The following is a 57,671-nucleotide window of genomic DNA, read 5'->3' as shown; positions in this document are numbered from 1 at the left end:
GAACCGGCCCCCAGATCAATCCGAACAGCAGGGCGATCACGACCATAGCAAGCGAGGTGACGATCGGCACGAAGCGTTTGCCTCCAAAGAACCCTAACCAGTCCGGCAGTTTGATGTCATGGTACCGTTTGTACATGTAGGCGGCGATCCCCCCGGCGAGAATCCCGCCGAGCACGCCCATGTTCAGGGTTACTTCATCATTGATAAACGGCATTGCAGCAGGTACCTTGCCAAGTACGGCGACCAGCACCTGATAAGCAATCACAGCAGCCAATGCAGCCACCGCGTCCCCGGCAAACCCAATCGCTACGCCTACAGCAAAAATGAGAGATAAGTTCGCGAAGATAGCATCTCCACCGGCGAGCAAAAAGGGTGCCACGTATTGATCGAGAAACGCTCCGAACGCGCCCAACTTGAAATCGTTTTCATAGCTGATTGCACCAAACCGCAGCAGCAGGGCAGCGGCAGGCAGCGTGGCGACCGGCAGCATCAACGACTTCCCGACCTTTTGCAAAAAAGCCAACATACAAAAACCTCCCCTTTGTCATGGATTGAAATCTATCAGCAAGCACATCTCTGCCCATAGCAGAGACCTGCTGTACTGGCATATCTGGATCGGTATACCCTGGACGGGCGGATTCAAGCAAACTGATTGACAAACAGCTCTTTGATCGACTCAGCAGCGATCTGCTCATCTTCTCCGTCCACTTCGATGGTAATCCGCTCTCCGGCCTTGACGCACAAGCCCATCACACCGAGGATGCTTTTGGCGTCCGCCCTCTTCCCTTCTCTGACTAAGGTGATGACAGAGGAATACGGCTTGGCGCGGTTCACCAGCATGGAAGCAGGCCGCGCGTGCAGGCCGCTTGCCACCGTCACATCTACGTCAAATCGAATCATCTGGATTTCCCCTTCTCCCCAATTGGTGAAACTGGTCTGCCTGGGTGCATCGCCGCTTTAACGCCTCTGGCGTCTTGTGAAAAGCTGAAAACGCATCCAGGCACACGTCGTAAAAATACTCTATTTCAACGTGACGTTGATGATTTCCGTCACACCTGCTTGTGCATCGATGTCCGAATGGAACGTCTTGTCGCTGACCACTTGCTGTTCATTGGTAATCACCACAGGTGTAATCAGCGAGAACCCTGCTTCCTTGATCGCTTCCAGATCAAACTGGATCAGCACCTCTCCTGCTGCCACCCGGTCGCCGATCTGTACCTTGGGCGTAAATCCCTTTCCGTTGAGCTTCACCGTATCAATGCCGATATGGAGCAAGATCTCCAAGCCATCTTCGCTGGCCAACCCGACGGCGTGCCCGGTCTGGAGCAGAGAGACCACTTTTCCGTCGATCGGCGCTACCAGTTTGCCCTCGGTTGGGACAATCGCTACACCGTCTCCGGCCATTTTTTGCGAAAAGACAGGGTCAGGTACTTGTTCCAATGCGATCACTTGACCAGACAACGGTGCCAGTAGGGCAACCTGACGATGATTTTTCTTTTTTGCGAATAATTTACCCAGCATCTGTGACCTCCATTACTGATTTCTTTCACTTGATGACAGCCAAAAAAGAAAAAGCATGAACCAAGCAGGAAAAAGGAATCTTACTCCTTTTATCCCCTTCTTGGCTCATGCCTAGTCGAACTAGTAACACGCCGTTGTTTGATTGTTTTATGCTTCCGGCATTTGCAGCAGCCGCTGCAGGTGCATCGCGACGTAACCCGTCTCGTCTTCCGGTACCTCGACCTGCAGCCGCTGCGAGATCTTCGCCGTTAGAGAGGCCGCAAGCTGATAAGCCTCCGGAAACAGCGTCTTTACCCGGTCCAGCAGCGGGTTTTGCACGGCCTTTCCCTGATTAATCCGCTCAATCGCAAAACGCAGATGTGTGATCAAACGGACGTAATCGATGCTGCCACTCTGCAGCTTCGTCCCCGTCTGCTCCTCTACCTGCTGAACCAATTCCTTGATCAGGTTGGTAAAGCGCACCGTCCGAGAGACGGGAAACGGCGTCGCTGCGGAATGGATATGCAGGGCGAGGAATCCCACCTCGCTCTCCGGGATCTCCACACCAAAATCCCGTTCAATCCGCTCCGCTGCCCGTTGGGCCAGCGCGCACTCCTTTGGGTACAAGGTCTGAATCTCGAACAAAAACGGATTGACGATCTCCATTCCGTTTTGCAGCCGCTGGATGGCGAACTGGATGTGGTCGGGCAGGGCTAGGTGCACGTGCTCATTTAGCGCCGGTGCAAACTCCTTGGCAATCATGGCGATTATTTCTTCGGACAGACCAATCACATCCTGATCCACCTGACTGATCAGATGATGGTACTGTTTGATGTGCTGTTCGTCTTCCAGGCGAAACTTCTTTTCAATCCGCTCATCGTCGATCGAGATGGCATGGCCCGGCTTTTTGCCGAAACCAATCCCTTTTCCCAACAGGATGACCTCCATGCCTCTCGGCTCTTCTTTTACTAGGACGACGTTGTTGTTGAACGCCCGCTGAACCGTATAGCTACGGGACATCGTCAAGAGAGAGTCACCACTTTCCTACGGAAAAACGCTGTACCTCTCGGGATCAAAAAAAGCCGGTAAAACTCCCTCCGAATGCACGAATAGAGCTCCCCCCGGCTCATGCCTGGTCTCCCCAGTAACACGCCTGTGGTAAAAACGCTTTCTTTCCGTATTTATCCCTATCTTAGGGTTTGGAAAAGAAGGTTGTCAATGCCTTTTTGCCAGGAAGATCATGGGTCAAGCCCGACACCGCTTATGAATGGGCTGTCCCGTAACAGTCTTTACAGGTACCGTACACTTCAAACTTGTGGCCGGTCACGTGAAAGTCTTCCGGCAGATGGGGCAGCGCCGTCATGGGACAGCCAGGAAGCGACGAAGATTTTCCGCAAATGGTGCAGATCACATGGTGGTGATGGCCCGCTGCGGAACAGGCGAGGCGAAACTTCCCTTCCCCCTCCAGTTCTGTCTCCTCCAAGATGCCCAACTGGACAAATGTGGAGAGATTGCGGTAAACCGTGTCAAAACTAAGGTTGGGGTACTCCTCCTGCATCTGTTCCATAATCTCTTTCGCCGACAGGTAGCGCTTCTCATCCGCACAAATCCGAATCATCTCTTCCCGCTTGCCCGTATATTTGTATCCTCGTTCTTTCAAGATTTGCAAAGCTTCCTCCACTGTCAACGCCGCTTCCTCCTTTCGTGCTGTTTAGCGTGCAACCAGTACCCTTAGCTTTTTGGCAGCCAACACGACAAGCAAGATCAAGACCGCCGCCAGCACAATCGTCCCCCCTGAAGCCCAGTCCAGCAGGTAGGCGACGTACAAGCCGGACAGCACAGCTGTCTCGGCAAACAAGATCGCCAGCAAGATAGCCTGCCTGAAACTGGTCGCAAGCTGCAGACTGGCCGCCACAGGAAGCGTGATCAGCGCGGAGATCAGCAGTACGCCCACGATCCGCATCGAAGCAGCAATGGTCAGCGCTACCAGAATCATAAACCAGAGATTGATCCAGCGGTATGACACCCCGGAGACCCGGGCAAATTCTTCGTCAAATGAGACGGTGAACAACTCTTTATAAATCAACCATACCGTGATCAACACGGCGCTGGCAACGCCTATCAGCGCGAACAGATCTTCGATTGTGACGGTTACGATCTTGCCGAACAAATAAGAATACAGATCAGCGTTAAACCCGTCCGCCATACTGATCAGTACGGTGAACAAGCCAAGTCCGGCTGAGAGTGTGATCGGGATCGCCAAATCCTGATACGCCTTGTACACCTTGCGTAGACGCTCGATAAACAGCGATCCGAGCACCGAGAAAAGCATTCCAAAAAAAAGCGGATTCACCCCGCTGAAAAGGGAAACTTTCTTTGATAGTAACATACCGGCCGCCACTCCAGAAAGGGTAACGTGCGACAACCCGTCTGCCATCATCGACAGCCGGCGAACAATCAGAAACGTACCGAGAACAGGACAGATCAGTCCAATCAAGAGTCCAGAAAACAAGGTATACCGCAAAAAATCATATTGCCACCAGTCAGCCAACATCCTCATTTCTCCTTCCACCGGCAGCGTGCCCACCCGTGATCTCTGTCATGTGCCTAGTGATGGTGCGTCAGCAGGCGAATCGACTCCCCGTACATCCGCTGCAGCACCTGCTCTTGTTTGTGGGCGAACTCATCGGAACTGCCGTGAAAGTGGAGCTGCCGCTGCAGGCAGGCTACTTTGTTCACCCACTGGGTCATCACGCCGATATCGTGGCTCACAATCATCATCGTCAGTCCACTTTCTTCCTTGAGGGAGCGAAGCAGTTGATAAAACTGCTCGATTGACTCCTGGTCCACTCCTACGGTTGGCTCGTCGAGGATCAGCAGCTCCGGCTCTGATACGAGTGCCCTGGCGATGAAGACCCGCTGTCGCTGTCCCCCGGATAGTGAGCCGATCCGGGCATCGATCTTGTCGCCAAGGCCGACCCGGTTGATGACTTCTTCCGCCTGGCGCCGATGTTCTTTGGTCAACCTGCGAAACATGCCAACCTTACCGGTCAGCCCAGACATGACCACCTCCCGCACCGTAGCCGGAAATCCACCGGTGCCATGCGCCGCCTGCTGGGCTACATAGCCGATCTTATACCAGTCACGAAAACGGGACAGCGACTGGCCAAACAGCTCAACCGCACCCTGCTGCGGTGCAAGCAGCCCGAGAATTAGTTTGAGGAGTGTCGATTTGCCTGACCCGTTTGGGCCGACAATCCCGACGAAATCCCCCTTATGCAGGGTGAAGTCAATCTGATCCAGCACCGTTTTTCCATCGTATTGAAAAGAGACGGAAGACAGCCGAACAACCGGCTCGCCTCCCGCTTTTTGTCCTTCCACTACTCATCAACTCCTAGCGCCTTGCGCAGGGTTTGCAGGTTTTCCCGCATCACCGAGAGATAATCCTTCCCCTCCTGCTGCTCAGCTTCGGTCAGGCCTTCCAACGGATTTAATGTTGCCGTTTGCGCCCCTGTTTCACGAGCGATTACCTCCGCCACTTTTGGCGATGCAAGCGTTTCAAACAAGATATATTCTACCTGATTTTCCTTCACATGCTCAACCAACTCTTTCAACTCCGCCGCAGAAGGTTCATCGGCTGGAGAAAGCCCGGAGATCGATGTCTGAGTGAGACCGTACCGATGGGCCAAGTATCCAAACGCACTATGAGAGACGACAAACTCCTTCTGCTTTGCCTTGGCAGCCACTGCCTGATACTCCTGATCTAGCGCATCCAGATCAGCAGCCAGTGCTTCGTACTGACGCTGGTACTCCTCCTGATGAGCCTGGTCAGCCTTGATCAGCGCATCTTTGATTTTCTCCGCCTGTTGTTTTAGCAGAGTGGGGTCCAGCCAGACATGCGGATCATTTGGACCGTGGTCGTGATCGTGGTTGTGCTCACTCTCAGCAGCGTGCTGATCTTCAGGATGTTCCTCAGCAGCATGCGACTCCTCTGCATGAGCCTCCTCTGTATGAGCATCTTCGGCCCCATGATCGTGGTTGTGCTCAGCCTCAGCAGCATGCTCCGCTTCATGATGCTCCCCATCAGCATGGGATTCCTCTGCATGGGATGCCTCTGCATGGGCGTCTTCGGCTCCATGGTCGTGGTGATCCCCCTCTTCCGAAACAGTCAGCAAGGGCAGACCCTCTGTAGCGTTGACAACAATGGTCTTGGTTCTGTCGATACCTTCGACTGCCTTTTCCACCCACAGCTCAAAGCCACTGCCGTTGTAGACAAACACCTGGGCTTCAGACAGTGCGACGATGTCTCTTGCTGTTGGTTCAAAATCATGTGGCTCCACACCAGGCGGTACAATGTTTTTGACTTCGGCGTATTCGCCGCCGATTCGCTCCGCTACATACTGCAATGGATACAGCGTGGTATAAACCAATACTTTCTCGTCAACCTGTCCTTCTTCCGCAGAAACCGGTTGTTTTGCTGGATCACCGACTGCGGTTGGCTGACCGCACGCCGTTAATGCCAGTGCCGCAAACACCCCTACAACAGTTGACCATGTTCCTCCCCATCTTTTCATCTCTATCGCTCCCTACCTCTATTTCATAATCATTCCGATTTACTTCTCTCATTATAACGATATGCAGCCTAGAAGTAAATAAGACTAATTACGATTTACAGAAATTTTTTCGATTTCGTCAAAATCGGATTGGGTGGATTCTTTGTCTGCTGTGGTATAATGCGGGGGACAAGGAGGTTGAAATCACGATGAAGCGAGTTCGTTTTCTATATATTGGTCTGTTAAGCTTTTCTCTCGTCGTCGGCTGCTCTTCCGCATCTGAGGATTCGGCTGCCGAAGTAGGCCACCAGCAGCATGCGCCAAATGGCGATCTGCAGGAACTAACCGCCTCCATCGAGGATCTGCCGTCGTTCCTTGACCAGGTAGATCCACGGATCAAGGAAGTGTACCAAATCGCCGGCCAGCATCAAGACACGCTGCAGCATATCCCTTGTTACTGCGGCTGCGGTGAGAGCGCCGGGCACCAGCACAACGGCAACTGCTTTATCAAGGAAGTGAAAGAGGACGGATCGGTCCTCTGGGATGACCACGGCACCCGCTGCGGTGTCTGCCTGGAGATCGCCTACGTATCTAGCGAGCTAAAAGATCAGGGCAAGTCGGTACATGAGATTCGTACACTGATCGATGAAAAATACAAATCAGGCTATGCGAAACCGACACCTACCCCTATGCCAAATCAAGGATGAGCCAAGACGGCTCATCCTTTTCTATTGGTTTCGACAGCACTGTTATTAGTTTCGCACCTTTTCTTCGTGAGAGCACCATTTCTCCGGGTAAGCACCATCTCTATCGGTATGGCACCTTCTGTGCGCTCGGCGGCAGGCAGACGGTGGATGTCAGCCTAGTTTGGCCCGCTGCAGCCGCAGTGCGTTGAGTACGACGGAGACAGAACTAAGCGCCATCGCCGCTCCCGCCACCCAGGGAGCGAGAAATCCGGCAGCGGCCACCGGGATGCCGATCACGTTGTAGGCCAAGGCCCAGAACAGGTTTTGCCTGATGTTGGTCATCGTTTTGCGGCTCATGAGAATCGCGTCGGCGATGCTGTTCAGGTCGCCGCGCATCAGTGTTACATCGGCCGCCTCCATCGCTACATCGGTACCAGTCCCAATCGCCATCCCGATATCTGCGGTAGCGAGAGCTGGCGCATCGTTGATACCGTCTCCCACCATCGCTACCTTTTTACCGGTTTGCTGCAGCTTCTTCACTTCCTCCGCTTTCCCCTCCGGCAACACTTCGGCCAGGACGTGCTCGATACCGGCCTGCCGGGCGATTGCTTGGGCGGTCCGTTCATTATCACCGGTAATCATGATCACCTCGATGCCTTCTGCCCTCAGCCGCTCCACTGCTTCTCGCGAGGTTTCCTTGATCGTGTCGGCGACCGCGATCAATCCGGCATAGGCTCCATCCATCGCAACCAGCATAGCCGTCTTTCCCTGTTCCTCCAATCGATCCATCAGCTCGTAAGCGGCGGCTGCATCCACCCCGTACTTGCTCATCAATCTGCGAGTTCCCACCAGCACCTCTTTTCCTTGTAAGACAGCTCGAACGCCGTAGCCGGGGATTGCATCAAATGTAGTTGCTGCAGGCCATTCCGTGTTGTTTTGCCTTTCTCTGATCCCATTGACAATCGCCTCTGCCAATGGATGTTCGGAATTACGCTCCGCCCCCCCAACCATGCTGAGAAACTGGTCAACGTCGATGCCGTCGGCGGGGATGAGATCGGTCAGCTCAGGCTTCCCGTTGGTAACGGTACCCGTTTTGTCCAGCACGACTGCATCCACCTTGTGCGTCGACTCCAGGTGTTCACCGCCCTTGAACAGAATTCCCAGCTCGGCAGCACGCCCGGATCCTGCCATTATCGAAGTAGGCGTCGCCAAGCCGAGTGCACAAGGGCAGGCAATAACGAGCACGGCGATGGCGTTTTCCAGCGCACCCGCGAAGCTGCCGGGTTCGATGGCAAAGTACCAGATCAGGAAAGTCACGACGGCGATCCCCACCACAATCGGCACAAAAATGCCGGAGATCGTGTCGGCAATCCGCTGGATCGGCGCCTTGGAGCCCTGCGCTTCCTCCACTACCTTGATGATCTGCGCCAAAGCGGTCTCTCTGCCCACTTTGGTTGCTCTCATCTTCAAAACACCGTTTTTATTGATCGTCGCGCCAATCAGTTGGTCGCCTGCCCGCTTTTCGACCGGAATGCTTTCACCTGTCAGCATCGACTCGTCTACGGTGGAGGTACCTTCCAGCACTTCTCCATCAACCGGCACCTTTTCGCCCGGCTTCACGATGACAATGTCACCTGCGACAACCTCTTCAACCGGCAGTTGGATCTCCTGATCATTACGAACCACTAGGGCTGTCTTGGCCTGCAGGCCCATCAGCGACTTGATCGCCTCTGAAGATCGACCCTTGGCCAGAGCCTCAAACAGCTTGCCCAGCCGGATCAACGTAATCAAAACGGCGCTGGTCTCATAGTACAGCTCCACCTGATGGCCATGTGCCATGTTCAGCGATTGCAAGGTGAGATACAAGCTATAAAAGTACGCAGCAGAGGTACCCAGCGCGACCAGCACGTCCATGTTGGCGCTTTTGTTCCGAAGCGCTTTGTAGGCGCCCACGTAAAACTGCTTGCCGATCACAAACTGGACTGGTGTTGCCAGCGCCAACTGGAACCACGGATTCATGAACAGCTCAGGCAGCCAGATGAACGAGGTAAACGAAAAGTGGCTCACCATTGCCCATAGCAGCGGGAACGAAAGCACCGCCGAGATGAGCACCTTTCGCTTCTGGGTCGCGATCTCTTTTTGGCGGTGGTCAATCGAATCAGTCTGCTCCGATTTAGGGGCTGCTTGATACCCCAATTGCTCCACTTTTTTCACCATGTCGCTGACAGTGGCCTGGCCGGGTGTGTATTCGATGCGAGCCGTTTCCAGTGCAAAGTTCACAGTCGCATTTGTCACGCCAGGCAGCCTGCCCAATCCTTTTTCTATCCGATTGGCGCAGGCGGCGCACGTCATCCCGCTGATTTGCAGTTCAACTGCTTCCTTTACCGTTCCGTAACCCAAGTCTTGGATCTTTTGTTCCACCTGAGCCACATCAACCTTTGCCGGATCATACGTAATGGAGGCCTTCTCCAGAGCCAAGTTCACACTGGCCTCTGAAACGCCATCGAGCTTGTTTAATCCTTTCTCTATACGCAGTGCACAGGCGGCGCACGTCATTCCTGTTATCTGGAGCGTGGTTTGCTTTTCCATCACACTCACCCTTTCTTTCTCTATTCTTTCCTTGTTGCGTTGTTTTTTAATGATTGCTTGGTATGATGTCCGACTTCACTCGTCCGCAGATGGGCCATATGGCAGCGAAGGAGTGGTGATCACACTTAAATACTATACCCCCCTACCCTATAATGTCAACTCTTTTTTGTAAAACATCCCATGGAGTCAACAGAGCAGCCGGATCGGAAGCACACCTTTCTGCGATCCGTATCTGTTGTGCTTGCTGTCCGCATGAGAAAAACCGTCAGGGGAAAAGAGAATCGTGCGAAACGGGATGCACGAGAAGGAGCCTCAAAGTTCGGGCACAGGTAAAGTCTTATAAAAAAACAAAGCCGCCGCCCCTCTATGCGAGAAAAGGTGCGGCGGCTGTTACGCCTGTCATTCTTTAGTTGGGTGATACTTGCAGCATCCGCTCCAGGGAAGCACGTGCCGCTTCTGCTACATGCTCCGGCACGTAAATCTCCGGACTCATCTTCTCCAGTGCCTCTACACATTTTTTGAGGTTGTTCACCTTCATGTTGGGGCATACCAGATATTTGGACGCAAAGATAAACGTTTTATCCGGGCTGTCTTGCTGCAGCATATACCCCGTTCCATCCTCTGTGCCGATGATAAACTTCTTGTGAGAGGACTCCCGGCAGTACTTGAGGATTCCGGTCGTCGATCCGACAAAATCAGCCAAAGCGACCACTTCCGGGCGGCACTCCGGGTGAGCGACAAACAGCGCATCCGGATGTTCGCGCTTCAGGTTCATCACATCTTGTACCGAGAGTTGGTCGTGCGTATTGCAGTACCCTTCCCAGATGATCATTTTCTTGTCGGTAAACTGGGAGACATAGTGCCCCAGGTTCTTGTCCGGCACCCAGATGATCTCGTCGCTGTCAATCGATTCGATTACTTTCTTGGCGTTGGACGACGTACAGCAGATGTATGTTTCCGCCTTCACATCGGCCGATGTGTTGATATAGGCCACCACTTTGGCGTTTGGATGCTGTGCTTTCAGTTTGCGCAGCCCTTCTACATTAACCATGTCGGCCATCGGACAGCCGGCCCGTTCATCTGGAATAATCACGGTTTTATTGGGATTGAGAATTTTTGCACTTTCTCCCATGAAGTGAACGCCGCAGAACAGGATCACATCCGCATCCGTCTCCCGTGCTTTCTGTGCCAATCCAAAAGAGTCTCCTATATAATCAGCCACTTCCTGTATTTCAGCCCGTTGGTAATAGTGTGCAAGAATGATGGCGTTTCTCTCTTTCTTCAACTGCATCAATCGCTCACGCAGTTCGGCATTGCGCTGTGCTTTCTTTTCTAACGCCAACGCTTCCATAGGGTTCTAACCTCCCCATCTGTTCAACGTTCTCTCTCTCTTTTCATTAGGGTCATTGTAAGCCGGGTACCTGGTAATGTCAATGGCTATCTGGCTGGGTAACCTGCATGAATCAGGTAGTGCCAAGCAGATTTTTACGGATAAAACCTGCCACCCCATCTTCGTCGTGATGACCAGCCACGTAGCGACAGATCGCTTTCAGGTCATCAGGTGCGTTGCCCATCGCGACCGAGTGGCCGACCTGCGACAGGATCTCCCGATCGTTGTCAGCATCGCCAAATGCCGCTGCCTGCTCCGCCGAGATCTGCCATTTCTCCAGGAAGTACTGCAGTCCCTTCCACTTGCTCACACCAGCTGGTATCACTTCCACATTGTAAATGCCTGAAGACGTAATGGTTGCTTCTCCTTCAAATGGCTGCAGTTGTTCGCGTACCCACGCCAGTTCCGTCGGCTGGCTGTGCCAGATAAACAGTTTGGTAATCTGACTCTGCCCACGAGTAATCCTGTCAAAAAGATCGTCCATCTCTACCGCTTGCGTCAGTTTGTAAAAAGAAAAGTGGCGCAGAAGATGCTCCCGAGTCGTCAGATCCGCTGAATCCAACAGCGACTCCACTCGATCCCGGTCTTCTTTAACCATCAAGCGGTTGCTCCCGATATCGTGCAGTTCGTAGTAGATCGGCCTCTCTCTGATCTTCACCACAGCACGGACAATCATAAGCGGATCAAGCGTCGTACAGGTCACCAACCTGCCGTCCTGTTCGTAGATAGCAGCCCCGTTGCTGCAAACATACCCGTCAAACAAAAAGCCGTCGATTGGTGACTGGGCCGACTTATAGGTACGCCCGCTGGCGATGACCAACCGACAGCCTTCCGCCTGCAGCTGCTGGCATGCTTCTCTGGTCGCCTGGGTCATCTCTGATGCTTCATTGAGCAGCGTGCCGTCCATGTCAAATGCAACCAGCCTAACATCACGTGTACTCATCTTTTCTCTCCTCCATCCATCTGGTGGCGAGGTTATTCCCGACTGACCACCTTTGATGATGCAAGCGTACCCTACCGACTGTTTTCTGTCAAAAAAAGGAGCACCTATGGCGCTCCTACTTGTCTTCTTCTTCCTGCTCTGAATCGTTTGCCTGCTCTGGCGTTTCATTCTTTGACTGGATGTGCACGACGACATCGGACTTCTCGGCCGGCAGTTTCTCCAGTTTGCCTGTTTCAATCAACTGCTTGATCTGCTCGGCGTCGAGCGTCTCCACCTTGAGTAAGGTTTGTGCGATCAATTCCAACTGATCGCGGTACTTGATCAGCAGCTCTTTGCAGCGCTCGTACTGCTCATTGATGATCCGCTGCATCTCTTGGTCGATTTCGTAGGCGATCTGTTCAGAGTAATTGCGCTCATGTCCGATATCGCGCCCCAAAAAGACCTGGCCCTGTGAACGACCAAACTGCATCGGCCCCAATTGGCTCATACCGTATTCGGTAATCATGCTGCGGGCAATCGCCGTGGCACGCTGAAAGTCATTGTGAGCGCCGGTACTGATGTCGCCCAGCACCAGTTCTTCCGCGACGCGGCCGCCCAACAGCCCGGTAATCTTGTCGAGCAGGTCGGACTTGGTCGCAAAATAGCGGTCTTCCTTCGGCAGCATCACGGTGTAACCGCCTGCCTGGCCGCGTGGAATGATCGTTACCTTGTGGACCATGTCAGCCCGCTTCAGATGGTACCCGATAATCGTATGACCTGCTTCATGATAAGCGACCAGCCGTTTTTCATCGTCACTGACCACGCGTGATTTCTTGGCCGGACCCGCGATGACACGGTCAATCGCTTCGTCGATATCTTCCATGTTGATCTGTTTCTTGTTTTTCCGTGCGGTTAACAACGCCGCTTCGTTCAGCAGGTTTTCCAGATCGGCACCGGTAAAGCCTGGTGTACGGCGGGCGATGATGTCCACGTCGATGTCATCACCGAGCGGTTTGTTGCGCGCATGGACTTTGAGTACAGCTTCGCGCCCTTTGATATCGGGGCGATCCACCGTGATCTGCCGGTCAAAACGACCCGGACGAAGCAGCGCCGGGTCCAAAATATCCGGTCGGTTCGTAGCAGCAACGATAATGATCCCTTCATTAGCCCCAAAACCGTCCATCTCTACAAGCAGTTGGTTCAGGGTCTGCTCCCTCTCGTCGTGGCCGCCCCCTAGCCCAGCGCCGCGCTGACGACCAACAGCGTCAATCTCATCGATAAAGATGATACATGGTGCGTTTTTCTTGGCATTTTCAAACAAATCACGTACACGGGATGCACCCACACCGACGAACATCTCCACGAAGTCAGAACCGGATATGCTGAAGAACGGCACACCCGCTTCCCCAGCTACAGCACGGGCCAACAACGTTTTACCCGTTCCAGGCGGTCCTACCAAAAGAACACCTTTTGGGATACGTGCGCCAACCGCAGCAAACTTGCGCGGGTCTTTGAGGAACTCGACCACTTCCACCAGTTCCGCCTTTTCCTCATCCGCACCCGCCACATCTTCGAACGTAACACGCTTTTTCTCATCATTATACAGCTTGGCGCGGCTTTTACCAAAGTTCATTACCCGGTTTCCGCCACCCTGCGCCTGATTGAACAGGAAGAAGAACAGGATGAAGATGATCACGATGGGAATGATCGAGGTAAGGAAGGTTAGCCAAATGTTGTTTCCTTCTTGCCGCTCGATGACGACGTCTTCGATGATCTGGTTGTCGATCTTTTGATTGATCAACTGTATAATATCGGAATCGTAGAGGAAAACATGGGTGACAAAGGTTTTCTCCCGATCAGGAGGAGCCTGCTTCAGTGTTCCCTCAACGCGATATGTACCCCCGTCTGGTTGAAGCGTGATCTCGAGTACGTTGTCTTTTAACAGCTCGGTGCGAAATTCTTGATACGTCAGCTGTGATACTTTGTCTGTCCCGGAGAGGACGAAGTTAACGATCCCAACCGTGACGAGAAATATAAGTAGATAGAACCCGGTATTGCGAAAAAACCGATTCATTTCTTACCTCCTCTCGCGAAAAGACACTTCCAACATTTTATCACATCGCTCCTGTTCATCACAACCAAACTAACCGGCATAGACTTCCGGTTTGAGCACGCCGATGAAGGGCAGATTGCGATACTTTTCGGAGTAGTCAAGGCCATACCCGACAACAAACTCATCTGGAATGGTAAACCCGCTGTAGTCAGGCTTGATCTCCACTTTGCGTCTCTCCGGCTTGTTCAGCAACGTAACCACTTTGACAGATGCGGCCTGCCGGTGCTGGAGCAGTTCCACCAGCCGGCTAAGGGTCAAACCGCTGTCCATAATATCTTCCACGATCAGCACATGACGATCCTGTACCGATGTGTCCAGATCCTTGAGGATGCGCACCACACCGGAAGAGACCGTACTCGTGCCATAGCTGGATACAGCCATGAAGTCCATCTCGCAAGGAATGTTCATCTGACGCACCAGATCGGCCATAAACAGGACGGCACCCTTTAATACACAGATCACCAGCGGGTTTTTGTCCCGATATTCCGCGCCTAGGGTATCACCCAGTTCCTTTACCTTTTCTGCGATTTCCGCTTCCGTTATTAAAATCTCCTTGATGTCATTCATCATTCCAAAAAAACCTCCTGCCACTCTTCAGCGAACTCCGTGTGTAACCATATGTATTGCGTGGTCTGCTCACCGACCAAACCGTGCCGCGAACGACGAACGCCCGGCACCCAGATGATGCGATCATCTGCCACTACCAGCGGCAGACGGTCACGCCAAGCTCTGGGTACCTTGTAGTCAATCAGCAGATTCTTCAGCTTCTTGGTCCCGGACACACCAAGCAGAGCGATGCGATCCCCCCTCCGGCGATTCCGCACCAACAGCCTGCTGCCAGCTACCAAATCAGCGTCAAACACAGCATCAAAAGCAGTCAATCTCTCCCAATCAGGAGCCTCTGTCCGCCATTCGGCAGCAAGATATGCCCTGCACTCTTCAATCCAGATTCTCCCTGGAACAGCCAACTCATAGCAATAGTTCACTTCTGTTGGCTCTGTTCGACGCTCTCTTACAAAGTGTATGTATTGATATACCCGCTTTACCACGAGATCATCAGGCAGATGTACAACGGCAGACGGGTGATCACCACAAATGACACGCAAAACGGCCTCCACATGCTGCGAAGACCAATCTGTCAAGGTAGACAGATAACTTAATATTAGAGGAATCATTCTCCTTTGTAAAGCAAGGTCACAAGATCGAAACTTCTTCCCGTCGATGACGATTTGGCTGGTCTCGCGAGCTGTGATGACCTGCTCCAACTGATCATCACTTAACCGGTTCAAAAAGGCGTCGTCAGCCTCTGCCAACGAAGCCAGCTGCAGCAGATGCTCGCGATATCGGGGGTTGATCTCGGCCAAGTGAGGCAGTACATCAAGTCTTAGCTTGTTGCGCTTGTACTTGCGGGACAAGTTGCTCTGATCGAGACGAGGGCTTAATCCTACCTGCTGACAATAGGCTTCCAAATCGTCACGATAGGCGACGAGCAGCGGACGCACGATCTCTACCTCGCCGGGAATGAGCCAACGACGGGCAGGCATGCCGGACAGACCGTGCAGCCCAGTGCCGCGCAGCATCCGGAAAAGAATGGTCTCCACCTGATCGTCGGCATGGTGACCAACCGCCACTTTTGCTGCCCCTACCTGTCGAGCTACCTGTCGATACAGGTCATAACGACGCTCGCGACCAGCTTCCTGTGCCCCGATACCGTGTTCTTTCATATATAAGGAGACGTTTTCCGCAAACAAGTGGCAGGTTATCTGCAACTGGTCACACACCTGTTTGACGTAGTCGGCATCCTGTCTCGCCTCTTCCCCTCGAAAACCGTGATTGAGATGGACCGCATGCAGTGTCCAGCCGTAGGCGTACTCGCGATTTAACGACCACAGCACATGCAGCAGCGCGGTTGAATCGACTCCTCCCGATACACCAACCACGATTCTGTCACCTGGGGCCAGCAGCCCCTCCGCATCAATCTGTTTTCGCACGCGTGCGAGCATTGCGAGCATAACGGGACACAAATCCTTTCCACAGCCTGAATAGCGACAGACCCAAGATAAGACCGGCGGCTATCGCCCCTCCCAAAAGGGAGGTTTGTGCTCCCAAGGTAACCCCGCCAAGGTAGTCGCCATTGATAAAGGCGAGCATTGATTTGTAGGCGGTTGAACCCGGAACCAGTACGATGATGCCGGCGACACTGAAGTTGGTCGCCGGCACGCGCAGACGCACGGAGAGGGTCTGGCTGGCTAACGATATAAACGTCGATCCCAGAAAAGTGGCGAAACTGGCCGCCAGCCCCTCTAGTGTGGCCAGTCGATAGATCGCCCATCCAGACATCCCCACCAGGCCAACTGCCGGCAGTGTCCGCAGCGGTACATTGGACAAAATCCCAAACGAGACCGCTGACAACAAGCTTAACGAAAGTCCCCCCAACCAGAACATCCGATCACCCCACGAAAGAAAGTACAATCGCCGCAGCCACCGCTACCGAAAGTGCGGTCAAAACGGCCTCTACGCCCCGTGAGACCCCGGCGACCAGATCGCCCGCCATCAAATCACGCAGCGAGTTGGTCACGGCAATCCCCGGGAACAGCGGGATCATCGTACCGATCAGCATCAAGTCCAGGTGGAGGACAGGAAAAAACCAGGCAGCCTGCAGCACGACAATGCCCCCCACAAAAGCGGCGACGAACTCGGCGAACAGCTTAACCTGTAAAATCTGCTGAACATAAGAGACTGTCAGATTTACCAGAAATCCAGATACGATCGTCAGCAGGAAATCAAACAGATTGCCGCCAATCAAAACGGCAAAAGAGCCGCTGGCCAAGCCAGCCGCCAGGTGCAGCAGCAGCGGCGGATACAGCGTTTTTTTCAGGTCGATCTCCAACAGTTTGGAATAGGCCTCCTGCAAGCTGATCTGACCGGAGACCAGCTGACGAGATACTTCGTTTACCAACGTCACTTTATTCAGGTCAATGGTCCGGTTGGGAATGCGAATCATACGGGTATGATCTTCATCGCCCGCCCGATAGGAAAAAATGATGCTGGTTGGAGTGACAAAACTGTGCACACTCTCCATGCCGACCGAGCCAGCGAGGAGCTGCATCGTGTCTTCCACCCGATATGTCTCTGCACCGCTTTTCAGCATGATTTCACCAGCCAGCAGGCAGGTCTCCATCACCAGCTCATTGGACAAGCCAATCAGCACCTTTCACATCCACAGATAGTACAAGGAGCTGGCCAACAGCAGCAGTGACGCGACAAACAGACCGCCAATCCAGAATTCAGCCGCACTGCCGCGCTGTCTCGGTGGCGTTCCGCTAGACCGATGACACAGGATGCCAACCAGTTCCCGCTTCATCTCTTCCGCTGAGGCAAAATTTCCGTTAAGTGCTTTCAGAATAGGTTCACGAAACAAGTACAACTCCTTATTGCCACGTATTATATCATAAAGAACCGGCAGATGGCGCACTTGGTTGCGTATGGTGTGCCAACTGTCCCGGCCAATCGACAGACGGATCATCATCAAGGCGACAGCAAACAGATCATAGGACGGTTCGGCTCGACGGTCTCCTGCCTGCCAGACAGCGCGGTCATAATCTTCGGTAAACTGACGAACGGCACGGCCGATCTGGCTGACACCGCCGAAATCAATCAGGTGAACCTGTTTGTCGGCTCGTCCGACCAAGATATTGTCCGGCTTTACATCGCCAAACACCCATCCCTGCTGATGCAGCACCTCCAAGCGAGTCAGAACCTGAATCAGCAGCACAACGACCCAGTCTCGTCCGATACGGTCGACGTAATCGTCCAACCGCTCCCCTTCTACGTACTCCATAGCGTAAAACGAGTAGGATCGTCCGGCGATCAGCAGATCATCAACCTCATAGAGTCGCGGACCTATCCGCAGTGACTGGTCCTGATCAACACTTTTCAGCATGTTCACTTCGATCAGCAGATCAAATGGATCAGCACCAACCTTGACCGCCACTTTCCTGCTGCTGCATAAGGCAAGGTAAACCGCCCCGTTGGCACCTCGGCCCAGTTCTTTAAGAATGGTATAGCTCTTGTGATGCCACTTCCCGCTAAACTGATCAGGCAGACGAGGGATTAGCCGGTTAGAAGACATGGTCTTGCAGCAGACCCTCATCATCCTGATTCGGCTTCGGACGATAGCGATCTGCAAGCGTGCTGGGCAACTCCACCTGCTCAAACAGCGCAAGTGCCTCGACGATGGCTGGTCCTGTCGGTGTAACCCCGCTCATCGTCAACCCCGACGTCAGTTGGAGCGCTTTGTCTACCTGCTCCGTCCATGGGATGCGGACATCCATGTGCTTCTGTTTTCCGGGGAAGGAACAAACCGCCATCCGGCTGGTGCCGCTGCGAGAGCGCAAACTAATGCTGAAGTCATGAATTGCCTGCTGAACAGCGGCCAGCTTTGACTTCATACTGCTGGAGGTGTCGATTAACATCACCACTTCTAGATGACTTCGCTCTCCTAGTTCATCTACCATCCCGGCTACCTGCACCCGTTTTTCTGGGGTTAGGCCGGCTACTGCTGCATCCCCCAGGATCTCTTTCAACTCCTGATTGACCACATGCTGGATCGTCCGTGTCATCGCTTTGCGCGTCAGCATTTGCACCGTCTGAGCCAGCTGGGCGGGATAGACGATGTCGCTCAGCCCACCACCGGCATTGGCCATTTCGCGGATTTCCCGCTCGCCTTGTTCCCCTAGTTCATCTCGGTCGACCACGCCAATCACATTGACGGTTGTCCCTTGCTCTCGGGCCAATGTCGCGGCCGCCACAGGACTTATCCCAACATTGGAGCAGCCATCAGTTACCACCAGTATTTGTCGCAGCGTTGCCGTTTTGTCCACTTTTCATCTCCCCAATCTATTACCTTACTTTTCAAACGACTTCTAACAGTATCGACGGGGAGATCTTAAACCATACCCGATTAGCTGACAATGCGGGGCCGCTCTACCTTCTCCATGCCCTGGATCTGGATCGCCGACCACTGCGGGACGAAGCGTTCGATTCTTGCGGCGAGAACGGTCATGTCGTCCAGAATCTCACCGCAGTGATAGCGAATCACCCGCTCCAGCAGCAGGTCCGCTACTTCTTGTGGATCATCTGTCTCCAGCTCACTGATCAGCCGCTTCATCCATAGCTGTCGATTTTCGATCTGCCGCGGCGCCTCGTAGATGCCGTCCGACATCATGATCAGCAAATCACCGGGCCGCAGCCTTCTGGTGACCACATCTACTTCGATCTCCTCCAGAATGCCGGCCGGCAGATTATTGGCGGTGACGGTAATCACCTCTTTGCCCCGTTTGACGAAGCTGGGAGTGGAACCGATTTTGACAAAGCGCGTATTGGCCGTCTGCAGGTCGATCAGTGCGAGATCGACAGTGGCAAACATCTCCTCCGTGGAGCGAAGGGCCAACACAGAGTTGACCGTCTTGATCGCCAGCGTCTCATCCAACCCGGATTGCAGCAACTGATCCAGCATGTCGAGCGCTGATTTGCTTTCCAGATAAGCCCGTTCACCGTTGCCCATGCCATCGCTAATGGCCAGGGCCACTTTTCCATTGCCCAAATCGATCGTCTTGAAACTGTCGCCGGAGAGCAGCTTGCCGTCCTTGGCTGCTCCCGCTACACCAATCTCCACATCAAATGCTTTTGCTGAAGCAAGGCACATTTTGCAATGACCATCCTTATACGCATCGCAGTGTCGTTCTTTGACCACAATCGTTTCCCCGAGGATTTCCGTCAGCATCGGAGCAACGATTTTGGCACACTCATCCCGTCCATAGCAGGTTGGCTGGCTGATCTCAATATCCACCTTCCCCTCCTCCAGGTTGTGGATGTCTACCCTCCGCACAGACAGCCCCAGTCCCTCCAGGGCGCGGCTCACCTGTTTCTCCTGAAAACTAAGCTCTATCCCCTCGCGTTGGATCTGCTTGGCGAAATCAACCATCACTTTGGAGACGCCGGACAGTTGATCGGCCACGAGCCGACGGCTGTCCTGCACCTGTTTTTTCAGCTGGCTGTACACCTGCTGACGGCGGTATTCACTCTCCATCGTCTCCAATACTTTCCCCGTTTTCACACATTTTCGCTCCCACTCCGGGTTGAGTGAGGTGCCTTGCAAGGTTCCCTGCTCTTGCATCACTTCTGTCAATTCACGCATCGCCTCATAGGTGGACTGTGTCTCCCGCTCCCAGCACTGCTCTTTTTTCCAGCATCTCTGACAGGTCGACTCGGTGACTCGACTGAGGAACAAGTCAATCTGCTCATCCTGCCACTGCGGGGCGGACGTTTGGGCAAAACTGCGAGACAATTGGGTAAACAGCTCAGAGAACTGCATAATTTTCCCTGCCGTCATGTCTCGCACCCGCCGCATATATTCCTGATGGGACTGCTGGTTCTCCAATGTGCCAGGGATAAAGCTGGAGACCTTTTTCCACACGGCGGACGGTGTCAGCACAAACATCAAAATCGCCAAAGCAGACTCCAGCAGGGAGGGGTACAAAATATCTTCCGCTCCTCCATAGATCGCGAGGATTGCCGTTCCGATCACCAGCCCGCCAGAGACCCCTACTTTGCCGCCCTCTTTCAACAGACCGGCGAGCAGACCGGAGAAAGCGAGCAGATTGATCTGCTGCAGAGCACTCACATTGGCCATGCTGAGGATCAGTCCGGTCACCACACCAACTGCCGCTCCCACCGTACCACCACCGGTAAAGGCAAACAACAACAGCAGATAGCGGGAGAGCACATGCTCCATCGAGATCCCCTGTACCACCCAGCCAACTGTCCCCGTCATCAACGAGGCCAGCAAGATGACCAGACAGACAATCTCCTCGTTTTTCAGAGGTTCATAAGGCTTGGCCAAGTGAACGATCGACAGCGACTGGATAAAAATCAGCGTCAGCACAAAACTAAGAATCGCTTCAATCATCACCATAACCAGGTTGTAGGTGGTCACCTGGTTGGTGAGCACGTCAAACAGCAGATGGCTGACAAATACAGTAGCCAGCACAATAAACGGGGTAAGTGAAAAGTCTTTGCGCCGAAACCGCTCTGCCGCCCTGCAGGCAGCCAGGGAAAGCGCAACACTTAGCACTGCCTGCAGCGTTAACGGAACCGAATGGGTGGCGGCACCGGCAATCAGTGCCAGCGCCCCAACCAACAGACTGTCCCGCTTCAAGAAGTACATCACGATAAAATAGGGGACGATAAACGGAGCCAACTCTTCTAAAATCAATGCCCGTCCGAGCAAGAAGCCCATCGTCAGCGGGAGCAGATGCCATCTCTTGGTATATTCTGCCATTCTCTCTCCCCAACCTCCGATGGTCCGCGTCCACTGGTTAGCCAATCGTGCCGTCCAGGTATGACCCGTATCGGAGATCACTTGGTTCTTGTTTAACATGATTAACACCACCCGTTCGCGTTTTGTGGTTCTCATTATACGGAGTGGGTGGTGGAAATTTTGTCAAAAGTTTGGGACGCCATTCACAGAATCGTCCGACAAAAAATGAGAAAACCCAAGACAAAAAAAAACCGACGTTTTGCGTTCAACGTCGGCCGATCAGGTGATTCGCGCTAGCGAAACGGGCTATATCATATACATTCTCCACAAGATCTGAATAACCCTTCCTGTTTTTCTCGTCATTTTATCATTTTGGCAAATATTTTTTCTAACCGCTGTTGCATATAGGATAGAGAAGCCTTATTTGTCGCCAGATGCCAAGTGGTTTTAGCGACCTCGCCCTCTTTTGTCGTAGTTTTTGCGAATGGAAGAGAGTCGGTCTTCACTCTCTTTTAAGAACTTGGATAGTTTTTCTTCAAACCCTTCTCCACGTTCGCGGCCATGACGAGGTGGCTTTTGCGGTCGATCGACGGCTTTTTTTATCGACAGCCCGATCTTCCCGTCCTGTTGGATGTTCATGATCTTTACCGTCACGGTGTCGCCTATCTTTAAGTGCTCATGGATATCCTTTACATAGGTATCAGCGATTTCACTGATATGAACCAGGCCGGTAACACCTCCAGGCAGCTCTACAAATGCTCCAAAACTGGTAATACCCGTCACTTTACCCTCAAGCTTGCTGCCCACTTCAACTACCATGAACGTGGAAATCCTCCCTTATTAAAATAGTTCGAACATTTTAAATTATATCGGAAGGAAAAAAAACGTGTCAATCGGCTTACACCACATCGTGCTATTCTGGCAGGATGAACAGCACCTCACCCGGCTTGGCAAGCGAGTATTTTTTTCGCGCCAGTTCGGCGATGTACTCCTTGTCGTGCAGGCGATTCATTTTATACTGCAGTTCATTATTGGTTTGTCGCATGGTTGCCACTTTCTGCTCAAGCTCGTGCAGCTGCTGTTCCTTTTCCGCTAATGCACTGCTTTGCAGATACGCCGTATAGCCCGTCCAGATGGAAAAAAACAGCATGAGGAACAGGAAGAAGCGAATCCTGCGCTTTTGTCCTTGTCGATTTGATTGAGAAGGGCTATGTCTCATCCTGCAACACCACCTTTTCCCTGCTGGATAGCCCCAGCGTACCCTATCGCTTTTTTCTCGGCAACAACCAATTCTTCATTCGCGCCCATACTCCTGCTCCTGTCCGTCCTAAACCTTTCCCGATATGTTGACTCCATTTGGCAAACGGATTCGTCACAAACAAGACAATCTTCCACAAAAACGAACCGATAGCCAGCAATACGGAGAACACAAACCCTAGCAAAATCGAGATCAGCTTGTAGAAAAACAGGATCGGCTGTACGATCAAAATGTCCATGATTGTCAAAACCGTCCGATAAAGCCACCTTATACATTTTATCACGGCTAGCAACAATTGGGTATACATCTTACTGCCTAGGGTGAAGTACAGCCAGGCACCACCCAACATACCGATGAAGATCGGCCAGCGCACGATCCCATCGTTTATCTCGCGAAGGACCGCAAAGACGAGGAGAACACTTGTCAGCCAAAAACAGAGATCCAGCAAAAAAACCAGCCAGGCGGGAACCCGACGTTTCCGCCTGAACAGTTGATAGGTGTCGAACCCGATTCCCATCAGCACGCCACACGCGGACATGATCGCAATCGTCTGCAGTTGAACGGAGATACTCACTTGAACAACTTGCCGAAGAAGCCCCGCGACCGGTCTCCGGCCTGCCCCTGTTCCAGATATCCCATCTCGCTGACAAGTCCCTCGATCGCCACTTCGCCGGTTTCCAGACTGAGGTTCTTCATATGTAAGTTTTGTCCGCGAATGGTCAAAAACCCGGCGTCTGTTTCCAACAGGAACTCTTCGCTGTCGAAGCTCTCCACGTTTTTTACCCCGCTTATGGCGAGACTGCGGCGATTGATCATCACGATTTCATGGCGCGGTCGTTTGGTTTGTTCTACCATCGTTGTCTCCCTCCCCTTTCCGTACTGCGGACATATCCGTTCTTGTACCATGTTATGAAGGGGATGTCCATTTAGAACAGGAAGGTCGGGGAAAACGGGCCGTTGTTGCGATTGGTTGTCCGTTTTAGGGAACACCGATTCAGCAATACGGTCACGGGGAAAAACACTCTGAGGGCCCTCTACTTTGCTTTGGACGAATAGTGGGGGTGGCGCAAAGAGAAAAACAGGTGTACTCCGCTCGTGCCAGTGCCTGCAGGGAAGTTGAGATGACCCGCTCCAACAAACCGGTACGACGGCCAAAAGCCCTCAAGGGGCGTGGGGATTTCAGCGAAGCAGTTGGCCGTCAAGCGTGTACCGCTTTGTTTCCGCTCCGACTCTGTGGGCACTGCCAAGGCTTTCGCTCACCTGTTTTTCTCTTTGCGCCTCGTAGCGTTTGCTTGTGTACGCAGTGTCTCCTTGCGTAGGTCCAAAAGCTTGTCCTCCTATCCATCCATCCCTTATCATGTGACCAGTTCCTCTCCCCTTTGAGATTGATAAACAAGAACATTTGTTCTAAAACAAGGATAACATCATAGAGCGGAGAATATGTTGGTAATTCTTGAGGTTTACCCAACAAATTCCAAACTAAGGCAGGCATCGTTTTCTTCATGAACGAAAGACTACATTGGCTGATAAGGAGCGGTTACGTTGATCAAGTTGTTTCAGTATAACTGGATGGTAAGAGATGAATGGTTTGAACTGTGCAAGCAAGTCCCAATAGAAGAATTGTTGCGCAATCGAATTGGTGGGGCAGGGAGTATTCTTTATACACTTTTCCATATTTCAGACGTGGAATATAGTTGGATTCGTGGAATACAAGGCAAACCAGATATCCAAGTCCAATATGAGAACTATAAGTCGCTGGAACAAGTAAAGGAACTGTCCGATTCCTGGCTCCTAGAAACAAAGGCGTTCCTTAATACTTGGTCAAATGATTTCGAAAACGATATTGTGATTGTTCCATGGGCTGAAGGACGTTATACCAAAGGAGAACTATTACGCCATGTCATTGCACATGAGATTCACCATATAGGTCAGCTATCCATATGGGCAAGAGAGATTGGGCTTCAACCAATATCAGCCAATGTTATAGGTAGAGGATTGTAAAAAAGACTACCCTCGCAGGTAGTCCTCCTCTTCTTTCTCATCACGCGGTACGGGGATCTCCCCGATCACTTGGTACAGCGACGCTGCCTCGTCTTTGCGCGGGTTCTCCTTAATCTCCTCCACCTGTACGACCACTACCTTTTGACCGAATCGGATCGCCAGTTTGTCGCCTGGTTTGACCGTACTGGATGCCTTTGCCGGACGGTCATTGATCTCCACCCGGCCTTGGTCGCATACATCTTTCGCCAATGTGCGTCGTTTAATCAACCGCGATACCTTGAGAAACTTGTCCAATCTCATGTGAAAAACCTCCCCTTGCCCTCTCTGCCTATCTTTTCAACCGGACTTGCCGGGTCTATTTGTTCGGTACACGTGATCGCTATGTACCTCTTGTTTTCGCCTCTTCCCACCACTTGTCCATCTCTGCCAGACTGGTCTCTTCAAATGTACGACCAGCCTCCTGCAGTTTTTGTTCGATGTAGCGAAAGCGGGACATAAACTTGCGGTTTGTCAACGCCAGCGCTTCTTCTGGATCGATTTTGAGAAAGCGGGCCAAGTTGACGACAGCAAACAGCAAATCGCCCAGTTCTCCCGCCTGCTCCTCAGCGGGGGCTTGCTGCAATTCGCGGTACTCTTCCTCAATCTTGCGGTAGACGTCAGTCAGGTCGTCCCAGTCAAATCCGACAGCCGACGCCTTCTTCTGCAGCTTGTATGCGTACATCAGCGCCGGTAGATCGCGCGGGATTCCGGCCAACTTGGACTGAGCGGCAAGATCAATCCCCTTGGCCGCCTTTTCCGCTGCTTTGATCTCCTGCCAACCGGCGAATGCCTGGTCGGCGTCCTCCGCCTGCTGCTCGCCGAACACATGCGGGTGCCGGCGGATCAACTTTTCATTGAGGCCGGCGATCACATCGTCTACCGTAAAGTATCCATCTTCTGCAGCCATTTGGGAATGAAGCATGATTTGCAGCAGCAGGTCGCCCAACTCTTCGCACATCGCGTCCGGATCGTCGTCATCGATCGCTTCCAGCACTTCGTACGTCTCTTCGATCAGGTTTTTGCGGATGCTGCGATGCGTCTGTTCCCGATCCCATGGACACCCCTCCGGACTTCTCAGGATCGCGATAATCTCCTTGAGATAGCCAAACTGACGGTAACGGATCGTCTGATCTTCCGCAGGAGCTACATACACCAGACTCAGGTTGCCGAGATGGCCGACGCGATCCAGTTCGTGCAGCGGTACCCTCTCGATCCGCTCTGCTCCCTGTATGCCAACCGCTGTCACCACTGTCACAGGATACTCATCCGGATATACATCCATCAACGTCAGCTTCACATCAGATGCCGTAAACTGATCATACACTTGTGCAATCACGATATGAAGGGAGGGGTTTAGCTGCTCCGACTGCAGACTGGTCCCATCCAGCAGAGCAAATCCGTCAATCGGATCAACACCAAGACGGGAGAACAATGGATCGAGAAAACTCTGTCCACCGACAATCTCCACCTCAACCGATGCTTCATGCGCACGCTGCAGCAGCAATTGGACGGTCTGCTCTGCCACCAAGGGGTGCCCAGGCACGGCATAGACTAGATCATTCGAGCAGGCTGCCTGGAACAATTGTTCTACTATCTTCTCGTACACCTCGGCAAACGTATCGTAGCTCTCGTATAAACGATCAAACGACTCATACGATACCCCCTCTGCCTGCAACTCGGCCACAATCGGATGCTCTGCTGTCCGCAGATAAAGGACCGGTGTGTGTTTCAGCAACTTGTATATGCCCAGCGGCAGTTGATCCAGCGTGCCTGCACCGAGTCCAACTACACGGATCTTACTCCCCATCGGCAACTCTGCCTCCCTCTCAGTGTGTTTCACCATGCGATACTTCTTCCCGCAAGAGCCTCAGCCGTGTCAGCAGTGCCGCAATCCGCTCTCCCTTGGGGATCAAGCGCAGGTCGGAGCGAGTCAACCCCCCTGTCAAGAATAACGAAATCCCGTAAACCACTGCACCGGCTGCCACTCCGGTCAAGCCAACCACCGCATGAAGCAGACGCTCTGAACCGATCTGATCGGTCAGAAGGGCCAGCATGCCATAATCGACGGCAAAGACGACCACGGACATCATGCATACCGCGAGAAATGGTTTGCCGACCAGCGTACGAAGCGGAAACCGGGCACCCGTGTGGCGAACAATCGCAACAGCATTGAGCAGCATCGCCACGGCGTAGGCGAGTACGGTAGCGATCGCCGAACCTGAAATCCCCAAAAACGGGACTAGCAGCAGATTGGCCAGCAGTTTGACGATAACGCCAATCATCAGGTGAACGGCGGGCAGCATCACCCTGCCCAGCCCCTGCAGAATCCCGGACGAGGAGATCGACAAGGTGGCAAACACGATCGTAAACGCTTGTATCGCCAACGCTTGTGTCCCGCTGTCATCGCCGTACAGCATCACGTTAACCGGTTCAGCCAGCAGCGCGAGGCCAAAAGAGGCCGGCAGTCCCAGCAGGAACGTCAGCCTCATCGCCAGTTCGGTTCGAACCGCAATCACCCGCTGCTGTCCCTGTGCCGCCGCTTCACTGATCGCCGGCACCAAAGCCAGCGAGAGCGATGTGGCGAAGAAGGTTCCAAACTGAATCAGCGGCTGACCCCGGTCAAATACTCCCTTGAGAATCTTCGACATCTCTTCCGACACACCGCTCCACTGCAGCATGTTAGCTACCGTAAGCGAATCGACCAGAGGTATCAGCGGCAATACCAGTGCGCCGAGGCAGATCGGGAGAGCGTACACCACGATACTGCGCAGAATCGCCCGGTTGGAGAGCTGTGACTCATTGCCTGCCATCTGTTTCCGCTGCTGTCGAAGCACTCTCCGTTGGGCCCTTGTGTTCTTCTGCCAGTAAAAAAGCAGCACCAGTATAGCCATCACCGCACCCGGAAAAGCCGCAAACACCGCTCCGGTACCGGCGAGATACGCATCTTGATACACATTCATCATCCAAAAAGCAGAGATGAGAATGACGATAACCCGGAATAGCTGTTCCACAACCTGTGAAACACCGGTTGGTACCATGTTTTGATGTCCCTGGAAGTAACCGCGCATAATAGCCACCACCGGCACCAAGGGAAGCGACCAGGCGACCGCACGGAGCGGAAGCGTCAACTGCTCGTCCCCCATGACCCGGGAAATCCACGGTGCTCCCGCGTACAGCAGGAGAAAGAAAAGAAGTCCCAAGCCCGCCAGCACCATGCTGGCCACTCGAAATGTTTTCCGCGCTCCCAACACGTCACCCAACGCCAGACGTTCGGATACGATTTTCGATATCGCGATCGGAAACCCAGCCGTCGCCAGAATCAACAGCGTGCTGTAGAGCGGATAAACCTGCATATAGACGTACAGCCCAATATCGCCCGTAATGTTTTGATACGGTATGCGATAAACGGCGCCGAGCAGCTTGGAGATCAAACCGGCGATCCCCAGAATAGCGGCGCCTTTCACAAAGTGGCTGGAGCTTTTTTCAGCGAACATACAAGGTTTCGGTCTCCTCTCGAACCAAACTTCGTCCATTATATCACATCTTGCTGCTCAAACAGAAAGCCTCCACCCCTGTATGTCCCTGGCGCACGACTCCACCCGCGGTGCATGAAAAAAAGCAGCCCCCTGCGGATCAACAGGGACTGCACCATTATTTGTGTCTACTGCTCCATCTGTTTGCCGAGGAAGCCAGCAGCCGTTTCAGCCATCTTCATCTCCAGATCGGACATTTTGACCGCATCGTTCTTGCTGAGAAGAACCACCGCTCCGATTGGGTCACCGCCCGCAATGATCGGTGCGACAACAAACGCTGCATATTGTTCCGGCATGTCGCGGCAGATCTCGTATTGACCTGGGTTTTTCTCCAGACGTGTTCTCCGCTCTTCCAATGTTTTTTCGACGATGCTGCCAACCGGCTTGTCCATATACTCTTTTTTCGATGCGCCGGAAACAGCAATGATCGTATCCCGGTCTGATATCAAAACGACGTGATTGAGACTTTCATACAGTGAATCAGCGTATTCTTTGGCGAAATCACCCAGTTCTCCAATGGGAGAGTACTTCTTCAAGATCACTTCTCCGTCACGATCGACAAAAATCTCAAGAGGGTCCCCTTCGCGAATGCGTAGCGTTCGGCGGATTTCCTTTGGGATCACGACCCGTCCGAGGTCGTCAATTCGACGAACAATACCTGTTGCCTTCATAATCATGTTGCCTCGCTTTCTTGAGAAATTGGGTTGTGAACTTGTGGAGGGTCATCTTTATTTTTTCCGTCAACCCTGATTTTACTATCCCTTGTGCACCTGCAATGTTTTCCACTCTCGTTATACTCTCCCCCGGGTGGTAGCGAGTGACTATAGTATGTACCCCGTTATGCAGAATATGCGATCAATCGAGTAAGAGGGGGCGGCTAACCCCCGTCTCCTCACACCACCGTACGTACCGTTCGGTATACGGCGGTTCAGCTAAGTATGACGTAAAAGAGAGTACCTCTCCTTAAGACTTTTCAGACCTTCGGTCTGCCAATAGGCATTATCCAAAGTTCTGTGAAGTATTGGACTACAAGCAATCCGCCAGTATTTCTTACGAGAATTACCCCATTCATAGGCTTTTACTTTGGGAGCTCCCAACGTTAAAAGCCTTTTTACTTTTGTTTGAGGTTTCTTCCACTGTTTCCATAGGCACATGCGGAGTCTTCTTCTTATCCATTCATCTAAACTGGAGAATACCGAAGGTGTATCCGCAAGCGAGAAGGATCCAACCCAGCCGATAAGGTATTGGTTTAGCTGTTCAATCCGATACTCCATAGGTAATGGTTTAGATCTTGAGGTAAATTCCCGAATTCTCTGTTTTACCTTCTTCATGCTTTCTTTGGCTACTCGAATTCTCGGTTCGAATTGGGAGGTAAAACTGAAACCAAGAAACTTTCGTCTCCATGGACGATCCACCGTACTTTTGTCTTTGTTGACCTTAAGTTTCAGCTTCTCTTCCATGAACTTAGTAATGGATTCCATTATCCGTAGGCCAGCCTTCTTTGAGGAGACATATATGTTACAGTCGTCTGCGTACCGGACGAAGTGAAGATTTCTCTTCTCCAGTTCCTTGTCTAGCTCATGTAACATGATGTTAGATAGAAGTGGACTGAGAGGGCCACCTTGCGGTACTCCTTGTTCATTAATTGTTTCAAGGCCGTTAATCATGATGCCGGACTCTAAGTAACTTCTAATAAGCTTGAGAAGGGTTTTATCCTCGACATCCTTGGCTAAAAGCCCCATTAGTTTGTCGTGGTTTACTTTATCAAAGAATTTCTCTAAATCTAAATCAACAACCCACCGTTTTCCCTCTCTCATAAATCCTTTTGCCTTGCGAACCGCATCATGTCCTCGTCTGTTAGGACGAAAACCATAGCTATGTTCGGAGAACATCGGATCGAAAATTGGGGTAAGAATTTGCGCGATTGCCTGTTGAATGAAGCGATCTGTCACAGTAGGTATACCTAATAACCGAACACCTCCGTTAGGTTTCGGGATTTCGACTCTTCGGACTGGTGACGGTTTGTAGGTACCATCCTCTAACTGCTGGCGGATGGAGTCCCAATTGGTCATGATATGTTCACGTAGGGTTTTAACGGACATACCATCCACACCGTGACTTCCTTTATTCTTTTCCACTCTTTTTAGCGCTGTCAGAAGGTTTTCCCGTGACAGGAGTTGCTTCATCATATTGAGATATTCCTTTCGCGTGAACGTTCTTTCTACTTGTGCCATTCTTACCTCAGCCCTCTCAGAGTCCCCTGTGGGATTCACCACTTCCTCCACTGAGTAAGTCCTTACGGATTGTCTGCTTCATTGATAAGAATGAACGCCTAGATTCTCGTTCTTCCTAGCTGTTTGGTCCTTCCCTGTTCAAGCGTCCTTTACTAGGGTACTATGACCTCTGCTGACTCCTGACCGTTCAGCTTCTCCTTGCGAAGAAGGTTACCATGAGGGCATGGCGTTTCGGTCAGGTCTCCCCAGGTAAGAGCGTTATCTTCCCCTCCATCTATCTGCCTCATTTACTTTCATTCGCCTTCGGCAGTATGGACTTTGCCTTGTGTTGCAGGCTCATCCAACGAATGCTAGCCTTATATGAGGTTCGTGTCCCTCAGACCGGAGGTTTGCCGCCGACTTCCTTCAGATTCCACCTCACGGTGGACACCCCTGTCTTAAGCTAATGGCTACTACTGCCTTCGCCATTCAGGACTTTAACCCTAAAGATAACGCCCATGCTGGGCGCACAACGCAAAAACAGGGAATCGGCCGATTCCCTGTTTCCTCCTGTCGTACATTAACTTTTTTGGGTTACTTTTAGGTAATTCCATTTGGTGACCAGTTTGTCTACTTCGTCCTTGATGAATTGATTGTATTTCTCCTGCAGCGCTGTTTCACGCAGTGCGTCTTTGGCTTCTTCAAACGGTGTGACGGCGCGTTTTTCCACCTTCATCACGTGGTAGCCGTAACTGGTCTTGACCGGATCACTGATCTCGCCGATTGGCAAGGTTAAGGCAGCCTCCTTGAACTCCGGCACCCAGTCATTTACGTTGGCATTTTCATACAGCCCGCCCGTCTCTTTGCTGCCAGGGTCATCGGAGTACTCTTTGGCCAGTGCGGCAAAATCTTCTCCTGCTTTCAGGCGCTTCGCCAAATCGTCAGCCAGTTTCTTTGCTTCCTCATCCGAACGGCTTTCGTTGGAGATCAGGATATGCCGGACGGAGGCTGTGGTAAAGGCAGATTTGTCAGCCTTGTCGTAGCGCTGTTTGAGCTCCTCCTCACTGATCCCGCTGCGCAGATAGCTGATCGAGGAATTGATCAATGTCATTTGCTCAATCACCACGTCTTTGGTGACTCCCTGCTTGTCCATCAGCTTGTCAAAATTTGCTTCTTCATTGTTCAGAAGTCCCATGTACTCTTGTTTGAAGCGGTCGAACGTTTGTTCCGCCTGTTTCTTCGCTTCACCAGCCACTTTCTCGTCTGCCCGGTTGGCCAGCAAAATCGTACCGGTGTATTCGCGAATGTAGGTCTCCAGCATTTGCTGATCTGCATTTTTGATAGCCTGTCCCTGTCCCGGCTGGAGGAAGTTCAATGTACGCAAAAAGTCTTCAAACTGTTTTGCAGTTAGCTTGCCACCCTCATACTCGGCTACCACAGTGTCCGGGCCGACCTGTTCATACGGCAGCGTCACCCCCGGAAACTGGGCTAGCTGATCATTTTGCTCGGCCTGTTCGTTCGGCTTGGCGGGCTGCTCTGCTTCTTCTTTGCCGCAGCCGGCTGCGAGTACGGCAAACGCCAACAAGATCGCTGTCATCATAGGAAAAAAGCGCGCTTTGCGTCTATCGGTCTTTTGCATCGTGTCTACTCCCTTCTATCGGCTGATGCCGAGTTGGTCAGTCACTGCGTTATGGGCACCCCAATCACGACGCACCAGGTGGAACTGGCTGAGCAGTTCCTCCACCAGCTTGGCGCCCTCTTCAGTGCTCAACCCTTTCACTTTAACAGTAATCACAATCTGTTGTCCAGTCGAAAGCCCGATCCTGCGATCCCATTTTTTAGCTATCGTAAACAGTGCTCCACCGTCAATATTGTTGTTCTGGCTTGGATGCAGATGAAGCTTGATCACATCGGGATCCTTTTGGCTGATCTCCACGATGTGATGCTGAAGCGCATAGACGCGACAGCGTGAAATCGCCAGCAAATTCTCCACTGGTTTCGGGATGTCGCCGAAGCGGTCCACCAGCTCTTCGGCCAGATCGTCCACTTCTTCCAACGTGGAAGCGGCGACAAACTTCTTGTACATCTCGATTTTCTGTCGACTGTCCGTGATGTAGGTGGACGGGATATACGCGTCAAGCTGCAGATTGATCTCTACCGGCGAATGGATCTCCTGCTTTGCTTCCCCTCTTAACTCATCAATCGCCTCTTTCAGCATCTGCGTATACAGGTCAAACCCAACGGAGTTGATGAACCCGTGCTGCTCAGCGCCCAGCAGATTGCCGGCACCACGGATGGCAAGATCGCGCATCGCGATTTTAAAGCCTGATCCCAGTTCCGTGAACTCCTTGATCGCCTGCAGCCGCTTCTCAGCCACCTCGGTCAGCACCTTGTCCCTTTGATAGGTGAAGTAGGCATAGGCGATCCGATTGGAACGGCCGACGCGCCCGCGCAATTGATACAGTTGAGACAGTCCCATTTTGTCCGCGTCGTAGATGATCAGGGTGTTAACGTTGGGAATGTCCACACCGGTTTCAATGATCGTCGTACTCACCAGCACGTCATACTGACCGTCCAGGAAGTCAAGCATGATGGCTTCCAGTTCGCTTTCGTTCATCTGTCCATGTGCCACAGCCACCCGGGCATCAGGAACAAGGGTACGAATATGCTCAGCCATCTGCTCAATCCCCTGTACCTGGTTGTACAGGAAAAACACCTGTCCTTCTCGCGCCAACTCCCGCTCAATGGCTTCCCTCACCAGTGTCGGACTGTACTCCAACACGTAGGTTTGCACCGGAAAGCGGTTTTCCGGAGGGGTCTCGATGACGGACAAGTCGCGAACACCCAGCATCGACATATGCAAGGTACGCGGGATTGGCGTCGCGGTTAGCGTCAGTACGTCTACATTGGTCTTCAACTGCTTCAGTTTTTCCTTATGACTGACGCCGAAGCGCTGCTCTTCGTCGACGATCAGCAACCCCAAGTCGCGAAACTGAACATCTTTTGACAATATTCGGTGAGTGCCGATCACCACATCGACGGTTCCTTCTTTTAACCCTTTCATCGTGGCGTTCTGCTCTTTGCGGGAGCGGAACCGACTCATCACTTCTACGCGAATCGGGTAATCGGCAAACCGCTCGCGAAATGTCTCGTAGTGCTGCTGGGCGAGGATGGTTGTCGGTACCAGCACCGCTACCTGCTTGCCATCCATCACCGCCTTGAACGCGGCGCGGATCGCTACTTCCGTTTTGCCGTAACCAACATCCCCACATATGAGACGGTCCATCGGCCGGTTTTGTTCCATGTCGGCCTTGACCTCAGTGATTGCCCGCAGCTGATCGGCGGTTTCCTGGTATGGAAACATCGCCTCGAATTCGCGCTGTTCCAGCGTATCCTCACTAAATCGATACCCGACGCTAGACTCCCTCGCGGCGTACAGCTTGATCAAATCCTCGGCAATATCCTTGACGGATGACTGCACTTTGTTTTTGACTCGCTTCCACTCACTCCCACCAAGACTGTAAATCTTCGGTTCCGCTTCTTCGCTGCCGACGTACTTTTGCACGTGATCGATCTGCTCGATCGGGACAAACAGACTGTCCCCACCCGCGTAACGGACGTGGAGATAATCTTTGTGTATGCCGAGAATCTCCTTGGTCTCAATCCCGAGGTATTTGCCGATCCCATGGTTGATATGCACCACGTAGTCACCCGGCTTCAATTCCAGGTAGTTCTTGATCCGCTCCGCATTGCTCATCGTCTGCTGCATTTTCCGGGCCTTGCGCTGCTTCGGTGTAAACACTTCACCCTCGGTTACGACCACGATCTTGTTGAGCGGCAGTTCAAACCCGCTCTGTAGGTTGCCGATGATAATCGTGGGTCGACCCGGAGGAATCGTCTCCGGCACCTCCAGGAGCAGATCCGCTTCCATCCCATAGTCGTGCAGGATGCGTTCCAGGCGCTTTGCCCGTTCCGCATCAGCGGCTACAAACACAATCTGGTGCTGCCCCTTCTGCCAGCGTCCCATCTCGCTTTTCAGCACATTCATCTGGCCATGGAAGTTCTGCATCGTTCTGCAGTTCATGTTGACGATATTTTGCGGTTGGGTGCGCGGCGTCTGCCGCAGGAACAGCGACAAGTAGACAATCTGCCGACGCTGCTCCATGATCAGTTCCTCATACGACACCGATAGGGATAGATTGGCCATGAACAGCCCTTGCGAGATCCGCTCGGTCTGCCACTCCAATTCTTCCTTTTGTAGTTGGGCAGCCGTATCCAGCACTCGTGACGGCTCATCAATCACCAGGAGCGTTTGATCGGGCAGGTAATCAAGCAGCGTTTGCTGATCTGGATAGATGACAGAAATGTAGGAAAACAGATGCGAAAAACGCTGTCCCTGCTGCATCCGCTCCATATCTTCGCCAATATGCTCGACCAGCTTTTCCTTGGCTGCGCTGTCTTTCAACTTGCCCAATGTTTCGCCCAGCTTCTTTTCGAGACGTACCGCCGCCTCCTGCAGGACAGGAGTAGAGACGATCATCTCCTTGGCCGGACCGATCGTGTAGGACGAAACCGATTCATGGGAACGCTGTGTATTCATGTCAAACGTACGGATGGAGTCGATTTCCACGTCAAACAGCTCAATCCGCACAGGCCATTCTGAATCGATTGGATATAAGTCGATGATGCCGCCACGGACACTCATCTCGCCTTTGCGCTCTACCATATCCACGCGCTCATAGCCCAACTCTATGACCTTCTCTAGGAAACTGGCAATCTCCAATTCCGCTCCTACTTGCAGGGTGATCTGCGCCTCTTTCCACACATCCCCTGGTACCACCAAGCGGCGAAGCCCGGCGATCGGCACAACCAGTATACCCGTAAATCCTTGGGCCAAACGGTTCAGCACATGAATCCGCTGGGCCAGCATCTCCGGACTGGCAATGGCCAATTCCGACCCGATCAGTTCATTGGCTGGAAACAAGAGCAACTGATCTTCCGCTACCAGTTCCGACAAATCCTCGTACACTTTCTGTGCTTGAAACATATTGTGTGTGACCACACAAAGGGGCCGTTGTACCTGCTGATAGAGTGCACACATCAGCACTTGGCGCGAGGAGCCGGCAAGACCGGAGATCAATTGCTCTGACAGTCCGCGCGAGAGGCCGGCAACGATCGTTTCGTAATTAGGGTCCTCTTTCAAGCGATTGATGATGACTTGCATTTACTGAACTCCTCTCCGGCCGTTTCTCATGCGAAAATAAGCCTCAGCTTCACCGCTAGCCAAGGCTTCAATGGATAGCCTCTTTTTCTCACTGCAACGGATTCCCTATCAATGAAAGCTCGGGATGCCGATCCAGTGCATCGCGGCAATAGTCACACGTAATCCGGATGACAGTATCCCCGCCTGCGTCTCTGGTTATTATATGTTCACGTTCTTCCGGGGTCAAGGAATCAAGGCCCAATTGAACCTCCGACAAATCTGTTTGGTCAAACTCAGCGATTCTCATGCCGCAGCAGCGACAGACGTAACGAAAACTCAAACCATGCCACCCCCAGGTATCGGCAGCGATCGCAACAAACCACTGCGTGGTCGCGACCGCATGTACTACCACCTAGTATGGCCTGCAAGAAAAGGAAACATACCGCACCCTCGTTCAGCTTCTAACCTGGTTGTACTCGTTCATGACCTGTAAAAAAGGGATTCCTGTCCACTTGACTGCGGCCTCTGCCGCCTGCTCGACAGCTTGTTCAACCACTTCGCGGTCACTTGGCGAAAACACTTGAAGCACATAATCACTTACACTTCTACCTGGCTCAGGGCGACCAATGCCAATCTTGATTCGCTTGAATTCCTGGGTGCCGAGGTGTTGGATAATCGATTTGAGTCCGTTATTCCCGCCAGCGCTTCCTTTCTCCCTCAAACGGAGCTTCCCTACCGGCAAATCGAGATCATCGTGGACCACCAGCAGATCATCTGGGGTCAGTTTGTAGAAAGACAGTACTTCACTGACCGATTCCCCTGACAGGTTCATATACGTCTGCGGTTTCACCAACAAGATTCGTTCCGATTCTATGCGCCCTTCTCCAACCAGTGCGCGAAACTTGTTCTGCTGTACAGGTATGGACCATTTGTCACTAATCTTATCTATGGCTTTAAAACCTAGATTATGCCTGGTCTCTTCGTATTTCCGGCCTGGATTTCCCAGTCCTACAATCACTTTCACTGCTCATTCCTCCATGAGAGTAAGTCCGCCTATGTCCCGGGCGAGGCACCGTTTTCCCCGGTTATTGCTCTTCCTTTCTTACACTATCCTCATTGTACCTAACAAAAGTGGTGTACAACAAGAAAAAGAGCGCCACACGACGCTCTTCGTTGCTCTTGGTCAAGCACCTGCACCGGTTTGTTCTGTCTCTTCCGTCTGTTCTTCTGCCTCTTCTTCAGCTTCCACCGACTCTTCTGACGCGGCTTTAGGCGCAAGTACGCTGACGATCACTTCCATTTCGTCCAGGCCCACATCGATGTTGGCGGGGATGTCCAAATCTTTGACGAGGATCACGTCACCTACCTGCAATCCTTCAACCTGTACCGGGAACGACTCGGGAATATCTCCCGGCAGACAGGCGATCTCCAGGCTGTGACGAACCAGTGAGGGTACACCGTATTCCGTTTTGCCCTCGATCACAATCGGGACGGATGTATGCACCCGTTCCTTCATGTTGATTTGCTTAAAGTCCACATGGAGTACGTTTCCCATCACGGGATGACGCTGTAATTCATAGATCATGACGTTGTAATCCTGACCGTTTATTTGCAGCAGAAGCGGCTTATTGGTGGTATCATGCCGTAGCGACTGATCCAGGTCCTTTCCGCGTACCTGAATCGGCAGGTTAGCCACCTCTTTTCCGTACAGCACTGCCGGGACCCAACCGGAACGGCGCAGCGCTTTCACGTAGTTTCCCGCCCCGGTTTGGCGCTTTTGCGCTTCAATCGTTTCCACAGCAAAACCTCCTTGGGGACGCACCAGAAATTTCTTCTCTTCTAGCTTGTCCACTCCAGGAGGTTTTGAGTCAAAGACTGTGTGATAAACAATTAGTCAAACAACTTGCTGACAGACAGTTCCTCGTGAACCCGGATAATCGCTTCACCGATGATCGGGGCAACGGACAGGATTTTGATTTTGTCGATCATTTTGTCGGGAGACAGCGGGATGGTATTGGTCACAACCAGTTCACGAATCTTGGAATTGTCGATCCGCTCGATTGCCGGTCCTGAGAGCACCGGATGGGTGCAACAGGCGTAGACATCCTTTGCTCCTGCTTCCACCAGCGCATTGGCAGCCAGCGAGATGGTACCCGCCGTATCGATAATGTCGTCGATGATGATCGCTGTTCTGCCCTCGATGTTGCCGACGATATTCATCACTTCTGCGACATTGGGCTCGGGACGCCGCTTGTCGATGATGGCGATCGGGGCTTCCAGACGTTCAGCCAGTTTGCGGGCGCGTGTCACCCCACCATGATCAGGGGAAACCACCACGATGTCAGATAGTCCTTTTTGTGTGAAATAGTTGCCCAGGATTGGCACACCTAACAGATGGTCCACCGGGATATCAAAGAAACCCTGGATCTGGGTGGCGTGCAGATCCATCGTAATCACCCGATGAGCTCCTGCTGTTTCAATCAGATTGGCGACCAGTTTTGCAGTTATCGGATCGCGAGCTCGTGCTTTCCGGTCTTGACGCGCATACCCGTAATAAGGGATCACGACGTTGATGCTTTTGGCCGATGCCCGTTTCAGTGCATCTACCATCACCAAAAGTTCCATCAGATGCTCGTTGACCGGGGCACTGGTCGGTTGGATGACGAATACGTCGGCTCCCCTGACGCTCTCGTTCAGCTTGATCTGGCATTCGCCATCGCTAAACCGGATCGCTTCTGCGTTGCCTAGGGGAAGTCCGATATGTTCGACAATCTCTTGTGCCAACTGTGGATTAGCATTACAGGTAAATACTTTTAGTTTCGGATCGCGGTAGTTCGCCATTTTATCTTCATAAACCTCCTAGTTTACTGCTTTTTCCCCTGTTTACGAGGCAACTTGTTGGCATATCCCGGTTTGTTTACTTGCCGCTCCCGGGCAATCGCCAGCGCTTCGTCCGGAACATCCTGGTTAACAGTGGAGCCGGCAGCCACATACGCATGTTTGCCTACGTGAATCGGTGCAATCAGGTTTGTATTGCAGCCGATAAAAGCATGGTCTTCTACGATCGTCTTGTGTTTTTTCGCTCCGTCATAATTGACAGTGACAGTGCCGCAGCCAATATTGACCGCTTGGCCGATCTCCGCATCACCCACGTAGCTCAGATGGGGGATCTTGCTGCCTGCTCCCACTTTCGTATTTTTCACCTCGACAAAATCGCCGATTTTCACCTTGCTGCCAATGTGGGAGCCGGGGCGCACATACGCGAACGGTCCGATCACCGCTTCGGTTTCCACCTGACTGCCTGTTACTACAGTGTATGACAAGGATACCTTGTCTGCTATCACCACATCCGTCAGGTCAGCCTGAGGCCCAATCACACAATCGGCCCCGATCTCGGTCTTGCCGCGCAGATACGTTCCCGGATGAATCACTGTGTCCATCCCGATCGTGACATCGCTATCGATATAGGTGTGGCCGGGGTCAACGATCGTGACGCCGTTTCTCATGTGCCGCTCACAGATCCGCTTACGCATGTAAGCCTCTGCCTGCGCCAACTGGACCCGGTCATTCACACCGTTTGACTCTTCGGGATCAGACATGACAAAAGCGGTTACTTTCTCTCCCGCTTTCCGTAGAATCTCGATGCAATCCGTCAAATAGTATTCCCCTTGCACATTATCATTGCCCACCTGCGCTAGTGCCTTCCACATCTTTTCATTGTCAAAACAATAAATGCCAGTATTAATCTCCTGGATCGAACGTTCTGTTTCATTGGCATCTTTATGTTCAACAATTCGCAATACTTCGCCCGCTTCGTCACGGACAATTCTGCCGTATCCGGTCGGATCGGACAGTTGCGCGGTTAGCACCGTTGCGGCTGCTTGCTGCTGATGGTGATGATCGGTCAGCGCAGTCAGCGTGTCAGCAGTTAGAAGGGGTACGTCTCCGTACAAAATCAGTGTCGTACCGTGCTTGTCTTTGAGGAAAGGAAGTGCCTGTTGTACGGCATGTGCCGTGCCAAGCTGCTCAGCCTGCAGGGCATAGGTGATTCCGTCTCCCAGCGTGCTCTTAACAGCCTCGGCCCCATGTCCGACAACGACCACCACATCATGCACCTGCATCACGGCCAGGGTGTCCAGCACGTGTTGAACCATTGGCTTGCCGCATACGAGGTGGAGAACCTTGTGGAGCTTCGACTTCATCCTCGTCCCTTGGCCAGCGGCGAGAACCACGGCGTATCTATTCGACATGATAACCCTCCAGCGTATAAGTTCCATCCTGACTATATCTTAATCGTATGGCGATTTCAAGAAGCGAACGAGCAATTCCGCCTGAAAAACGGCAAGGGTCAACGCTTCGTCACAAATCGGCACCATGCGTAGTCTTTCGTCTCATCAACAACAAAAAAAGCACCCCTGAACAGGGTACTTTTTTCGTGGATTAGGCGCCGGTTTCAACAGCTTCCTCTTCCTGCCCAGCCCGCTCGTATTCCGCCAGCACCGCCAGCTGAATCTTTTCACGCGTAGCCGAGGAAATCGGATGAGCAATGTCGCGGAATTCTCCATCCGGCGTACGTTTGCTTGGCATGGCTACAAACATGCCGTTGTTGCCGTCAATTACGCGGATATCGTGAACCACGAACTCATGGTCGATCGTAATTGAAGCAATCGCTTTCATTCTGCCATCCGTGTTGACTCGGCGGAGTCTTACGTCTGTTACTTCCATCATGTCTCACTCCCTTTATCTGTATCAACTGGATACATTACTTCAACATGATGGGTAAATATTCCTTCCATACTTCCGAAAAATTGTAAAAAAAACCGGAAAAATATCTGACTATCCTCCCAGATAGGCGACAACTTCGATTTCCACGCGTACATCTTTCGGCAAACGGGCTACTTCTACTGTCGATCTGGCTGGGCGATGATCGCCAAAATAGTGCGCGTATACCTCATTGAGGCTGGAGAAGTCGTTCATGTCCTTAATAAAAACAGTTGCTTTGACCACATCGGCAAATGAAACCCCAGCTTCATCCAGGATTGCCTTTAGATTGGCGAAGACCTGATGGGTCTGTTCCGCTACGTCACCCGTAACAAGGGTGCCATCCGGCTTCAACGGAATCTGTCCCGATGTAAAGAGAAAGGGTCCTACCTGTACCGCTTGGCTGTACGGACCAATTGCTTCTGGCGCCTTATCGGTCGCTACATAGGTCAGTTTACTCATGATCTTCTCTCCTTTAACTGGTAAAGTAACTGCCTAGATCAATTCCAATCTGCTTGCCTTTTACATCAACATCACGGATCTTGGCCAATGAAATATAATCATCTACCAACCGCTCAGTCACATCAGAGGTTTCGACAAAAACGCCGCAGCCAACGACGGTTGCCTTAAACTCCTGCAACAGATCAATCATCCCGCGAATCGTGCCGCCTGCTTTCATGAAATCGTCGACAATCAGCACGCGCGACTCTTCGGCCAGTGCCCGACGGGCCAAAGACATCGTCTGTATCCGCTTGCTGGAACCGGAGACGTAGTTGATGCTGACGACCGATCCTTCCGTTACCTTGTTGTCACGACGAACAATCACAACCGGAACATTGAGATAACCGGCCGTCGCATAAGCAAGCGGGATCCCCTTGGTTTCCACGGTCATCACCACTTCCACTTCCTTGTCCGCAAAAGCAGTGGCGAACAGTTTGCCGATCTTGCCAAGCGTAGATGGATGGCCCAGGATGTCGGACATGTACAAATAGCCCCCTGGGAGCAGGCGTTCCGGATTCTCCAACTGTGCGGCCAGTTCCTTCATAAAAAGAACTGCCTGTTCTTTGCCTGTCTGCGGAATATATCGCACTCCACCTGCCGCACCAGCAACCGTCCTCAGCACGCCGATGCCTTCACTCTCAAACGCCTCTTTGATAATCGACAAATCCTCGCTAATGGAAGATTTGGCTGCGCCGTACTGCTCGGAAAACAGCGTAAGTGGAATCAATCTATGTGGATGTGCGAGTAAATACTGTGTCATGTCTACCAGGCGGGCGCTTCTGCGCATTTTTTTCATTCCTTGTTCCCCCAGACCAAAAACCGAATGTTTGCTGTTAATTTATCATTTTTGTACGGAATTACGCAAGTACTTCCGCTTCCGACCCGCCCAACATGCGCACTGCATACACTTCTTTCACAAATCCGCGCAATGCGTTGTAAATCCGCTGTACTCTCGCCTGCTTTTGCACCAGTGCAAATACGGTGGGACCGCTGCCCGACATCAGCACGCCGTCCGCCCCTGACTCCACCATCAGCTCCTTGATCTGGCGCACCTGTGCATAGCGGGAAAGCGTCACTTCCTCCAATACGTTACAGAGCGAATGGCACATCAGCCAGAAATCCTGGGCTTCGATCGCTTGGAGCATCACTTCAGTCTGGGGGTGCTCCCCGATCTTGTCCACCCGCAGGTTGCCGTACACATCAGCCGTGGAGACACCAATGGACGGCTTGGCCAGTACCACCCAGCATGGAGCCGGGGTTCCAAGCGGTGTTACAATCTCCCCCCGTCCTTGAGCGAAGGCGGTCCCTCCGTATACGCAAAACGGTACGTCCGATCCGATCTCGGCACCGATGCTGGCCAACTCATCAAGCGACAAGTCTAACCCCCAAAGCATATTGAGCCCGCGCAGAGCGGCCGCGGCATCGCTGCTCCCTCCGCCAAGCCCTGCCGCTACAGGGATTTGCTTGTCGATGTACATCCGCACCCCCTTTTGGACGCCATACCGCTCCTGCAGCAGTTTCGCCGCCTTGTATGCGTGATTCCGCTCATCGACTGGGACAAAGCTTGCAGAGCAATCCAGATGGATCTCGTCGCTCTCGAGCAACGTCAAATCGACTCGGTCAGCCAGATCCACCGTGGTCATCACCATCTCCACTTCGTGGTATCCATCTGCCCGCTTGGACAAGACATCCAGAGTCAGATTGATTTTTGCCGGAGCTTTGACTGAGATCCTCACGTTCTTTTCACACCTTTGCCTATGTATGGTTTACCTAGTCACATATTGTAACATAGGCGCAAACGGCCTTACCACCTATAAGCCTTCGAGCAAAAGAAAAAGCCGGGTTCACCGGCTTTTCGTCAACGAGTTGTTATTGTTGTTTCTGGTTGGCCAACGCTTCTTCCGCGATTTGAATAGCTCGCTTCACCATGTTCCCGGCATCTCGCGCCTTGATACCGCCCCAGCCTTCATTGACAACGGTGTCGTAAAAGCCTAGCTCTTTCGCGAGTTCGTTCTTGAGTTCATCCGACATGATGCCGCGTCTACGACCCACGCGCAACAACCTCCTTCTCGTTGACAGCGTTAGTATACGCCACTCGCGGCAAAACAAAACAGCAGAGCGGCCGCTCTACTGTTGAACAACGGTGATGCGAATATGTTCTTGATCCCGACAGACAGTCAGTTCTACTGTCTCCGTGAGAATATCTGCGTAGCTGTAGGATACCCGTTCAAACAACTGATCGTCGTCAAGTTTGACGACAAACACCGATGGATAAGTCTCTTCGAGGATGCCCGTCCGTTCAACGGTCTTGCGGCGACCACCATTGGCCTTGAGCATGATACGCTCGCCAACATGGAGGTCTAAACTGCGTTTAATATCAATTAACGCGTTTCTGGCCATTTGTATCATCCACCTCGCTTGTTTCTATTATAACAGCCTACCTTTATTGTGTCAAATAAATTTAAAATTATAGCAACCCAATTGTGTTTTTGTCAACGGTCTCTTTTGCTGAATGCTGGGCTATTATCTCTTTTTTTATCGTGCCGATTCGACACGGCGATGGGTGGAAGCGAAGGCCAACGGTTCATTGATCAGTCTAGCTGCCGCTTTGGCGAGTGGTCCGCAGCCGATCGATCTCGTTGGTGAGACGAGCAAACTCGGCAAGCGAAAGCGTCTCGCCCCTGCGCATCGGATCAAGATCGACGGCCATAAGCAGCGCGGTGACCTGTTCTCTGTTTTCCTTGCCAAACAGATTATGTAACAGATTGTTATAGAGCGTTTTGCGACGTTGTGCAAAACTGGCGCGTACCACACGGAAAAACAGTTTCTCGTCAGCTACCTCTACAGCCGGCCGCTCACGCAGTGACAGTTTGAGAACAGCCGAATCAACATTGGGCTTGGGGATAAAAACATTTGCCGGTACCGTCATGGTCACCTCGGCTTCTGCGTAGAACTGTACGGCCACACTTAAGGAACCGTAATCTTTGGATCCAGGCTGGGCAGCGATCCGATCCGCCACTTCCTTTTGAATCATCACCACGATGTGCTCCAACGGCAGGCGCTCTTCCAGCAGTTTCATCAGGATGGGACTAGTTACGTAGTACGGCAAGTTGGCAACCACGCTAATCCTGCTGCAATCTGGCAGATATTCGGCCAGCAGCCGATGCAAATCAAGCTTCAAGACGTCGCCGTGCACGACCTGTACGTTGTCGTATGGAGATAAGCTGTCTTCCAGGATCGGCAGCAACCGCTGATCGATCTCAATCGCAAGCACCCGCCCGGCGGCACGACACAGCCGTTCTGTCAAAGCTCCGATGCCGGGCCCAACCTCTACTGCCGCTTTCTCCTTGGACAAGTCGGCCGCAGATACGATACTGTGCAGAATGTTGGGGTCGACCAGGAAGTTTTGCCCCAGGCTCTTTTTAAAAGAAAATCCGTATTTCTCCAGCAGTTCACGCGTCCGTGAAGGTGTGGCGATATCTTTTGATTGCGACGGCATGATCATTCACTTCCCCCTTGGTCGAGCTCTTTCAAGGCAGCCAGAAACTCTTCCCGGCTGATTTGAAACACAGATAGGCGCTTGTGCAGTTGTTTGGCATTGGCATATCCGATGCCTAATCGTTCCCCTAATCTCAACCGGCGTTCCTTGGCTTTCGGTCCCGCTGTCAGCCCATGGGCGATGATCTCCTCAAAGGAGATCTCTCCCGGTTGATCCACCATCTCGGTGCGCACCTCCGAGAGTGCGCGTACGATCGTTTCTGGCGAGGCGTTTTCCACACCAATATCGTCTTTTTTACGCCCCTCTTCCTGCTTGATAAAAGCATGTTTGCATCCAGGAACAGCCTGACTGATGATTTTTCGAATGCGCTCTCCCTGATAGTCGGGGTCGGTAAAAATAATCACCCCTCGCTTTTGCTGGGCGATGCGAATCTTGTTCAGCGTCATCTCGTTGATCGCAGAGCCGCCGGTCTCGATCGTGTCGGCGTTAACCGCCCGCTTAATCGCTGTCGTATCATCCCTGCCCTCAACCACGATCACTTCTTTCATTTTCATGCGAAAGTCTTCTCTCGTCATACCATCTCACCCGGTTATTGTTTTCAAGTCACGGATATTCCATGAAAAAAATCGTGAAACGAATCCTCTTCTCCAAACGTCTTATCTGATAGAGAAGCTTACCACAAATCGTTCGCGTTTGGCGAAAATAGCGATAAAAAAACAATCGGCAGGAGAATCACCTCCTGCCGGATCGGCCGTTTCGCCACTCTTCTATGGTTTTTGCGGACCGATGATGTAGACCGTTTTCCCTCGTTTTCGTCCGAATTGTAGCGCTTCCGAGCGATTGTTGAAAAAGACGTCAATTTTGCTGCCTTTGATCGCGCCTCCAGTGTCTTCGGCACGTCTGTATCCAATCCCTTCAATGTATACCCACCAGCCCAGCGGGATTACCTTGGGATCGACTGCAATCGTTTTTCCTTCTACTGCTTTTACGCCCATCGCGGTATAGCCATACCCAGGTGAACTGGGGCTTTTTCCACCACCTGCCGGCGTGTAGGCAGTTAACGTGACGCCTTTTAGTACACTGCGAGGTCTGAACTGCACCCCGCCGCGGGAGACCATCGCCGTCGTTGTCCACGCCTCAGCCAGGTTGGTCTTTTCCTGAGCCGTGCCAACTGCGACAATCCGGTCACTTTTCGGTTTGATAATTTCTTGTTTGATCAGCTCACGGGAAACTTCTTTGCCATTCTCAAGCATTACCTTGTAGTGCATGACGGCTTTTCCAGGCTCGCCCTTTTGCAGAACGCGCATTTCTCCTTTTGCCAATGAACCGTCATTTCTACGAATTTCTTGGAATGGTACCTCTTGTTCTACTTGTACGACATTTTCTTTGACTTTGGTAACTACAATCTGCGTATCTGGTTCAATCTTGCTGGTGAGCGACGGCTCTACCCGGTCAGACTGTCCCAACGCGATCCCTGCGTCTTGTAGTACACCGGCAACATCTCTTTTTGCGGTATGTACTACTTTCTTTTCCGTCCCTACCAGGACGGGCACTTCCCAGCTTGTTTGCAACTGAATCACTAGCGAATCGCTTATCGACGTATCAGCATCAGGTGTAAGTACATCTATGTCTCGTATGGTAATGTTTCGCTCTGTTAGAAATTGTGCGACAGTGTCCGCTCGCGTCTGAAACGTCTGCGTGACTCCATCCACGTTTAGCGTAACCTGTTTAGGCTGGGCAGCTAGGATCAAGAAGAAGTAGCTCGCCATGGACGACGCGATCAAGGCCACTCCCACAGTCAGCGAGAGGATCACCGCCTTATGCGCTGTCCATATCTTGCCTATCTCCATTTCTCACACTCCCTTTTCGATAACCCGCTGCAGTCCTGTCAGCCAAAAACCGCTGACTGGAAATTGTTTCTACTTCCCCTCCTGAGCAAATCGGTATGATTGTATGCTACTTTAGTCTGTTTGTCAAACTCTGCCTTCCAACCGAACTCCTATTGACATGAGAAACTGACCGGTAGACCAGGGTACACCTTACAATATCAAAGCACAGATAGAAAAGATAGGGACTTTTTGTCGAAAGATTCTGTTTGTTTTTCTGATTTGTTCGACAACACACCCACATCCTTTTGACTTGCAACAGGGTCATCGCCCTACTTATCCTATGCAGACGTGCTCACCGTTAGACCAAACAGGAAAAGGCACCGCGCTTCGTGGCGGTGCCTTGCTGCTTATCTCTTTTCCACTACATCGGTGCAGGGAGACGAAACACGTTTCGCGCATTCTCTGTGGTGATACGAGCCATCTCTTCGTAGCTGAGACCGCGAATCTTGGCCATCTCTTCCGCGACGTAGCGGACATACCCTGACTCATTGCGCTTGCCGCGGTACGGGTGGGGAGTCAGATACGGACAATCGGTCTCGATCAGCAGTCGGTCGAGCGGTACCTGGGCGGCCACTTCTTTTGGCTTTTTGGCGTTTTTGAACGTGAGTGGTCCGCCAAACGAGATGTAGAAGTTCATCTCCAGCGCCTGCTGTGCCGTCTCCCAACTGCCCGAAAAGCAGTGCATGATTCCCCCTACCTCACCTGCTTTTTCTTCACGCAAGATCTGGATCACATCTTGGTGGGCATCCCGGTTGTGAATCACAATCGGCAGGTTGAGCTGACGGGCGAGTCGGATCTGCTTGCGAAACACCTCCGCCTGCACATCGCGGGGTGACGTATCCCAGTGATAATCCAACCCCATTTCCCCCATCCCGACCACTTTGGGGTGCTTGGTCAGTCCGGCGATCCACTCCAGATCGGCATCCGTCATATCTTTCGCGTCCTGCGGGTGCCAGCCGATGACGGCATAAATGGATGGGTAGCGTTCTGCCAACTCCAGGCAGGTCGGGATCGTCTCCCGGTTAAATCCGATGTTGACGATTGTCGATACTCCGTTTTCCTGCGCCCGTGTGATGACCGCTTCCCTATCTTCGTCGAATTCCTGGGCATTGAGGTGCGCATGCGTATCGATCAACAAGATGCGATCCCTCCTCTTTTTATTTTACGATTGCGCCATTGGGCATACTCGGATCAACGGTAGCCAACGCAAGCTGATCACCCGACGATGCCGCCAGGATCATTCCCTGCGAGATCTCTCCCCGCAGCTTAACTGGTTTTAGGTTGGCCACCAGCAGCACTTTTTTGCCGACCATCTCTTCCGGCGTGTAGTACTTGGCGATGCCGGAGATGACTTGCCGTTGTTCTTCCCCTACGTCCAACTGCAGGACCAACAGCTTGTCTGCATTGGGGTGTTTGCTGCAGGCTTTCACCTCAGCGACACGAAGCTCTACTTTGGCAAAATCATCAATGCTGATCAATGAGCTTTGTTCGGCCGCCGACTCGTCTGGAGCCGCCTTCGTCTCTTGGTTGGTCGCATTGTTCATCTTGCTTTCTCCTTTTACTGCCTCTTGTTTTTTCTTGTTCTCTTCTGCCTGTTTGCGGGCCGCCTCTGTAGATGCATCGATAAAAGCCAGTTCCTTCTCCACTTCCAGGCGCGGGAACAGCAGCTCGCCACGACTGACACGACTTCCTGGCGGCAGTGCGCCCCATCTCTTGGCCGATTCCCAGCTTTGCGCAGTTGAATCGCCGTCAATCCCCAACTGATTCCAGATTTTGGTAGGCGTCTTGGTCATAAACGGCTGCAGCAATATGGAGATGATGCGGATGCTTTCTGCCAGGTTGTACATCACGGTTCCCAGGCGCGTGCGGGTATCTTCTGATTTGGCCAACACCCACGGCTGGGTCTCGTCGATGTATTTGTTGGTGCGGCTGACCAGTTCCCATAAGTGACCGAGCGCGTTGCTGAAGCGCATCTCGTCCAGATGACCTTCCACTAGTGCAGGGGTCGCTTGGGCCAACTGGATGAGCTGTTCGTCGTATTCCCCAGGCTGCTCGGGAGCAGGGATCACGCCGTCAAAATACTTCTCGACCATCGCCACGGTACGACTGACCAGATTGCCAAGATCGTTGGCCAGGTCAAAGTTTAGCCGCTGGATAAAACTTTCCGGTGTGAACACGCCATCCTGTCCAAATGCGATCTCCCGCAGCAGGAAGTAGCGGACGCCGTCGGAGCTGTACCGATCGATCAGAAACTTGGGATCGATGACGTTCCCTTTTGATTTGGACATTTTCCCATCCGGCATCAGCAGCCAACCATGTCCAAATACTTTTTTCGGCAGCGGCAAGTCCAACGCCATCAGCAGGATGGGCCAGTAAATGGTGTGGAAACGGAGGATGTCCTTCCCTACCAGATGAACATCGGCCGGCCAGTAGCGCTGATATTTGCTGTCATCGTCAGCCAGGTAACCAAGTGCCGAGATGTAATTGGTCAGCGCGTCGATCCATACGTAGATTACATGCTCGGGATCATTGGGCACCTTGATTCCCCAGTCAAACGTACTGCGGGAAACACTCAGATCCTGCAGACCAGGCTTGAGAAAGTTGTTGATCATCTCATTGCGACGGCTCTCAGGCTGGATAAAGTCTGGGTGCTCTTCAATATACTTCAACAGCCGTTCCTGATACTTGGACAACCGAAAAAAGTAGTTTTTCTCTTTTACCTTGCGCAGTTCACGACCGCAGTCAGGGCAAAAGTATCCTTTGTCGGTTTTGGCCTGCGTCTCTGTCCAGAACGCCTCGTCTGGCACACAGTAGTAGCCCTCGTACTCGCCGAGGTAGATGTCTCCTTGATCGACCAGTTTTTGAAAGATTTTTTGCACCACTTCCTTGTGCCGAGGCTGAGTGGTACGGATGAAGTCGTCATAGGAGATGTCCAGTTTGTCCCACAGGTCACGAATCCATTCGACGATCGGGTCGATAAAGGCAAGCGGCTCTTTTCCCTCGCTGGCCGCCCTCTCCTGCAACTTCTGGCCGTGTTCATCCGTCCCTGTTAAATAGTAGACATCATAACCGCGCAGCCGCTTGTAGCGAGCCATCGCATCGGCAGCAATCGTCGTATAGGCATTGCCGATATGAAGGGTGTTGCTGGGATAATAGATCGGGGTTGTAATGTAATACGTCGGTTTCGACAAGATGCATACCTCCTTTTTATGACTGAAAAATAGAAAAGCCCATCCCGGTTTGGGACGAGCTCGCTACCCGTGGTACCACCCAAATGCTCCAGCTTCTCACGAAACGTGGACTTATCAAGTCGGCATTCGACTTTCCCTTAACGCGGAATGACGTCACAGACTAGCCGGGCCGGGTCTCATGAGAATCATCCCAGCGGTTCGCCTGCGAAGACTCAGGGGCCATCTTCCGCCTGCTCGCTTATGCCGGCTTTCACCTTACCCGGCTCTCTGGTAATAAGGAAACAAAGCGTACTCTTCCCGTCATCGTCGATGCTATGCTACCTACTATTTTATACGACTGGCGCGATTTGTAAACGGGTAACAGAGCGTCTTCTCGTCACGCCAGCTTTTGTCGAATAAAAAAACGCTCATTCGACATTTTTTGACGGGTAGAATCCATTTATTAGCAAAGAAATTTCCAAACTTAACGGTCAGCACAGCCAGCCAGAAAGCTTGTTCACGACTCCAATCCTTTTGCAAACAGCCTTCTCCTACAATACTTAATGGGTATTGAGAGAGTAACAGCCAATTAATGCAAAGAAATGTAATTCTCGTATTGACACCTTTGGGAATCGCTGGTATGATAGTGTTAATGAGAATTTGTCGAATAATGACGATTATTACCGAAAGTCAATAATAAATCGACAAAATCAGAAACTGAGAGGGGACTTGGAATCATGATGAAATCCACTGGTATCGTAAGAAAGGTAGACGAGCTGGGACGCGTGGTCATTCCGATCGAGCTGCGCCGTACTCTGGGTATCGCAGAGAAAGATGCCTTGGAGATCTACGTTGACGGTGAGCGCATTATCCTGAAGAAGTACGAACCTGCCTGTATCTTCTGTGGCAACGCTGACAAAGTTACATACTTCAAAGGCAAAATTGTTTGCCAAGACTGTGTGTCCGATCTGCCTGTATCCCAAGGCCGATAAAACATTACAACAGATACACAGCAATTTATAACATCATATCAGATGACCCTCAAAGTAGCGTGCGACTGTTACTGTTAGACAGTTCTGACACGCTATTTTTATTCGAAAACGACCTTTGTCAAATCGTTCCTTTGGTTCCTACTGTTATCGTCCACTCGGCAGACAGGATCACACAAAGATGAGCCGAAACAGAAAAAAGGACGCTGGATCAGCGTCCCTGCGTACGATCATTGTCGTTTAGTGGCCTGGATCATACACATACGGTTTCACGTAAACCTTATCGCCCGATTCACTAGTAGAGTCCGTTGTATCGGCGGCGGAAACACTAGCAGAGAAAAGCAGGGCAATAGCCATCATCATCATCAGGAGCATTTTTTTCACTGTTCTCACCTCACTTTTTTTCCTTTTTCTTCATAAGTTTATTATATACTTCTTTCAGTTGTTGAACAGAGTAAAAGTCTATCGATTTGCCGTGTGTCGTGTAAAAAGATAAAATATCGTTCATACATTCCGTTATCTCCTGGTGCGCACTGATTTCCCCGTATGCGAGCAGGCTGGTCTGATAGCTTTTCATCCCCTCTTCAAACATCCCCGCCCGAAACTGGTAAGCTCCTTTATATCGATAGTATGCACCTAGAGAGGCATGCTTGTAAGGCGTATTCACATCAAAGTTCAAGACTCTGTCTTCTGTATGGAGAAGCGAAGAAACAGACTCCAAATCCCCAATCTCCAAATAGATCGACAGAAGTTCGTTGACTACATGGATTCGGGAGTGTTCACTGATGTCATCGAGGCATGCTCTTAACATGGGAACGGCCCGGTCGTACTCACGCTTTTTGGCCTTCACAATGGCACGCGTCAGTTTGGCCGATTCCTCCACAAATCCGAAGCGATATGTTTCGTACACTTTCAGCTGACGCTCTACTTCATCGTATTGGCCAATCAGCAGCAGGGAGTTTATCATCGCCAAATGCGCTCTCGCTTTTAGCTCATTGATTGCGGTGTCCTCCGCCAGCCCCGCCATGCACAACTCAATACATTCTTTATATCTTTTGATGTTGTGAGCATGAAGCCCCATCCTGAAGTAGAAAGTGATCTTCTCTTCCCGGGACAAGAAATCGGTATAGTGTAAAATCTCTTCTCCAGCTCGATAAGAATCTTCCAGCTTTTTCAGGTCGAGTCGTTCGATCAGATATTTTTGCAGCAATCCTTTGGCCAGGAATCTCTGCATCCCACGTTCTCTGGCATACTTGATGATGAGATCATACAACGACAATCTGATCTCCCCATCACGTACCTCATTGGTTAATTGATAGAGCCGTTCAATCAGCGTGTAGCTTTCTTCATATGGAGATTGCAGGAAGCGCAAAGCAATTTTTGAAAGTAAGCTCTTATTTGATAATTTGATCGCGTCCAGCAGCAATTCCTGCAGCACATCAATCCTCTGCTCTACTTCTATATAAGACTCGACGATTTGTTCATGCGGGATGTCCAGTACTTCTGCGATCGGCTTGATGGTTCGAAATTCCGGACGTTTGGTTTCTCCGTTTTCAATCTTGGAGATCGCCGCCTTACTGATGCCGCTCAAATGTGCCAGTTGCGTCAGGGTCAGATTAGCCTTCTCCCGTAACCGCCTGATTACTTCACCAATCGTTGTGTACAGGATGTTGTCTGCACGATCCTCCATTATGCCCACCTTCCAGTCGGCTCCCCGCAATTACTGTTTTTTCCTTTTCGCCCAGTTTACCATCTTTTTTTATTTTTGTGAATATCTTTTTACTCGATTTAATTTTTCTGATAGGTCCGCCAAGAGACCTAGCAGAAACTGATACCTTCATCGTGTTTTATGGAAAAAAACCGTTGGGGGCTACTTGTTAGCTTCCCCAACGGTGCAGCCTCGCGAAGTGTTCACGGGGCACGCTTCATCCAGCCTCATCCCTGAATCTTATCTTGTAAGAAGTCTTAGGGAGCTGCTTTTAAGCGCTGTACTTCCATCCACGCTTGTTTGGACTGAATCAGCTTATCCAGCGCCTGACTCGTCTGCAGGTGATTTTGCCGCAATAGCGACTGAGTCAGCATCATATCTTCTAATGTCAAACTGTGGTAATCGGGGTAGCTATGGGGTCGCAAATCCCGGTAAAGTGCATAGTACAGGTCTGAATCGGGCTTGATCCAACGATCTTGTGTATCCTCGATACCTTGCAGAAGGGCCTGGATGTATCTCCGTTTCGTCTCATCCGGGTTGTACAGGTTGCTTTCCAACAGATAGTTGATGATCGCCATTTGATGGTTTAACGCCGTATGGGAAAAGTGTGTAAAGGTACTGTCGACGTAATCAGGGATCAAGTACCCTTGATTGGACGTCTGTAAACCCGTTTGATCAATATAGTAGTAGAGGAACGCTTCCCACTTTTTTAATGATTCTTCAAACAAAGGATCTGGATATTGACGGTTGAATCTGAGTAAAAAGGTGGCATTGTCAGCATTGCGCCTATTGTCAAAGTATTTGGCGTCGATTTGGTAATCTGTGAACAGCCAGGTCGATTGGGGATATGTCGGCCAGTATCCTTGTTCGTTCTGCTCGTTCACCGCCCTGTATGCCAAGTGTGTCAGGATCACTTGCACCAGGCTTCCATACTGTGCTTGTGACGCATCGTTGACGTGGTAAAGTCCAGATATGTTGGCTGGATTGCGGTAATACGATTCTTTCGACGATGGTGAATAGGTGAGTGGCGTGACATCGTACAAACCATCAAACAGCAGTTTACGGAACGTGTCGATATCGATTTTGCGGGCGTTGTCTGTGGCGCGTGGAAATGCCCAGTTGACCAATGGCCGATGAGTCAAAATGCCCCACGTCTCCGATACCGTCTGCTCGTTGCCGGGAAGCTGGAATTGGCATCGGGTATCGTACTGGTTGAGGATCCGCTGTGGCGCCACGCGGTTGATCTGCTTCAAAACAGTGTGCCCCTGTGGTTCAAAAACGTTCACAGGTCCAAGACGCGCATGCAGGCGGTTTCCCTGCATGTAAACAGGGCGCAGCGGCAAAACGGCTGTGCTTTCAGCAGACTGCCAGGTCGTCCATTCGCCCAGAAATGTCTCCTGATCCTTGTTCTCCACATAACGGTAGGCCAGTCCCGTTTCGTTTGCCTGGATCGTCACAGTCGTAGCCATCGGCCACATCGTCTCCCCTTGCCGGGCGAAGAACATGGCATCCTGCTGTGGTGTTTTGGCAATCGTCAGCTGAAACGTGGCGTCTGTATGTCCTGCTTCTCGAAACAAGTAGTGCGTGTACGCGATATGCTGATACGTTTCCTGCTCAATCGACATGCTGCTGAAGCGGCGTTCAACAGAAATCAGGTACTCCGGCGTCCCATCTTCGTTGAGATCCAGTTGGATTGGCGATTGAACGGCTGGGCTCGCCAATCCGACAGGGGCCGGGGTGATCAGACACAGCGCTGCGACAAGCGTCAGTAGTTTTTTCATCTGCTCCATCCCTTTTACGGTATCTCTCGTTATGGTTTCTTCTCTATCTCTAAGACAACCTTATCAGAACAGAGGCGTATCCCGAAAGGTTCGTCGGTACCAGTTCATCAGGATTATGTACGATGATACTCGTTGTAGACGTCACGCTTTGGCAGGCCGCGGTCATTTGCCGCCTGTTTGACTGCCTCTTTTTTGCTCAATCCCTTTTCACAGTACTGGTCGACGTGTTCGGAGATGGTCAGCGGTTCCCACCAGGTAATCACTTCTGTCTCTTTTTCTTCCTTGTCGCTTTCCTTTGCACCTTCTACTACGATGCAGTACTCTCCGCGAATCTGCGTTTCGTTCAGCCAGTACAGCAGTTCTGCCAACGTTCCACGGGCGAATTCTTCGTACCGCTTGGTCAGTTCACGAGCGATCACGGCCCGCCGATCCCCCCACACTTCCAGCATCGCCTCTAACGTCTTGTCGATCCGGTGAGGAGCTTCATAGATGAGCAAGGTTTCCGGGTAGTGGCGCAGCCGCTCCAGTTGAAGCTGCCGTTCCTTCTTGTCACGCGGCAGAAAGCCCACAAAGGTAAAGGCATCAGTGGGTAAGCCAGAGGCGATCAACGCGGTGAGTGCCGCATTGGCCCCCGGGATCGGTACGACAGGAAATCCGGCTGCCAGCGCATCGCGAACCAAATCCGCGCCAGGGTCGGAAATGGCCGGCATCCCGGCGTCACTGACCAATGCAATGGTTTTGCCTGCCATCAGCCACTCCAATAGACCAGATCCGCTGGCTTGTTTATTGTGTTCATGGTAGCTGACCGTCCGTTTTTCAATCTGGAAGTGATTGAGCAGCTTGCGCGTCTGTCGGGTATCTTCGCAGGCAATGACATCCGCTTCACGGAGTGTGGCAAGTGCCCGGACGGAGATGTCGTCAAGATTTCCGATCGGTGTCGCCACCAGATAAAGTATGCCGCCCTGCTGATCGGCAAAGCTTCGCTGGATTTCCATCACGCACCCTCCTTTACCTTTCCCGGCAGGAAGCACCGTTGTGTGCTTGTCTTCCGGCGATCAGATTCTCCTTGTCGATGCGGCTCAAGTGTTTGATGCTCTCTTCCCGGCGCAGACCCCAGGAACGGGATTCTCCCTCTTCTACGTAGACCAGCTCTACCGGTGTTCGTCCACGGGTGTATTTGGCTCCTTTTCCCGCATTGTGCTCCGCGATCCGGCGCAGCAGTTCCGTCGTGTATCCTGTGTACAGGGTGCCATCCCCACACCGCAGTATGTAGACGAAGTGACTTTTATGTGAGGGAGTCTCGATGTCCATAGTAGATCTGGTACAGTTCTTCACAGTATTCTTCCCCTTGTTCGTAAACAATTAACGGTGGCTGTATCCGCAGTTCGGGTCTGCCGCCGCGCATGCCTTCGATGAGCACCATATTTGGCTCGGTATTTCGCCGGGGATGAACCAAACGCATTTTTTTCGGTTCAATCTTGTACTGCCGCATCAGCGTTACGATGTCGATCAACCGGGTCGCCCGGTGGACCAGCGCCACCTTGCCGCCGTTTCTCAGCAGTTGGCTGCTGACACGGATCACGTCCTCCAGTGTTAATAGAATCTCATGGCGAGCGATTGCAAAATGATCACGCTCGTTCACTTCTCCACTGGCAGCCGGCATGTACGGCGGGTTGCAGGTGACCAGATCAAACTGCCCGTACCCAAACTGGGTAACGGCCTGCTTTACATCGCCGTGGTGCATCCGGATTCGCTGTTCCAGCCCGTTCAACAGCACATTGCGGCGGGCCATATCGTACAGGCGCGGTTGGATCTCCAGTCCCTCAATGATTACCCCGCGGCTGCGTGTACTCATCATCAGCGGGATGGCCCCGTTGCCGGTGCATAAATCCATCACACGCCCCCTCTTTGGCACCGAAGCAAAGCGAGCCAGCAGGACAGCATCCATCGAAAAACAAAATACCTCATGACTTTGAATAATTTTCAGTTCGTTTGTTAACAGATCATCGATCCGTTCCCCCTGATGCAAAGGGATATGATCTGGTTGGTGCATGCCGTTGTCTGCTCCTTTACGCCGAATCCTTTTTCAGCATTTGTGACTTTCCGTTTTCCACCGGGAAAGCTGCCTGATCGGGAAAAAAGCGACCTGGTCCGGTACGTGAGACGAGGTCGCTTCTTGCTATTTTTGAATCACTCCACTCAAGAACGAGAGGCAAAACAAGCAGTCCCCTTCTTTACGCAGACTACCGTAGTGGATATTGCATATATGGAACCCTTCGGCATAAAGGCGGGCCAGGTTGTCGTAGCCTTCACCGACCACTTTCCCCCTGCCATCTGGCGCCTTTTTCGACTGATTCGGGTCCGTCTGTGGCTGCTTTGGAGTCGGTTTGGACGGTTTGCCGTTCAACCGGTTGCGCAGATGCTCGTTTTCCAACTGCAGTTGGCCGTTTTCTTCGATCAACGTGACAATCACGTTTTTCAACTCGCCAACTTCCTGATAGAGCTCGCCAATTCTCTCCTCAATACTGGCCATCTTCTCAAATATCTCCCGCTTATCCACTTCACCACCCCATCCCGCTTGCCTGTGCCTCTCTTATTCTCTGGTTTTATCCGGTCACAATCTCATCCAATGCAAACTCCATCACCCGGTTTGCTTCCGACAATTCTACCTGTACCAGCCGATCGAGCAGATTCACGCTGACAACCCGACCTGAGCCCATCTGGGTCATCACAGATGTCCCGACGTCTGGCAGCTCTTCTTTTGCACTCTCGTAATTGTCATTTTCGTATTTGAGACAGCACATCAGTCGACCACACAGCCCGGAAATCTTGGCTGGGTTAAGGGACAAGCTTTGATCTTTTGCCATCTTGATGGAGACTGGCTCGAAGTCCCCGAGGAAGGTGGAGCAGCAGAGCAAGCGGCCACACGGACCAATCCCACCCAGCATTTTCGCTTCATCCCGCACACCGATCTGTCTTAGTTCGATGCGCGTACGGAATACGGAAGCGAGGTCTTTCACCAGTTCCCGGAAATCGACCCGGCCGTCAGCCGTAAAGTAAAAGATGATCTTGTTGCGGTCAAATGTGTATTCCACATCGACCAGCTTCATCTCCAGTTTGTGCTCCTGTATTTTCGTCTGGCAGATCTTGAATGCTTGTTTCGCCGCCTGTTTATTATCGTCTACCTGGCTGGCGTCGCTTTCATTGGCCACCCGGATTACTTTTTTCAGCGGCAGAACCACATCCGACTCGCCTACCTGCTTCTTGCCGATCACCACTTTGCCGTACTCAATCCCGCGTGCCGTCTCGACAATCACATGACATTCTTTCTCAACCGGCAAACCTGCCGGATCAAAATAATAGATCTTGCCTGCTTTCTTGAAGCGAACACCTACCACTTCATACAAAGGTTATCCCCCCTGGAGTTGAAGAACCAGCCGTTCCAACGCCAACTGTGGATTCGCGTTACGCTCGATCCGATTTCTCGTATCCATGGCTAGTCCGATCCCCTGCATAAGTTCCGCCTGGGTCCAGACATAAGCCTGACGCTCCAGCATATCCTGTTGATCTCTGTATATCAACTGCGCATGGCGACCTACCTGCACATAGAGAACGTCGCGCAGCCATAAGATGAGCATATCCAGAAATAGTGGCAGTTCCTCTTTCAATCTCTCATTCTTGACAAAAAGTTCTTGTATCGAATACAGCGCGTAAGAGCCGCGTTGTTTACAGTCCTGTGACAATTGTATCACTTCGTTTCGAAGCTGTGCAAACCAATCTGATTGGCTAAGTTCCCTCGCTTCATCCAGTTGTGTCGTTATTTGACAAGCCAGATGGGCCATACCGGACGGGATCCCTTCGGCGATCAACTGTGAAGCCAGAAGTTCAACCGGCAGCGGGGAAAACGGGATGATTTGACAGCGGGAGAGAATGGTTGGAAGCAGTGCATGACTGTTTTCCGTAAGCAGGATAGCCACCACCCCTTTGGGTGGTTCCTCCAGAAACTTCAGTAAACTGTTGGCAGCTTGGACCGTCATCTTGTCTACGTGTTC

At 52.0% G+C, this 57,671-nt stretch carries 59 protein-coding genes (2 of these 59 only partly in view); 3 read left to right on the top strand and 56 right to left on the bottom strand.

Annotated elements, in window-relative coordinates; genetic code table 11:
* The 8 genes from nagE to LOK74_RS21495 form a co-directional block, all read right to left on the bottom strand.
* Nucleotides 1-526, bottom strand: the 5' end (the start) of a protein-coding gene (gene nagE / locus LOK74_RS21530; RefSeq protein ID WP_230044019.1) for an N-acetylglucosamine-specific PTS transporter subunit IIBC. It extends 920 nt beyond the left edge of the window; only the first 526 of its 1,446 coding nucleotides appear in the window; its start codon is at nucleotides 524-526; its stop codon lies beyond the left edge, outside the window.
* A gap of 113 nt (nucleotides 527-639) precedes the next feature.
* On the bottom strand, nucleotides 640-900 hold the full coding sequence (locus tag LOK74_RS21525; protein WP_230044018.1) for an HPr family phosphocarrier protein: 261 nt from the start codon (nucleotides 898-900) through the stop codon (nucleotides 640-642).
* A gap of 120 nt (nucleotides 901-1,020) precedes the next feature.
* On the bottom strand, nucleotides 1,021-1,521 hold the full coding sequence (locus tag LOK74_RS21520) for a PTS sugar transporter subunit IIA (RefSeq protein ID WP_230044017.1): 501 nt from the start codon (nucleotides 1,519-1,521) through the stop codon (nucleotides 1,021-1,023).
* A gap of 147 nt (nucleotides 1,522-1,668) precedes the next feature.
* Nucleotides 1,669-2,520 (bottom strand): glucose PTS transporter transcription antiterminator GlcT, encoded by an 852-nt coding sequence (gene glcT, locus LOK74_RS21515; protein ID WP_230047090.1) that lies wholly within the window; start codon nucleotides 2,518-2,520, stop codon nucleotides 1,669-1,671.
* Between the two features lie 241 nt (nucleotides 2,521-2,761).
* Nucleotides 2,762-3,187, bottom strand: coding sequence for a Fur family transcriptional regulator (locus LOK74_RS21510; RefSeq protein WP_230044016.1), 426 nt, complete (start codon nucleotides 3,185-3,187; stop codon nucleotides 2,762-2,764).
* A 24-nt stretch (nucleotides 3,188-3,211) separates the two neighbouring features.
* The gene (locus LOK74_RS21505) at nucleotides 3,212-4,054 is read right to left on the bottom strand and encodes a metal ABC transporter permease (protein ID WP_230044015.1); all 843 of its coding nucleotides are present in this window, start codon (nucleotides 4,052-4,054) and stop codon (nucleotides 3,212-3,214) included.
* A gap of 53 nt (nucleotides 4,055-4,107) precedes the next feature.
* Nucleotides 4,108-4,881, bottom strand: coding sequence for a metal ABC transporter ATP-binding protein (locus LOK74_RS21500; protein WP_230044014.1), 774 nt, complete (start codon nucleotides 4,879-4,881; stop codon nucleotides 4,108-4,110).
* A complete protein-coding gene (locus LOK74_RS21495; protein ID WP_230044013.1) occupies nucleotides 4,881-6,074 on the bottom strand; it encodes a metal ABC transporter solute-binding protein, Zn/Mn family in 1,194 nt (397 codons plus the stop codon). The genes LOK74_RS21500 and LOK74_RS21495 overlap by 1 nt, the downstream gene beginning before the upstream one ends.
* Before the next feature lie 188 nt (nucleotides 6,075-6,262).
* On the opposite strand from LOK74_RS21495, the gene LOK74_RS21490 reads away from it, so the two are divergent.
* Entirely contained in the window at nucleotides 6,263-6,760 is a 498-nt protein-coding gene (locus tag LOK74_RS21490) for a PCYCGC domain-containing protein (protein ID WP_230044012.1), read from the top strand.
* Nucleotides 6,761-6,910: 150 nt separating this feature from the next.
* Here the strand turns inward: LOK74_RS21490 and LOK74_RS21485 are convergent, their stop codons facing one another.
* The 16 genes from LOK74_RS21485 to LOK74_RS21410 form a co-directional block, all read right to left on the bottom strand.
* Nucleotides 6,911-9,328 (bottom strand): heavy metal translocating P-type ATPase, encoded by a 2,418-nt coding sequence (locus LOK74_RS21485; protein ID WP_230044011.1) that lies wholly within the window; start codon nucleotides 9,326-9,328, stop codon nucleotides 6,911-6,913.
* 406 nt (nucleotides 9,329-9,734) lie between these two features.
* Nucleotides 9,735-10,679 carry a quinolinate synthase NadA gene (gene nadA / locus LOK74_RS21480; protein ID WP_230044010.1) on the bottom strand — a complete coding sequence of 315 codons (945 nt, stop codon included), beginning with the start codon at nucleotides 10,677-10,679 and terminating at the stop codon, nucleotides 9,735-9,737.
* 112 nt (nucleotides 10,680-10,791) lie between these two features.
* Entirely contained in the window at nucleotides 10,792-11,661 is an 870-nt protein-coding gene (locus tag LOK74_RS21475; RefSeq protein ID WP_230044009.1) for an HAD family hydrolase, read from the bottom strand.
* 115 nt (nucleotides 11,662-11,776) lie between these two features.
* Entirely contained in the window at nucleotides 11,777-13,714 is a 1,938-nt protein-coding gene (ftsH, locus tag LOK74_RS21470; RefSeq protein WP_230044008.1) for an ATP-dependent zinc metalloprotease FtsH, read from the bottom strand.
* A gap of 69 nt (nucleotides 13,715-13,783) precedes the next feature.
* On the bottom strand, nucleotides 13,784-14,323 hold the full coding sequence (gene hpt, locus LOK74_RS21465) for a hypoxanthine phosphoribosyltransferase (protein WP_230044007.1): 540 nt from the start codon (nucleotides 14,321-14,323) through the stop codon (nucleotides 13,784-13,786).
* Entirely contained in the window at nucleotides 14,320-15,765 is a 1,446-nt protein-coding gene (gene tilS, locus LOK74_RS21460) for a tRNA lysidine(34) synthetase TilS (protein WP_338148625.1), read from the bottom strand. The genes hpt and tilS overlap by 4 nt, the downstream gene beginning before the upstream one ends.
* A complete protein-coding gene (locus LOK74_RS21455) occupies nucleotides 15,728-16,198 on the bottom strand; it encodes a threonine/serine exporter family protein (protein WP_230044006.1) in 471 nt (156 codons plus the stop codon). The genes tilS and LOK74_RS21455 overlap by 38 nt, the downstream gene beginning before the upstream one ends.
* A 4-nt stretch (nucleotides 16,199-16,202) precedes the next feature.
* Entirely contained in the window at nucleotides 16,203-16,964 is a 762-nt protein-coding gene (locus LOK74_RS21450; RefSeq protein ID WP_420908703.1) for a threonine/serine exporter family protein, read from the bottom strand.
* 3 nt (nucleotides 16,965-16,967) lie between these two features.
* Nucleotides 16,968-17,885, bottom strand: a complete 918-nt coding sequence (locus LOK74_RS21445; RefSeq protein ID WP_230044005.1) for a serine/threonine protein kinase — start codon at nucleotides 17,883-17,885, stop codon at nucleotides 16,968-16,970.
* The gene (locus tag LOK74_RS21440) at nucleotides 17,875-18,636 is read right to left on the bottom strand and encodes a VWA domain-containing protein (RefSeq protein WP_230044004.1); all 762 of its coding nucleotides are present in this window, start codon (nucleotides 18,634-18,636) and stop codon (nucleotides 17,875-17,877) included. The genes LOK74_RS21445 and LOK74_RS21440 overlap by 11 nt, the downstream gene beginning before the upstream one ends.
* Before the next feature lie 80 nt (nucleotides 18,637-18,716).
* Nucleotides 18,717-21,194, bottom strand: a complete 2,478-nt coding sequence (gene spoIIE / locus LOK74_RS21435; protein WP_230044003.1) for a stage II sporulation protein E — start codon at nucleotides 21,192-21,194, stop codon at nucleotides 18,717-18,719.
* Nucleotides 21,195-21,521: 327 nt separating this feature from the next.
* Nucleotides 21,522-21,893: a S1 domain-containing RNA-binding protein gene (locus LOK74_RS21430; RefSeq protein ID WP_230044002.1), complete on the bottom strand. Its 372-nt coding sequence runs from the start codon at nucleotides 21,891-21,893 to the stop codon at nucleotides 21,522-21,524.
* A gap of 94 nt (nucleotides 21,894-21,987) precedes the next feature.
* Nucleotides 21,988-22,293 (bottom strand): FtsB family cell division protein, encoded by a 306-nt coding sequence (locus tag LOK74_RS21425; RefSeq protein ID WP_230044001.1) that lies wholly within the window; start codon nucleotides 22,291-22,293, stop codon nucleotides 21,988-21,990.
* A 43-nt stretch (nucleotides 22,294-22,336) separates the two neighbouring features.
* Complete coding sequence (yabQ, locus tag LOK74_RS21420; RefSeq protein ID WP_230044000.1) at nucleotides 22,337-22,906, bottom strand: spore cortex biosynthesis protein YabQ; 570 nt, start codon at nucleotides 22,904-22,906, stop codon at nucleotides 22,337-22,339.
* Nucleotides 22,903-23,187 carry a sporulation protein YabP gene (gene yabP, locus LOK74_RS21415; protein ID WP_230043999.1) on the bottom strand — a complete coding sequence of 95 codons (285 nt, stop codon included), beginning with the start codon at nucleotides 23,185-23,187 and terminating at the stop codon, nucleotides 22,903-22,905. The genes yabQ and yabP overlap by 4 nt, the downstream gene beginning before the upstream one ends.
* 179 nt (nucleotides 23,188-23,366) lie before the next feature.
* Complete coding sequence (locus LOK74_RS21410) at nucleotides 23,367-23,579, bottom strand: hypothetical protein (protein ID WP_230043998.1); 213 nt, start codon at nucleotides 23,577-23,579, stop codon at nucleotides 23,367-23,369.
* A gap of 295 nt (nucleotides 23,580-23,874) precedes the next feature.
* On the opposite strand from LOK74_RS21410, the gene LOK74_RS21405 reads away from it, so the two are divergent.
* Nucleotides 23,875-24,333 (top strand): DinB family protein, encoded by a 459-nt coding sequence (locus LOK74_RS21405; RefSeq protein WP_230043997.1) that lies wholly within the window; start codon nucleotides 23,875-23,877, stop codon nucleotides 24,331-24,333.
* Between the two features lie 6 nt (nucleotides 24,334-24,339).
* Here the strand turns inward: LOK74_RS21405 and LOK74_RS21400 are convergent, their stop codons facing one another.
* The 24 genes from LOK74_RS21400 to LOK74_RS21285 form a co-directional block, all read right to left on the bottom strand.
* Nucleotides 24,340-24,633: an RNA-binding S4 domain-containing protein gene (locus tag LOK74_RS21400; RefSeq protein ID WP_230043996.1), complete on the bottom strand. Its 294-nt coding sequence runs from the start codon at nucleotides 24,631-24,633 to the stop codon at nucleotides 24,340-24,342.
* Nucleotides 24,634-24,712: 79 nt separating this feature from the next.
* Nucleotides 24,713-26,179, bottom strand: coding sequence for a bifunctional methyltransferase/pyrophosphohydrolase YabN (gene yabN / locus LOK74_RS21395; RefSeq protein WP_230043995.1), 1,467 nt, complete (start codon nucleotides 26,177-26,179; stop codon nucleotides 24,713-24,715).
* A gap of 19 nt (nucleotides 26,180-26,198) precedes the next feature.
* Nucleotides 26,199-27,866 (bottom strand): putative polysaccharide biosynthesis protein, encoded by a 1,668-nt coding sequence (locus tag LOK74_RS21390; protein ID WP_230043994.1) that lies wholly within the window; start codon nucleotides 27,864-27,866, stop codon nucleotides 26,199-26,201.
* A 167-nt stretch (nucleotides 27,867-28,033) separates the two neighbouring features.
* Entirely contained in the window at nucleotides 28,034-28,576 is a 543-nt protein-coding gene (gene spoVT / locus LOK74_RS21385) for a stage V sporulation protein T (RefSeq protein WP_277613405.1), read from the bottom strand.
* Nucleotides 28,577-28,837: 261 nt separating this feature from the next.
* A complete protein-coding gene (ltrA, locus tag LOK74_RS21380; protein WP_230042433.1) occupies nucleotides 28,838-30,094 on the bottom strand; it encodes a group II intron reverse transcriptase/maturase in 1,257 nt (418 codons plus the stop codon).
* Between the two features lie 604 nt (nucleotides 30,095-30,698).
* A complete protein-coding gene (locus tag LOK74_RS21375) occupies nucleotides 30,699-31,757 on the bottom strand; it encodes a peptidylprolyl isomerase (protein ID WP_230043992.1) in 1,059 nt (352 codons plus the stop codon).
* A gap of 15 nt (nucleotides 31,758-31,772) precedes the next feature.
* Nucleotides 31,773-35,342, bottom strand: a complete 3,570-nt coding sequence (gene mfd, locus LOK74_RS21370) for a transcription-repair coupling factor (RefSeq protein ID WP_230043991.1) — start codon at nucleotides 35,340-35,342, stop codon at nucleotides 31,773-31,775.
* A gap of 88 nt (nucleotides 35,343-35,430) precedes the next feature.
* Nucleotides 35,431-35,661 carry an anti-sigma-F factor Fin gene (locus LOK74_RS21365; RefSeq protein ID WP_230047087.1) on the bottom strand — a complete coding sequence of 77 codons (231 nt, stop codon included), beginning with the start codon at nucleotides 35,659-35,661 and terminating at the stop codon, nucleotides 35,431-35,433.
* Nucleotides 35,662-35,775: 114 nt separating this feature from the next.
* Nucleotides 35,776-36,345, bottom strand: coding sequence for an aminoacyl-tRNA hydrolase (pth, locus tag LOK74_RS21360; protein WP_230043990.1), 570 nt, complete (start codon nucleotides 36,343-36,345; stop codon nucleotides 35,776-35,778).
* Between the two features lie 159 nt (nucleotides 36,346-36,504).
* On the bottom strand, nucleotides 36,505-37,119 hold the full coding sequence (locus tag LOK74_RS21355) for a 50S ribosomal protein L25 (RefSeq protein WP_230043989.1): 615 nt from the start codon (nucleotides 37,117-37,119) through the stop codon (nucleotides 36,505-36,507).
* A gap of 92 nt (nucleotides 37,120-37,211) precedes the next feature.
* Nucleotides 37,212-38,162 (bottom strand): ribose-phosphate diphosphokinase, encoded by a 951-nt coding sequence (locus tag LOK74_RS21350; RefSeq protein WP_230043988.1) that lies wholly within the window; start codon nucleotides 38,160-38,162, stop codon nucleotides 37,212-37,214.
* A gap of 23 nt (nucleotides 38,163-38,185) precedes the next feature.
* Nucleotides 38,186-39,571 (bottom strand): bifunctional UDP-N-acetylglucosamine diphosphorylase/glucosamine-1-phosphate N-acetyltransferase GlmU, encoded by a 1,386-nt coding sequence (gene glmU, locus LOK74_RS21345; RefSeq protein WP_230043987.1) that lies wholly within the window; start codon nucleotides 39,569-39,571, stop codon nucleotides 38,186-38,188.
* A 190-nt stretch (nucleotides 39,572-39,761) separates the two neighbouring features.
* Nucleotides 39,762-40,046 (bottom strand): septation regulator SpoVG, encoded by a 285-nt coding sequence (spoVG, locus tag LOK74_RS21340; protein ID WP_230047086.1) that lies wholly within the window; start codon nucleotides 40,044-40,046, stop codon nucleotides 39,762-39,764.
* A 111-nt stretch (nucleotides 40,047-40,157) separates the two neighbouring features.
* Nucleotides 40,158-40,544 carry a RidA family protein gene (locus LOK74_RS21335; protein WP_230043986.1) on the bottom strand — a complete coding sequence of 129 codons (387 nt, stop codon included), beginning with the start codon at nucleotides 40,542-40,544 and terminating at the stop codon, nucleotides 40,158-40,160.
* A gap of 13 nt (nucleotides 40,545-40,557) precedes the next feature.
* Nucleotides 40,558-41,379, bottom strand: coding sequence for a pur operon repressor (purR, locus tag LOK74_RS21330; RefSeq protein ID WP_230043985.1), 822 nt, complete (start codon nucleotides 41,377-41,379; stop codon nucleotides 40,558-40,560).
* Between the two features lie 61 nt (nucleotides 41,380-41,440).
* Nucleotides 41,441-42,319: a 4-(cytidine 5'-diphospho)-2-C-methyl-D-erythritol kinase gene (gene ispE, locus LOK74_RS21325; RefSeq protein WP_230043984.1), complete on the bottom strand. Its 879-nt coding sequence runs from the start codon at nucleotides 42,317-42,319 to the stop codon at nucleotides 41,441-41,443.
* Nucleotides 42,320-42,452: 133 nt separating this feature from the next.
* Entirely contained in the window at nucleotides 42,453-42,635 is a 183-nt protein-coding gene (locus tag LOK74_RS21320; RefSeq protein WP_230043983.1) for a small, acid-soluble spore protein, alpha/beta type, read from the bottom strand.
* 75 nt (nucleotides 42,636-42,710) lie between these two features.
* Entirely contained in the window at nucleotides 42,711-42,983 is a 273-nt protein-coding gene (veg, locus tag LOK74_RS21315) for a biofilm formation stimulator Veg (protein WP_230043982.1), read from the bottom strand.
* 196 nt (nucleotides 42,984-43,179) lie between these two features.
* On the bottom strand, nucleotides 43,180-44,082 hold the full coding sequence (gene rsmA, locus LOK74_RS21310) for a 16S rRNA (adenine(1518)-N(6)/adenine(1519)-N(6))-dimethyltransferase RsmA (protein WP_230047085.1): 903 nt from the start codon (nucleotides 44,080-44,082) through the stop codon (nucleotides 43,180-43,182).
* A gap of 2 nt (nucleotides 44,083-44,084) precedes the next feature.
* Nucleotides 44,085-44,636: a ribonuclease M5 gene (gene rnmV, locus LOK74_RS21305; protein ID WP_230047084.1), complete on the bottom strand. Its 552-nt coding sequence runs from the start codon at nucleotides 44,634-44,636 to the stop codon at nucleotides 44,085-44,087.
* 213 nt (nucleotides 44,637-44,849) lie between these two features.
* Nucleotides 44,850-45,932 carry a resuscitation-promoting factor gene (locus LOK74_RS21300; RefSeq protein WP_230043981.1) on the bottom strand — a complete coding sequence of 361 codons (1,083 nt, stop codon included), beginning with the start codon at nucleotides 45,930-45,932 and terminating at the stop codon, nucleotides 44,850-44,852.
* Nucleotides 45,933-46,332: 400 nt separating this feature from the next.
* On the bottom strand, nucleotides 46,333-47,109 hold the full coding sequence (locus tag LOK74_RS21295; protein WP_230043980.1) for a TatD family hydrolase: 777 nt from the start codon (nucleotides 47,107-47,109) through the stop codon (nucleotides 46,333-46,335).
* A gap of 19 nt (nucleotides 47,110-47,128) precedes the next feature.
* Entirely contained in the window at nucleotides 47,129-49,165 is a 2,037-nt protein-coding gene (gene metG, locus LOK74_RS21290; RefSeq protein WP_230047083.1) for a methionine--tRNA ligase, read from the bottom strand.
* 321 nt (nucleotides 49,166-49,486) lie between these two features.
* Complete coding sequence (locus LOK74_RS21285; protein WP_230043979.1) at nucleotides 49,487-49,681, bottom strand: hypothetical protein; 195 nt, start codon at nucleotides 49,679-49,681, stop codon at nucleotides 49,487-49,489.
* A 197-nt stretch (nucleotides 49,682-49,878) separates the two neighbouring features.
* Between LOK74_RS21285 and LOK74_RS21280 the strand changes: the two genes are divergently transcribed.
* A complete protein-coding gene (locus LOK74_RS21280; protein WP_230043978.1) occupies nucleotides 49,879-50,133 on the top strand; it encodes an AbrB/MazE/SpoVT family DNA-binding domain-containing protein in 255 nt (84 codons plus the stop codon).
* Between the two features lie 391 nt (nucleotides 50,134-50,524).
* Here the strand turns inward: LOK74_RS21280 and LOK74_RS21275 are convergent, their stop codons facing one another.
* From LOK74_RS21275 to holB, 8 genes are all read right to left on the bottom strand, one after another.
* Nucleotides 50,525-51,820, bottom strand: a complete 1,296-nt coding sequence (locus tag LOK74_RS21275) for a helix-turn-helix domain-containing protein (protein WP_230043977.1) — start codon at nucleotides 51,818-51,820, stop codon at nucleotides 50,525-50,527.
* Between the two features lie 275 nt (nucleotides 51,821-52,095).
* Nucleotides 52,096-53,619, bottom strand: a complete 1,524-nt coding sequence (locus LOK74_RS21270) for a hypothetical protein (protein WP_230043976.1) — start codon at nucleotides 53,617-53,619, stop codon at nucleotides 52,096-52,098.
* A gap of 113 nt (nucleotides 53,620-53,732) precedes the next feature.
* Nucleotides 53,733-54,614, bottom strand: a complete 882-nt coding sequence (gene rsmI / locus LOK74_RS21265) for a 16S rRNA (cytidine(1402)-2'-O)-methyltransferase (protein WP_230043975.1) — start codon at nucleotides 54,612-54,614, stop codon at nucleotides 53,733-53,735.
* A gap of 13 nt (nucleotides 54,615-54,627) precedes the next feature.
* The gene (locus tag LOK74_RS21260) at nucleotides 54,628-54,930 is read right to left on the bottom strand and encodes a GIY-YIG nuclease family protein (protein ID WP_230043974.1); all 303 of its coding nucleotides are present in this window, start codon (nucleotides 54,928-54,930) and stop codon (nucleotides 54,628-54,630) included.
* Entirely contained in the window at nucleotides 54,905-55,672 is a 768-nt protein-coding gene (locus tag LOK74_RS21255) for a tRNA1(Val) (adenine(37)-N6)-methyltransferase (RefSeq protein ID WP_230043973.1), read from the bottom strand. Before LOK74_RS21255 ends, LOK74_RS21260 begins: the two co-directional genes overlap by 26 nt.
* 126 nt (nucleotides 55,673-55,798) lie before the next feature.
* On the bottom strand, nucleotides 55,799-56,179 hold the full coding sequence (gene yabA, locus LOK74_RS21250) for a DNA replication initiation control protein YabA (RefSeq protein ID WP_230043972.1): 381 nt from the start codon (nucleotides 56,177-56,179) through the stop codon (nucleotides 55,799-55,801).
* Nucleotides 56,180-56,225: 46 nt separating this feature from the next.
* Nucleotides 56,226-57,026, bottom strand: coding sequence for a PSP1 domain-containing protein (locus tag LOK74_RS21245; RefSeq protein ID WP_230043971.1), 801 nt, complete (start codon nucleotides 57,024-57,026; stop codon nucleotides 56,226-56,228).
* A gap of 3 nt (nucleotides 57,027-57,029) precedes the next feature.
* Nucleotides 57,030-57,671: the 3' portion of a DNA polymerase III subunit delta' gene (gene holB / locus LOK74_RS21240; RefSeq protein ID WP_230043970.1), read on the bottom strand. It continues 339 nt past the right edge of the window; only the last 642 of its 981 coding nucleotides appear in the window; the start codon falls outside the window, past its right edge; the stop codon is at nucleotides 57,030-57,032.

Origin of the sequence: Brevibacillus humidisoli, assembly GCF_020923435.1 — a bacterium.
Classification (GTDB): Bacteria; Bacillota; Bacilli; order Brevibacillales; family Brevibacillaceae; genus Brevibacillus_E; species Brevibacillus_E humidisoli.
This window is presented reverse-complemented; position numbering and strand designations above follow the sequence as displayed.

Bases quoted from the DNA above. Each gene is read 5' to 3' on its own strand.
- LOK74_RS21525 (WP_230044018.1), bottom strand. From the start codon at position 900: ATGATTCGATTTGACGTAGATGTGACGGTGGCAAGCGGCCTGCACGCG.
- LOK74_RS21520 (WP_230044017.1), bottom strand. From the start codon at position 1,521: ATGCTGGGTAAATTATTCGCAAAAAAGAAAAATCATCGTCAGGTTGCC.
- glcT (WP_230047090.1), bottom strand. From the start codon at position 2,520: ATGTCCCGTAGCTATACGGTTCAGCGGGCGTTCAACAACAACGTCGTC.
- LOK74_RS21505 (WP_230044015.1), bottom strand. From the start codon at position 4,054: ATGTTGGCTGACTGGTGGCAATATGATTTTTTGCGGTATACCTTGTTT.
- LOK74_RS21495 (WP_230044013.1), bottom strand. From the start codon at position 6,074: ATGAAAAGATGGGGAGGAACATGGTCAACTGTTGTAGGGGTGTTTGCG.
- LOK74_RS21490 (WP_230044012.1), top strand. From the start codon at position 6,263: ATGAAGCGAGTTCGTTTTCTATATATTGGTCTGTTAAGCTTTTCTCTC.
- LOK74_RS21485 (WP_230044011.1), bottom strand. From the start codon at position 9,328: ATGGAAAAGCAAACCACGCTCCAGATAACAGGAATGACGTGCGCCGCC.
- nadA (WP_230044010.1), bottom strand. From the start codon at position 10,679: ATGGAAGCGTTGGCGTTAGAAAAGAAAGCACAGCGCAATGCCGAACTG.
- LOK74_RS21475 (WP_230044009.1), bottom strand. From the start codon at position 11,661: ATGAGTACACGTGATGTTAGGCTGGTTGCATTTGACATGGACGGCACG.
- ftsH (WP_230044008.1), bottom strand. From the start codon at position 13,714: ATGAATCGGTTTTTTCGCAATACCGGGTTCTATCTACTTATATTTCTC.
- hpt (WP_230044007.1), bottom strand. From the start codon at position 14,323: ATGATGAATGACATCAAGGAGATTTTAATAACGGAAGCGGAAATCGCA.
- tilS (WP_338148625.1), bottom strand. From the start codon at position 15,765: ATGCTCGCAATGCTCGCACGCGTGCGAAAACAGATTGATGCGGAGGGG.
- LOK74_RS21455 (WP_230044006.1), bottom strand. From the start codon at position 16,198: ATGTTCTGGTTGGGGGGACTTTCGTTAAGCTTGTTGTCAGCGGTCTCG.
- LOK74_RS21445 (WP_230044005.1), bottom strand. From the start codon at position 17,885: ATGTCTTCTAACCGGCTAATCCCTCGTCTGCCTGATCAGTTTAGCGGG.
- spoIIE (WP_230044003.1), bottom strand. From the start codon at position 21,194: ATGTTAAACAAGAACCAAGTGATCTCCGATACGGGTCATACCTGGACG.
- LOK74_RS21430 (WP_230044002.1), bottom strand. From the start codon at position 21,893: ATGGTAGTTGAAGTGGGCAGCAAGCTTGAGGGTAAAGTGACGGGTATT.
- LOK74_RS21425 (WP_230044001.1), bottom strand. From the start codon at position 22,293: ATGAGACATAGCCCTTCTCAATCAAATCGACAAGGACAAAAGCGCAGG.
- yabP (WP_230043999.1), bottom strand. From the start codon at position 23,187: ATGGTAGAACAAACCAAACGACCGCGCCATGAAATCGTGATGATCAAT.
- LOK74_RS21400 (WP_230043996.1), bottom strand. From the start codon at position 24,633: ATGAGATTGGACAAGTTTCTCAAGGTATCGCGGTTGATTAAACGACGC.
- yabN (WP_230043995.1), bottom strand. From the start codon at position 26,179: ATGGGGAGTAAGATCCGTGTAGTTGGACTCGGTGCAGGCACGCTGGAT.
- LOK74_RS21390 (WP_230043994.1), bottom strand. From the start codon at position 27,866: ATGTTCGCTGAAAAAAGCTCCAGCCACTTTGTGAAAGGCGCCGCTATT.
- spoVT (WP_277613405.1), bottom strand. From the start codon at position 28,576: ATGAAGGCAACAGGTATTGTTCGTCGAATTGACGACCTCGGACGGGTC.
- ltrA (WP_230042433.1), bottom strand. From the start codon at position 30,094: ATGATGAAGCAACTCCTGTCACGGGAAAACCTTCTGACAGCGCTAAAA.
- LOK74_RS21375 (WP_230043992.1), bottom strand. From the start codon at position 31,757: ATGCAAAAGACCGATAGACGCAAAGCGCGCTTTTTTCCTATGATGACA.
- mfd (WP_230043991.1), bottom strand. From the start codon at position 35,342: ATGCAAGTCATCATCAATCGCTTGAAAGAGGACCCTAATTACGAAACG.
- LOK74_RS21350 (WP_230043988.1), bottom strand. From the start codon at position 38,162: ATGGCGAACTACCGCGATCCGAAACTAAAAGTATTTACCTGTAATGCT.
- glmU (WP_230043987.1), bottom strand. From the start codon at position 39,571: ATGTCGAATAGATACGCCGTGGTTCTCGCCGCTGGCCAAGGGACGAGG.
- spoVG (WP_230047086.1), bottom strand. From the start codon at position 40,046: ATGGAAGTAACAGACGTAAGACTCCGCCGAGTCAACACGGATGGCAGA.
- LOK74_RS21335 (WP_230043986.1), bottom strand. From the start codon at position 40,544: ATGAGTAAACTGACCTATGTAGCGACCGATAAGGCGCCAGAAGCAATT.
- purR (WP_230043985.1), bottom strand. From the start codon at position 41,379: ATGAAAAAAATGCGCAGAAGCGCCCGCCTGGTAGACATGACACAGTAT.
- veg (WP_230043982.1), bottom strand. From the start codon at position 42,983: ATGGCCAGAAACGCGTTAATTGATATTAAACGCAGTTTAGACCTCCAT.
- rsmA (WP_230047085.1), bottom strand. From the start codon at position 44,082: ATGCCGTCGCAATCAAAAGATATCGCCACACCTTCACGGACGCGTGAA.
- rnmV (WP_230047084.1), bottom strand. From the start codon at position 44,636: ATGAAAATGAAAGAAGTGATCGTGGTTGAGGGCAGGGATGATACGACA.
- LOK74_RS21300 (WP_230043981.1), bottom strand. From the start codon at position 45,932: ATGGAGATAGGCAAGATATGGACAGCGCATAAGGCGGTGATCCTCTCG.
- LOK74_RS21280 (WP_230043978.1), top strand. From the start codon at position 49,879: ATGATGAAATCCACTGGTATCGTAAGAAAGGTAGACGAGCTGGGACGC.
- LOK74_RS21275 (WP_230043977.1), bottom strand. From the start codon at position 51,820: ATGGAGGATCGTGCAGACAACATCCTGTACACAACGATTGGTGAAGTA.
- LOK74_RS21270 (WP_230043976.1), bottom strand. From the start codon at position 53,619: ATGAAAAAACTACTGACGCTTGTCGCAGCGCTGTGTCTGATCACCCCG.
- rsmI (WP_230043975.1), bottom strand. From the start codon at position 54,614: ATGGAAATCCAGCGAAGCTTTGCCGATCAGCAGGGCGGCATACTTTAT.
- LOK74_RS21260 (WP_230043974.1), bottom strand. From the start codon at position 54,930: ATGGACATCGAGACTCCCTCACATAAAAGTCACTTCGTCTACATACTG.
- LOK74_RS21255 (WP_230043973.1), bottom strand. From the start codon at position 55,672: ATGCACCAACCAGATCATATCCCTTTGCATCAGGGGGAACGGATCGAT.